51 protein-coding genes (1 of these 51 cut by a window edge) are annotated in these 56,620 nt (G+C 70.4%); 29 read left to right on the forward strand and 22 right to left on the reverse strand.

Annotated elements, in window-relative coordinates; all coding sequences use genetic code 11:
- Together ABKW26_RS11570 and ABKW26_RS11575 are read right to left on the reverse strand one after the other, a co-directional pair.
- Positions 1-1,460, reverse strand: a 1,460-nt coding sequence (locus ABKW26_RS11570) for a glycoside hydrolase family 6 protein (protein ID WP_348593836.1), incomplete at its 3' end; no start/stop codon positions are given.
- Positions 1,461-1,688: 228 nt separating this feature from the next.
- Complete coding sequence (locus tag ABKW26_RS11575) at positions 1,689-2,735, reverse strand: LacI family DNA-binding transcriptional regulator (RefSeq protein WP_348593838.1); 1,047 nt, start codon at positions 2,733-2,735, stop codon at positions 1,689-1,691.
- Between the two features lie 120 nt (positions 2,736-2,855).
- Between ABKW26_RS11575 and ABKW26_RS11580 the strand changes: the two genes are divergently transcribed.
- From ABKW26_RS11580 to ABKW26_RS11610, 7 genes are all read left to right on the forward strand, one after another.
- A complete protein-coding gene (locus ABKW26_RS11580; RefSeq protein WP_348593840.1) occupies positions 2,856-5,522 on the forward strand; it encodes a substrate-binding domain-containing protein in 2,667 nt (888 codons plus the stop codon).
- Between the two features lie 117 nt (positions 5,523-5,639).
- On the forward strand, positions 5,640-6,053 hold the full coding sequence (locus ABKW26_RS11585; protein ID WP_348593943.1) for a TOBE domain-containing protein: 414 nt from the start codon (positions 5,640-5,642) through the stop codon (positions 6,051-6,053).
- Positions 6,040-6,795 (forward strand): molybdate ABC transporter substrate-binding protein, encoded by a 756-nt coding sequence (gene modA, locus ABKW26_RS11590; protein ID WP_348593842.1) that lies wholly within the window; start codon positions 6,040-6,042, stop codon positions 6,793-6,795. Before ABKW26_RS11585 ends, modA begins: the two co-directional genes overlap by 14 nt.
- The gene (locus tag ABKW26_RS11595; RefSeq protein ID WP_348593844.1) at positions 6,792-7,682 is read left to right on the forward strand and encodes an ABC transporter permease; all 891 of its coding nucleotides are present in this window, start codon (positions 6,792-6,794) and stop codon (positions 7,680-7,682) included. Before modA ends, ABKW26_RS11595 begins: the two co-directional genes overlap by 4 nt.
- Positions 7,679-8,434, forward strand: coding sequence for an ATP-binding cassette domain-containing protein (locus ABKW26_RS11600; protein WP_348593846.1), 756 nt, complete (start codon positions 7,679-7,681; stop codon positions 8,432-8,434). The genes ABKW26_RS11595 and ABKW26_RS11600 overlap by 4 nt, the downstream gene beginning before the upstream one ends.
- Positions 8,431-9,435, forward strand: coding sequence for a bifunctional molybdenum cofactor biosynthesis protein MoaC/MoaB (moaCB, locus tag ABKW26_RS11605; protein ID WP_348593847.1), 1,005 nt, complete (start codon positions 8,431-8,433; stop codon positions 9,433-9,435). Before ABKW26_RS11600 ends, moaCB begins: the two co-directional genes overlap by 4 nt.
- Complete coding sequence (locus ABKW26_RS11610; RefSeq protein ID WP_348593849.1) at positions 9,425-9,844, forward strand: molybdenum cofactor biosynthesis protein MoaE; 420 nt, start codon at positions 9,425-9,427, stop codon at positions 9,842-9,844. Before moaCB ends, ABKW26_RS11610 begins: the two co-directional genes overlap by 11 nt.
- Positions 9,845-9,899: 55 nt before the next feature.
- Here ABKW26_RS11610 and ABKW26_RS11615 read toward each other — a convergent pair whose 3' ends face one another.
- Positions 9,900-10,163 carry a MoaD/ThiS family protein gene (locus ABKW26_RS11615; protein WP_348593851.1) on the reverse strand — a complete coding sequence of 88 codons (264 nt, stop codon included), beginning with the start codon at positions 10,161-10,163 and terminating at the stop codon, positions 9,900-9,902.
- Positions 10,156-11,292: a GTP 3',8-cyclase MoaA gene (gene moaA / locus ABKW26_RS11620; RefSeq protein ID WP_348593853.1), complete on the reverse strand. Its 1,137-nt coding sequence runs from the start codon at positions 11,290-11,292 to the stop codon at positions 10,156-10,158. Before moaA ends, ABKW26_RS11615 begins: the two co-directional genes overlap by 8 nt.
- Positions 11,293-11,517: 225 nt before the next feature.
- On the opposite strand from moaA, the gene ABKW26_RS11625 reads away from it, so the two are divergent.
- Positions 11,518-12,645 carry a uroporphyrinogen-III synthase gene (locus ABKW26_RS11625; protein WP_348593855.1) on the forward strand — a complete coding sequence of 376 codons (1,128 nt, stop codon included), beginning with the start codon at positions 11,518-11,520 and terminating at the stop codon, positions 12,643-12,645.
- On the opposite strand, the gene ABKW26_RS11630 is transcribed toward ABKW26_RS11625, so the two are convergent.
- Entirely contained in the window at positions 12,642-13,025 is a 384-nt protein-coding gene (locus tag ABKW26_RS11630) for a universal stress protein (RefSeq protein ID WP_348593856.1), read from the reverse strand. The two genes, ABKW26_RS11625 and ABKW26_RS11630, sit on opposite strands and share 4 nt — an antisense overlap.
- Positions 13,026-13,133: 108 nt before the next feature.
- Entirely contained in the window at positions 13,134-13,925 is a 792-nt protein-coding gene (locus tag ABKW26_RS11635; protein WP_348593857.1) for an IclR family transcriptional regulator, read from the reverse strand.
- 108 nt (positions 13,926-14,033) lie between these two features.
- Here ABKW26_RS11635 and eda point away from each other — a divergent pair, with 108 nt between their 5' ends.
- Positions 14,034-14,678 (forward strand): bifunctional 4-hydroxy-2-oxoglutarate aldolase/2-dehydro-3-deoxy-phosphogluconate aldolase, encoded by a 645-nt coding sequence (gene eda, locus ABKW26_RS11640; RefSeq protein ID WP_348593859.1) that lies wholly within the window; start codon positions 14,034-14,036, stop codon positions 14,676-14,678.
- A gap of 2 nt (positions 14,679-14,680) precedes the next feature.
- Positions 14,681-15,814: a sugar kinase gene (locus tag ABKW26_RS11645; RefSeq protein ID WP_348593861.1), complete on the forward strand. Its 1,134-nt coding sequence runs from the start codon at positions 14,681-14,683 to the stop codon at positions 15,812-15,814.
- Positions 15,815-15,898: 84 nt separating this feature from the next.
- Here the strand turns inward: ABKW26_RS11645 and aceB are convergent, their stop codons facing one another.
- Both aceB and aceA read right to left on the reverse strand, forming a co-directional pair.
- A complete protein-coding gene (gene aceB / locus ABKW26_RS11650; protein WP_348593945.1) occupies positions 15,899-17,518 on the reverse strand; it encodes a malate synthase A in 1,620 nt (539 codons plus the stop codon).
- 123 nt (positions 17,519-17,641) lie between these two features.
- A complete protein-coding gene (aceA, locus tag ABKW26_RS11655; protein WP_348593947.1) occupies positions 17,642-18,967 on the reverse strand; it encodes an isocitrate lyase in 1,326 nt (441 codons plus the stop codon).
- Between the two features lie 180 nt (positions 18,968-19,147).
- Between aceA and ABKW26_RS11660 the strand changes: the two genes are divergently transcribed.
- Positions 19,148-20,620, forward strand: a complete 1,473-nt coding sequence (locus tag ABKW26_RS11660; protein WP_348593948.1) for a helix-turn-helix domain-containing protein — start codon at positions 19,148-19,150, stop codon at positions 20,618-20,620.
- Positions 20,621-20,648: 28 nt separating this feature from the next.
- Here ABKW26_RS11660 and ABKW26_RS11665 read toward each other — a convergent pair whose 3' ends face one another.
- Complete coding sequence (locus ABKW26_RS11665) at positions 20,649-21,227, reverse strand: DUF1697 domain-containing protein (protein ID WP_348593863.1); 579 nt, start codon at positions 21,225-21,227, stop codon at positions 20,649-20,651.
- A 123-nt stretch (positions 21,228-21,350) separates the two neighbouring features.
- On the opposite strand from ABKW26_RS11665, the gene ABKW26_RS11670 reads away from it, so the two are divergent.
- Positions 21,351-22,967 carry an MFS transporter gene (locus ABKW26_RS11670; protein WP_348593865.1) on the forward strand — a complete coding sequence of 539 codons (1,617 nt, stop codon included), beginning with the start codon at positions 21,351-21,353 and terminating at the stop codon, positions 22,965-22,967.
- 307 nt (positions 22,968-23,274) lie between these two features.
- A complete protein-coding gene (locus ABKW26_RS11675; RefSeq protein ID WP_348593867.1) occupies positions 23,275-24,594 on the forward strand; it encodes a PhoH family protein in 1,320 nt (439 codons plus the stop codon).
- A gap of 57 nt (positions 24,595-24,651) precedes the next feature.
- On the opposite strand, the gene ABKW26_RS11680 is transcribed toward ABKW26_RS11675, so the two are convergent.
- Together ABKW26_RS11680 and ABKW26_RS11685 are read right to left on the reverse strand one after the other, a co-directional pair.
- Complete coding sequence (locus ABKW26_RS11680; protein ID WP_348593869.1) at positions 24,652-26,073, reverse strand: class II fumarate hydratase; 1,422 nt, start codon at positions 26,071-26,073, stop codon at positions 24,652-24,654.
- Positions 26,074-26,173: 100 nt separating this feature from the next.
- Positions 26,174-26,836: a carbonic anhydrase gene (locus tag ABKW26_RS11685; protein WP_348593871.1), complete on the reverse strand. Its 663-nt coding sequence runs from the start codon at positions 26,834-26,836 to the stop codon at positions 26,174-26,176.
- A 139-nt stretch (positions 26,837-26,975) separates the two neighbouring features.
- On the opposite strand from ABKW26_RS11685, the gene ABKW26_RS11690 reads away from it, so the two are divergent.
- Genes ABKW26_RS11690 through ugpC form a run of 4 tightly spaced genes read left to right on the forward strand, consistent with a single transcriptional unit; the run spans position 26,976 to position 31,420 of the window.
- Positions 26,976-28,283, forward strand: coding sequence for an extracellular solute-binding protein (locus ABKW26_RS11690; protein ID WP_348593873.1), 1,308 nt, complete (start codon positions 26,976-26,978; stop codon positions 28,281-28,283).
- A 26-nt stretch (positions 28,284-28,309) separates the two neighbouring features.
- A complete protein-coding gene (locus ABKW26_RS11695; RefSeq protein WP_348593950.1) occupies positions 28,310-29,257 on the forward strand; it encodes a sugar ABC transporter permease in 948 nt (315 codons plus the stop codon).
- The gene (locus ABKW26_RS11700) at positions 29,257-30,105 is read left to right on the forward strand and encodes a carbohydrate ABC transporter permease (protein WP_348593874.1); all 849 of its coding nucleotides are present in this window, start codon (positions 29,257-29,259) and stop codon (positions 30,103-30,105) included. The genes ABKW26_RS11695 and ABKW26_RS11700 overlap by 1 nt, the downstream gene beginning before the upstream one ends.
- A gap of 46 nt (positions 30,106-30,151) precedes the next feature.
- On the forward strand, positions 30,152-31,420 hold the full coding sequence (gene ugpC, locus ABKW26_RS11705) for a sn-glycerol-3-phosphate ABC transporter ATP-binding protein UgpC (protein ID WP_348593876.1): 1,269 nt from the start codon (positions 30,152-30,154) through the stop codon (positions 31,418-31,420).
- A gap of 22 nt (positions 31,421-31,442) precedes the next feature.
- Here ugpC and ABKW26_RS11710 read toward each other — a convergent pair whose 3' ends face one another.
- Genes ABKW26_RS11710 through xseA form a run of 3 tightly spaced genes read right to left on the reverse strand, consistent with a single transcriptional unit; the run spans position 31,443 to position 33,977 of the window.
- Entirely contained in the window at positions 31,443-32,387 is a 945-nt protein-coding gene (locus tag ABKW26_RS11710) for a carbohydrate kinase (RefSeq protein ID WP_348593877.1), read from the reverse strand.
- A gap of 10 nt (positions 32,388-32,397) precedes the next feature.
- The gene (locus ABKW26_RS11715; RefSeq protein ID WP_348593879.1) at positions 32,398-32,649 is read right to left on the reverse strand and encodes an exodeoxyribonuclease VII small subunit; all 252 of its coding nucleotides are present in this window, start codon (positions 32,647-32,649) and stop codon (positions 32,398-32,400) included.
- Between the two features lie 56 nt (positions 32,650-32,705).
- Positions 32,706-33,977, reverse strand: coding sequence for an exodeoxyribonuclease VII large subunit (gene xseA, locus ABKW26_RS11720; RefSeq protein WP_348593881.1), 1,272 nt, complete (start codon positions 33,975-33,977; stop codon positions 32,706-32,708).
- 164 nt (positions 33,978-34,141) lie between these two features.
- Here xseA and ABKW26_RS11725 point away from each other — a divergent pair, with 164 nt between their 5' ends.
- The gene (locus ABKW26_RS11725) at positions 34,142-35,197 is read left to right on the forward strand and encodes a 4-hydroxy-3-methylbut-2-enyl diphosphate reductase (RefSeq protein WP_348593883.1); all 1,056 of its coding nucleotides are present in this window, start codon (positions 34,142-34,144) and stop codon (positions 35,195-35,197) included.
- Between the two features lie 58 nt (positions 35,198-35,255).
- Here the strand turns inward: ABKW26_RS11725 and cysM are convergent, their stop codons facing one another.
- Positions 35,256-36,164 (reverse strand): cysteine synthase CysM, encoded by a 909-nt coding sequence (gene cysM / locus ABKW26_RS11730; RefSeq protein WP_348593884.1) that lies wholly within the window; start codon positions 36,162-36,164, stop codon positions 35,256-35,258.
- Positions 36,165-36,267: 103 nt separating this feature from the next.
- Positions 36,268-37,575, reverse strand: a complete 1,308-nt coding sequence (locus tag ABKW26_RS11735) for a DNA recombination protein RmuC (RefSeq protein WP_348593886.1) — start codon at positions 37,573-37,575, stop codon at positions 36,268-36,270.
- Positions 37,576-37,646: 71 nt separating this feature from the next.
- Here ABKW26_RS11735 and ABKW26_RS11740 point away from each other — a divergent pair, with 71 nt between their 5' ends.
- Entirely contained in the window at positions 37,647-38,453 is an 807-nt protein-coding gene (locus ABKW26_RS11740; protein ID WP_348593888.1) for an ABC transporter ATP-binding protein, read from the forward strand.
- Positions 38,435-40,000 (forward strand): hypothetical protein, encoded by a 1,566-nt coding sequence (locus ABKW26_RS11745; protein WP_348593890.1) that lies wholly within the window; start codon positions 38,435-38,437, stop codon positions 39,998-40,000. Before ABKW26_RS11740 ends, ABKW26_RS11745 begins: the two co-directional genes overlap by 19 nt.
- A gap of 7 nt (positions 40,001-40,007) precedes the next feature.
- On the opposite strand, the gene ABKW26_RS11750 is transcribed toward ABKW26_RS11745, so the two are convergent.
- The gene (locus ABKW26_RS11750; RefSeq protein WP_348593892.1) at positions 40,008-41,237 is read right to left on the reverse strand and encodes a saccharopine dehydrogenase NADP-binding domain-containing protein; all 1,230 of its coding nucleotides are present in this window, start codon (positions 41,235-41,237) and stop codon (positions 40,008-40,010) included.
- Positions 41,238-41,365: 128 nt separating this feature from the next.
- Between ABKW26_RS11750 and ychF the strand changes: the two genes are divergently transcribed.
- Positions 41,366-42,451: a redox-regulated ATPase YchF gene (ychF, locus tag ABKW26_RS11755; RefSeq protein WP_348593894.1), complete on the forward strand. Its 1,086-nt coding sequence runs from the start codon at positions 41,366-41,368 to the stop codon at positions 42,449-42,451.
- Positions 42,452-42,515: 64 nt separating this feature from the next.
- The gene (locus tag ABKW26_RS11760; protein WP_348593896.1) at positions 42,516-43,043 is read left to right on the forward strand and encodes a hypothetical protein; all 528 of its coding nucleotides are present in this window, start codon (positions 42,516-42,518) and stop codon (positions 43,041-43,043) included.
- A gap of 445 nt (positions 43,044-43,488) precedes the next feature.
- Here ABKW26_RS11760 and ABKW26_RS11765 read toward each other — a convergent pair whose 3' ends face one another.
- From ABKW26_RS11765 to ABKW26_RS11785, 5 genes are all read right to left on the reverse strand, one after another.
- Positions 43,489-44,256 carry an SCO1664 family protein gene (locus ABKW26_RS11765; protein ID WP_348593898.1) on the reverse strand — a complete coding sequence of 256 codons (768 nt, stop codon included), beginning with the start codon at positions 44,254-44,256 and terminating at the stop codon, positions 43,489-43,491.
- On the reverse strand, positions 44,256-44,810 hold the full coding sequence (locus ABKW26_RS11770; RefSeq protein WP_348593900.1) for a DUF3090 domain-containing protein: 555 nt from the start codon (positions 44,808-44,810) through the stop codon (positions 44,256-44,258). The genes ABKW26_RS11765 and ABKW26_RS11770 overlap by 1 nt, the downstream gene beginning before the upstream one ends.
- A gap of 9 nt (positions 44,811-44,819) precedes the next feature.
- Positions 44,820-45,527, reverse strand: coding sequence for a histidine phosphatase family protein (locus ABKW26_RS11775; RefSeq protein WP_348593902.1), 708 nt, complete (start codon positions 45,525-45,527; stop codon positions 44,820-44,822).
- 92 nt (positions 45,528-45,619) lie between these two features.
- Positions 45,620-46,165: a hypothetical protein gene (locus ABKW26_RS11780; RefSeq protein ID WP_348593904.1), complete on the reverse strand. Its 546-nt coding sequence runs from the start codon at positions 46,163-46,165 to the stop codon at positions 45,620-45,622.
- Positions 46,166-46,374: 209 nt separating this feature from the next.
- Positions 46,375-47,328 (reverse strand): zinc-binding alcohol dehydrogenase family protein, encoded by a 954-nt coding sequence (locus ABKW26_RS11785; RefSeq protein ID WP_348593905.1) that lies wholly within the window; start codon positions 47,326-47,328, stop codon positions 46,375-46,377.
- Between the two features lie 127 nt (positions 47,329-47,455).
- Between ABKW26_RS11785 and ABKW26_RS11790 the strand changes: the two genes are divergently transcribed.
- The 7 genes from ABKW26_RS11790 to ABKW26_RS11820 all read left to right on the forward strand — a co-directional run.
- A complete protein-coding gene (locus ABKW26_RS11790) occupies positions 47,456-48,223 on the forward strand; it encodes a TetR/AcrR family transcriptional regulator (RefSeq protein WP_348593907.1) in 768 nt (255 codons plus the stop codon).
- A gap of 343 nt (positions 48,224-48,566) precedes the next feature.
- Positions 48,567-50,183, forward strand: a complete 1,617-nt coding sequence (locus tag ABKW26_RS11795) for an ABC transporter substrate-binding protein (RefSeq protein WP_348593909.1) — start codon at positions 48,567-48,569, stop codon at positions 50,181-50,183.
- A 159-nt stretch (positions 50,184-50,342) separates the two neighbouring features.
- On the forward strand, positions 50,343-51,269 hold the full coding sequence (locus ABKW26_RS11800) for an ABC transporter permease (protein WP_348593910.1): 927 nt from the start codon (positions 50,343-50,345) through the stop codon (positions 51,267-51,269).
- Positions 51,262-52,254 (forward strand): ABC transporter permease, encoded by a 993-nt coding sequence (locus tag ABKW26_RS11805; protein WP_348593912.1) that lies wholly within the window; start codon positions 51,262-51,264, stop codon positions 52,252-52,254. Before ABKW26_RS11800 ends, ABKW26_RS11805 begins: the two co-directional genes overlap by 8 nt.
- On the forward strand, positions 52,251-54,236 hold the full coding sequence (locus tag ABKW26_RS11810; protein ID WP_348593914.1) for an ABC transporter ATP-binding protein: 1,986 nt from the start codon (positions 52,251-52,253) through the stop codon (positions 54,234-54,236). The genes ABKW26_RS11805 and ABKW26_RS11810 overlap by 4 nt, the downstream gene beginning before the upstream one ends.
- Positions 54,237-54,522: 286 nt before the next feature.
- Positions 54,523-56,433 (forward strand): translational GTPase TypA, encoded by a 1,911-nt coding sequence (gene typA, locus ABKW26_RS11815; RefSeq protein WP_348593916.1) that lies wholly within the window; start codon positions 54,523-54,525, stop codon positions 56,431-56,433.
- 112 nt (positions 56,434-56,545) lie between these two features.
- On the forward strand, positions 56,546-56,620 hold the 5' end (the start) of the coding sequence (locus ABKW26_RS11820) for a PIG-L family deacetylase (protein WP_348593918.1). The gene runs 939 nt beyond the window's last position; 75 of the gene's 1,014 nt are visible here — the first part of the coding sequence; the start codon lies at positions 56,546-56,548; the stop codon falls past the right edge of the window.

Genomic DNA, 56,620 nt, shown 5'->3' on the forward strand with positions numbered 1-56,620 from the left:
GTGGTGCTCGTCCCGGCGGTCAGGCCCGTCGGGGTCGTCGGAGGCGTCGTGTCAGCAGGCGGATCCGTCGGGTCCGTGGGATCCGTCGGGTCGGTCGGCGGGTCCGTGGGATCCGTCGGGTCGACGGTGCCGTCGGCCGGGATGACCGGGTACGCGTTGGCGACGAGCTGCTGGAACTGTGCCGAGAACCACTTGCCGGAGACAGGTGCTCCGCCGAGTGCTCCGGTGAGCTGGTTGTCGAGCTTGGGCGACACGAAGGTCGGGTCGCACATGCGGTCGAAGCCCTTGCCCTCGTCGTTCGGGATCTCCGAGGAGGATCCGTCGGACTCGCCCGGGGGCTTGATCCACACGAACGCGTCGAGGTGGGACGCCGTGTAACCGGACGGTGAGGCGACGGGCCGTTCGCCGATGCCTGCGCCGGCCGGGTTGCACCAGGCGCCGCGGTGGACGCGTCGGTCGACCCGTGACTCGTTCACGTACGTGTTGAGGTCGGTCGAGGTGCTTGCTGCGGTCGGGCGTGCGGAACCGCCCCAGCCGTTGCGTGACGTGTCGATGAGCATGCCGGTGCTCGACGGGAAGCCTGCGGCGACGAGGCGCCGGTGGAGGTCGGCCGTCCAGTCGACCTCGTCGAAGCTGACATTCCACTCGTAGTACTTCGCGGAGCGGACGGGGACGCCGCCGACGCTCGCGGAGGAGTCGGTGAGGAACGGCTCGACGAGCGGTGTGGAGTTCGCGGTGTTCGTGATGAAGCCGTCGATCGAGGCGAATCCTGCCTGGGTCGCCTGGGCGACCTCGACGAAGGTCTGGACGGCGCCGGTCGCGTTGTTCTCCCAGCCGAGCCATCCGGAGTGGGCGGCGTCGACGTAGGTGTAGACGTTGGGGATGGCGTGGAGCTTGTCGAGCGCGTAGGTCACGCCGGCCTTGTAGTAGGGCGCCGACTGCTGGCACTTCGGGTCGCTCATGTTCGTCGTGAGGTTCGGCAGCGAGTCCGGCTCGACGGTCGCCGCGATGCGGATCCCTGCGTACTCCGGGTTGTCCAGGAGGTCCGCGATCGGGTCGATGTACTCGGTCTTGTAGCGGGCGAGGCCTGCGTCCGTCGCGGGGAGCTCGCCGTTGGAGGCGAGGGCGTAGCAGTCGCGTCCGGGGAGGTCGTAGATGACGACGTTGAGGACGATCGGCGTGCTGCCCTGCTTCTGGGCGACCGCGGCGTCGAGGTGGTGCTTGAGGCCGGGGCCGTCGACGTTGCCGCCGATCGCTCCGATCCGGTCCATCCAGACGCCCGTGGGTGCGTCCTTGATCGAGAGCATCTGCTGCGCGAGCGTGGGGTTGGTGGCGCTCACGGCGGCGGCCTCGGCGACGACCTTCGCGGTCCACTCCGCGTTGACGTACTGGGTGGCGCCGGCGTACGGGTTGTCGACGTGGGCTTCGGCGGCAACCGCCGTCGTCGTGCCGAGGATCATCGGCGCCGATAGGAGCGCTCCCACAGCGACGGCTGACGCGCCTTTGCGTAGCCGATTCGGGACTTGAGACACGGTTCCTCCGGATGGTCGAACAGGACCGAGAGCCCCGGACGTGGCCGGAGGTCGGGTCGCGGCAGAGGCGCCACGGCCCGATCAACGTGACACGGGCCACATGTCGGTGGTATGGAGTGAAACGTTTAGGCTCGGCGGCGTTACCGGATCGTGACATCACCGCCCGCAGGGTGCAGTCGTCCCCCGGACCGTGAGCGGGCCGACCGTGACCACACGTTCGATGCCCCGCTCACCACCGAGCATGTCGAGCAGCCCCTGGGCAGCGGCCTCGCCGAGGTCGCCGAGCGGGTGCGGGAGCGTCGTCACCGACGGCGTCGCGAGCCGGCAGGACGCAGAGTCCGAGCCGGCGACGACCGAGAGGTCCCACGGCACCTCGCGGCGCAGGCGGCGGGCCACGTCGAGCGCCGTCACCGCGCTGAGATCCGTGTCGAACATGATCGCCGACACGGGGTCCGCGCCGACGAGGAGCTGGCGCGTCGCGGCCGCGCCCTCCTCGTGGGTCGCGCCCGTCGTCGCGACGATCGTCGCGGCTCCCTCCTGCTCGAGCGCCGCGCGCAGCGCAGAGGTCCGGCGGATCGACATGTCGAGGTCCGCCGGACCGGTGACGAGACCCACCCGGCGGTGCCCCAGCCCGGCGAGGAACCGCCCGACCCGCGCATAGGCCTCCTCCTCGTCGACGTGCACGGACGCGAGCCCCCGCGCAGCAGCGGGGTGGCCGACGACGAGCCCGGGTATCCGCGCCGAGCGCAGCACCTCGACGCGCGGGTCGTTCACGCGGACGTCCGTCACGAGGAGGGCGTCGAACCGGCGCTCCGCCCACCACGAGCGGTAGAGCCTCGCCGCGCTCTCGTGGTCGTCGACCGCCTGGAGCACGAGGGCGAGCCCGTGGCTGGCGAGCCTCTCCTGGATCCCGCCGAGCAGGGCCATGAACGACGCCGGGTGCGTCGTCGCAGTGTCTCCTCGCACGAGCGCCAGGCCGACCGCCCGGGCGCTCGTGCGGAGCGAGCGCGCGGCGGCGTTGGGCCGCCAGCCGTGCTCGTCGGCGATGCGCAGCACCCGGTCGCGCGTCGCCGCCGAGACCCCAGGACGGCCGTTGAGCGCGTACGACACGACCGCGATCGAGACACCGGCCGCACGTGCGACATCAGCGATAGTTGGACGTTTGCTGGGCGAATGCGTAAATTCGGGAGAAGTCTCGCTCATCACGAGATCAAAGCACGCTCGACGGGGCGCGTGCGCGGGGCGGCGTCTTTCCGCCGGAGGGGGCAGGGTCATTCGCGATGGAGCGACGTCTCACGAGAGCGTGCACAGGATGAGCGCGCAGTGACGACCGGCGGGGGGCGCGGGTCGAGCCACGGACCGTTCATGGTGGGTGTGCTGTCTCCGGTGGTGGGCGGCTTCTACTTCGGCAAGCTGCTCTCGGGCATCGGCCGGGCGGTGCGGGCAGGAGGGCACCAGGTCGTCGCGATCCAGACGTACGCGGCCGACCTCGACCGGGAGAAGTTCCCCGAGCAGTCGGACTACGACACGTGCGTGGGGCTGGACGCCGTCGATGGCGTCATCGTCATCACGTCCGCCGTCGACCGCGACACGTTGCGTGCGCTCGACCGCTCGGGCAAGCCGCTCGTGGTCGTCAGCGAGCAGGAGGCCGGGCTCCGTGCGCCGATCGTCACGCCTGACAACCGAGGTGGTGTCCGCGCCGCCGTGGAGCACCTGCTCGACCACGGGCACACGCGGATCGGGTTCCTCGGCAACCCCCAGCAGCTCGACATCCGTGAACGGTACGAGGCGTACCGCAGCACGCTCGCGGCGAACGGGATCGAGCCCCAGGACGAGTGGGTCCTCACGACGGCGGACAACCAGGAGGCGAGCGGTGCCGCGGCCGCTGCGGACCTGCTCGCCCGCGGTGTGCCGACCACGGCGACCGTCGCCGCGACGGACCGCAACGCCCTCGGCTTCATGGCGGTCCTGCGGGCAGAGGGTCTCGCCCTCCCGACCGACCACGCGGTCATCGGCTTCGACCACGCCGAGGGCGGCGCGAGGTCACGACCTCGGCTCTCGAGCATCGACCCCCACCACGACCGGGTCGGGGAGCTCGCCGCCGGGCTGCTCCTCGCGCGGCTCGAGTCCGACGACGTCGGACCGGGTGCACACCTCTCGGAGACGACGCTCGTGACGCGGGAGTCGTGCGGGTGCATCGACTCGACGCGCGCGGGCCTGCTCGTCGACGGGGTGTCCCACCGCGGCGGAGGATCGGCAGCGGCGCAGCTCGGCGAGCTGGCCCGCGCGGTCTTCTTCGGCGCGCGCGGGGGAGAGGGCCCGCAGCCGGACACCGCCGCGTGGGTACGCGGTGTGGTCGAGGTCATGGTCGTCGCTGCGCAGCGCGCGGTGGCCCCGGCGGGTGCCGCGCTCAACCGGCTCGCGGACATGACCACCGCGCTCCACCCCCACCCGGAGGCGCTCGAGCAGATCCTCGTCGCCGTCCGTGCTCTCGAGTCCGAGGCGGCGCTCGACCTGCCGTCCGGTTCGCCCTCGCACGCCGCAGCCTTGCGCAGCGCCGCCGCAGGCGTGACGGTCGCGCTGACGAAGGGGTGCTCGCGCGGGCTGCTCGCGCGGTCCGGCCACCTCGAGCGGACGCTCGTCAACCAGTACGAGGTCGACCTCGCACTCATGCGACCCGACGGCGCGAGCCCGCGCACCCTCAGCTGGTTGCCGAACGCGCACCGCGGGCCGGCGTCCCTCGCCCTGTGGACGGGCCGCCGGACGGCGGACGGGGAGCGGGAGCTCGAGATCGTCGGGACCCGGGACGTCGGCTCGACGGGCAGCAGGCTCGTCGGGATGCGCCTGCCCGCGCGAGACTTCCCACCACCGGCGCTCACGCGGTCCGCGGGTGCGGTCCGCCCGGAGCTGACGTTCCTCATCCCCGTGACGTTCGCCGCGAGCGACTGGGGCTACCTCACCATCGGAGGCCCGGTGGACACCAGGTCGACGAGCGCGCGCGACAAGTACAACCACTGGGCCGCGATGCTGGCCATCGCTCTCGACCAGGAGAAGATGCTCACGTCGTTGCGCGAGCAGCGCACCGCGCTGCAGGTCTCTGCGGCGCGCGAGCGGGAGCTGGCCACGGCCGTCCAGGCGAGCGAGGAGCGCTACGCGCTCGCCTCTGCGGCGCTCTACGACGGCATGTGGGACTGGGACGTGCTGTCCGGCTCGGTGTACTACTCACCGCTGTGGAAGAGCGTCCTGGGCTATGCCGAGCACGAGATCGGCACGTCCCTCGAGGAGTGGACGGACAGGGTTCATCCCGACGACCGCGACGAGCTGTCGATGGCCATCGCGGCACAGCTCGCCGGTGTCGAGGAGCCCCTCGCGCTCGAGCAGCGCATCCTCACCGCGAGCGGTGCGTACCGCTGGGTGCTGTGCCGCGGGGTGACCGTCCTCAACCAGGCTGGGTGCCCGGCGCGGATCGTCGGCGCGATGACGGACCTCTCGGAGACCCGGCGAGAGGAGCAGGCCATGCGCCGTTTCGCCGTGCGTGACGCACGGCCGGGTCTCGTCCAGCGGGAGGTCTTCATGGACCGGCTGGCCGGTGCGGTCGAGCGTGCCGGGCGCCTCGAGGCCTACGACTCCTCGCTCGTGCTCCTGCGAGTCCTTCCTCCCGAGGTCGACGCTGCGTCCGGCGTCGACGCGGCGGTCGCCGCCCGGGGTGGCCTCGAGGAGCGTGCGGCAGCGGTCGTCGAGGCCGTGCGCGAGCTCCTCGGGCCGGGGGACAGCGCGACGATGCGTGCTCCTGACGAGCTGGCCGTCCTCGTCGACGGCGCACCGGGGTGCGGGATCGCGGACCCGGACGTGCTGCAGTCGCTCGTCGAGGGCCGGGCGCGGGTCAGGGTCGTGGAGAGCCTCACGACGTTCGCCGACGCCGACGCCGTGTTCCGAGATGCGGACATGGGGCTGCTGCGTGCCGTCGCGCGAGAGGGAGCCGCGCACTGACGCGATCGCCTCACCGTTCCGCAGGTGCGGGCCCCAAGGGTTGTGCGCACCGCGCGCACGGCGCACGATGACGTGCTGGTCCGCACGTGCGTGCGCGCGTACGCTCCTCGCATGACAGTGCAGACGTACCGGGTCCGTGAGGCCGCCGAGCTCCTCGGCGTGAGCGACGACACGATGCGCCGGTGGATCGACGCCGGCCGCGTCGAGGCGGCCAAGGTGGACGGCCGCACCGTCGTCGCCGGGGCGGACCTCGCGCGGCTCGCCCAGGAGGTCGCACGCACCGTCGTCGCGCCTGCGGGTGGGAGCAGCAGCGCCTCCCGGTCTGCGCGCAACTCCTTCACCGGGCTCGTCACCCGTGTCGTCCGTGACACGGTCATGGCTCAGGTCGAGATCCAGGCCGGGCCGCACCGGGTGGTGTCGCTCATCAGCCGGGAGGCGGCGGACGAGCTCGGGCTCGAGCCCGGGGTCCTGGCGGTCGCGTCCGTCAAGGCCACCGACGTCGTCGTCGAGGTGCCCGGTGCGAGGGCGTAGCGCGCGGGCCGTCGGCTGCTCGGCCCTGGCCGCGGTCCTCCTCGCCGCCTGCTCACCGGTGGCGGACACCGAGACCGAGACGATCACGGTGCTCGCCGCCGCATCGCTGCGAGAGCCCTTCACGCTCATCGGTGAGGCCTTCGAGGACACGCACCCCGGTGTCGACGTCCGCTTCAGCTTCGCGGGCAGCTCGGAGCTCGCGCAGCAGATCGTCGCCGGCGCGCCGGCGGACGTGTTCGCGTCCGCGAGCACCGCGACGATGGAGACGGTCACCGAGGCCGGCTCCGCGCGGGACCCCCAGGTCTTCGCGACGAACGCGCTGGCGATCGCCGTACCTGCCGCGGGCGGCGCCTCAAGCGTCACGGACGTGGCCGACCTCGCACGACCGGACGTCGACGTGGCGCTCTGCCAGGTCGCTGTCCCGTGCGGCACCGCCGCGGCACGGATGCTCGAGCAGGCCGGTCTCGCGGTCGAGCCGGTGACGCTCGAGCCCGACGTCCGCGCCGTCCTCACGAAGGTCCGCCTCGGCGAGGTCGACGCGGGGGTCGTCTACGCCACGGACGTCCTCGCCGCAGACGACGCCGTCGCCGGTGTCGCGGTGCCCGACGACCTCCAGGTCCCCGTCGACTACCCGATCGTCGCGCTCGCGGGTGCCTCCGGGACGGCGTCGGAGCTCGTCGACCTCGTCCTCGGCCCCGTCGGGAGCCGTATCCTCGTCGACGCCGGTTTCGGTCCGCCATGACGCGGGCTCACCGACCGCCCGACGCGCCACCGACCGCGCGCAGGGTCCACGCGGGCGGGTCGACCGGACGCGGCACCCGCCGGGCCGCCCGCGCCCGCGTGCAGGGTCGGTTCCCGGTCGTCCTGTGGATCCCCGCAGCGCTCGGGGCAGTCCTCCTCGTGCTGCCGCTCGCTGCTCTCGTCGTGCGTGCACCGTGGGGTGCGCTCGTCGGGATCCTCGCCGATCCCGGGACGCGCTCCGCGCTCGTGCTGTCCCTCGGCACGGCGACGGCGGCGACGCTCGTCTCGACCGCCCTCGGTGTCCCGCTCGCCCTCGTGCTCGCGCGCGCACACCTCCCGGGCAGCCGTCTCCTGCGCACGCTCGTCACCGTCCCCGTCGTCCTGCCCCCGGTGGTCGGCGGCGTCGCCCTGCTCCTCGCGTACGGCCGGACCGGCACGGTGGGCCAGTACCTCGAGCTGTGGTTCGGGCTGAGCATCCCGTTCACCACGGTCGCCGTCGTGCTCGCCCAGACGTTCGTCGCCATGCCCTTCCTCGTGCTGGCCCTGGACGGTGCGCTCGCCACGGTCGACGACTCGCTCGCCGAGGCGGCCGCGACCCTGGGAGCCACTCGGCTGCACATCTTCCTCCACGTCACGCTGCCGACGCTCGCGCCCTCGCTGCTCGCCGGCGCGGTGCTCTGCTGGGCTCGTGCGCTCGGGGAGTTCGGCGCGACGATCACGTTCGCCGGCAACTTCCCGGGCTCGACGCAGACGATGCCGCTCGCGGTCTACCTGGCACTCCAGTCGGACCCGGACGCGGCCGTCGCGCTGAGCCTCGTGCTCCTCGCGGTCGCGGTGCTCGTCCTGGCGCTGCTCCGTGACCGGTGGATCCGTGGGGCGGTCCGGTGACGACGTCGGACGGGCGCGCGACCAGCGAGCGTGGACGGCACCAGCCAGGTCCGGAGGGCTCGGCGCTGCGGGCCGAGGTCGACGTGGCCCGGGGCGCCTTCCACCTCCACGTCACGATCGACCTGGAGCCGGGCGAGATCGTCGCGGTCGTCGGCCCGAACGGCGCCGGCAAGTCGTCGCTGCTACGGGTGCTCGCGGGCCTCGACCCCCTCGACGCGGGACGGATCGTGCTCGGCGACCGGGTGCTCGACGACGCGGACACCGACACGTGGGTGCCCGCCGCCCGGCGCCGGGTCGGCCTGGTCTTCCAGGACTACCGCCTGTTCGGCCATCGCAGCGTCCTCGACAACGTCGCGTTCGGGCCGCGGGCTGCGGGCCTGTCGCGGGTCGAGGCGCGTCGGCTGGCGGGGGAGTGGCTGGAGCGGCTCGGGATCGCGGAGCTCGCCGACCGGCGTCCCGGAGGGCTCTCCGGTGGCCAGGCGCAACGGGTGGCGCTCGCCCGTGCTCTCGTCACCGAGCCGCAGCTCCTGCTGCTCGACGAGCCGTTGTCCGCACTCGACGTCGACGTCCGGGCGCAGGTCCGGCTCGAGCTCGCCGGCCACCTGCGCGAGGTCGGCACCACCACTCTCGTCGTCACGCACGACACTGCGGACGCCCAGATCCTCGCCGGTCGGGCGATCCGGCTCGAGGGCGGGCGCGTCGTGGCCCCCCCGACAGGCACGTCCTCGCCGACGGATAGGGTTGTGTCATGAGCGACGAGAGCACGCTGTCCCACGTGGACGCAGACGGTCGGGCGCGGATGGTCGACGTGAGCGGCAAGGCCGTCACAGCCCGGCGTGCCGTCGCGGAGGGCCGCCTGCGCACGACGCCCGACGTCGTCGCGAAGGTCCGAGCGGAAGGCCTGCCGAAGGCCGACGTGCTCTCGACCGCACGCATCGCCGGGATCTCGGCAGCCAAGCACACGTGGGAGCTCATCCCGCTGTGCCACCAGATCCCGCTCTCCGGCGTGAGCGTCTCCTTCGAGCTCGAGGACTCGGCGATCCGCATCGAGGCGTCGGCGAAGACGACGGCACCCACCGGCGTCGAGATGGAGGCTCTCACCGCGGTCGCGGTCGCCGGTCTCACGCTGCACGACATGATCAAGGCCGTCGACCCCGCCGCGGTCCTCGGCGACGTCCGGCTGCTCACGAAGACCGGCGGCACGAGCGGCGACTGGAGCCGCCCGGACGGTCCGGGCGCGCTGGACCGTCCGGCACCGTCGGACCCCGCGCCCTCACGAGGACGCGCGACCGTCATCGTCTCCTCCACCGCCGGTGCGCGGGGCGAGCGTGCGGACACGACAGGACCGGTGATCGCCGAGTGGCTGACCCGGCGTGGTTTCGAGGTCTCGGGCCCGTCCGTCGTGGCGGACGCGGCGATCGCCGCCGCCCTGCGGGCGGCCGCGGCCGGCGAGCCGCGCGTCATCATCACGACCGGTGGTACCGGGGTCTCGCCGTCCGACGAGACGCCCGAGGCGACCCGCGCACTGCTCACGCGGGAGGTGCCGGGGATCGCCGAGGAGATCCGGCGTCGCGGGATGCTCGTCACCCGCACCGCGGGTCTGAGCCGCGCTCTCGTCGGCCTCGCGGGAAGCACGCTCGTCGTCAACCTCCCGGGCTCGCCGGGCGGTGTGCGGGACGGCCTCGAGGTGCTCGACGGCGTCCTCGAGCACGTGCTCGACCAGGTCGGGGGAGACGCGCGCCATGACGGCTAGCGCGTCGATCACGCGCGACGCGCTCGACGCCGCCGCGGTCGCTGCCGTCGAGGCCTTCGTCGAGGCAGCCGAGTGCGGCGCGGTCGTGACCTTCCGGGGCGTCGTCCGGGACAACGACTCGGAGCGGGCCGTGACCGGCCTCGACTACGAGGCGCACCCGCAGGCGCAGGCGTTCCTCGCGCGCTGCTGCGAGGACGTCGCACGAGAGACGGGACTGCGGGTCGCGGCCGTGCACCGCGTGGGCGAGCTGACGATCGGGGACGTGGCTCTCGTGGCAGCGGTCTCCAGCGGTCACCGCGCCGAGGGCTTCGCCGCCTGCGCCGCGCTCGTCGACCGGATCAAGGCCGAGGTGCCCATCTGGAAGCGCCAGCACTTCACCGACGGCGTCTCGGAGTGGGTCGGGCTCTAGACCGTCGCTCGCACGAGCCACGAGCCGTGCCCGTCATCGGCCCGTCATCGGCCTGTCATCCGCCGGCGAACGGGGGCAGGACGTCCACGGTCTGTCCGAGGGCCCTGGCGTCGTCCCGGCTGATCCTCGCGTCCGCGAGGAACGACGCGGACGCCAGGACGCGGGTCATCGCGGGACCGTAGGTCGCGGCGAGGTACGCCTTGAGGTCCCCGACGGTCGCGGCGGCGGTCAGCCGGACGTCCTCCTCCTGCCGACCGGCGGCCTCGGCGGCCGCCGCGTAGTAGCGGACCGTGACTACGCGGCCTGTGGTGTCAGCCACCGATCGCTCCCATGCTCCGGTTCGACCTGGCGAAGGCCTCGGTCGCGGCGAGCGCCGCGGTGGGGTGCTCGCCCTCCGGGGCGTCGATGCCGTGCGCGAACGGTTTCGCCCACATGGTCGACTGCCAGGCGTGTACGAGGTCGTCGTCGCTCGCCCCCTCGCGCAGCAGCGAGCGCAGGTCCGTCTCCTCGGACGAGAAGAGGCACGAGCGCAGGGTGCCCTCGGCGGTGAGGCGCGTGCGGTCGCAGTCGCCGCAGAAGGAGCGGGTCACGGACGCGATGATGCCGACGGTCGCGGGGCCGCCGTCGACGGCCCACTCCTCCGCCGGCGAGGACGCGTCGTCGCGGCCGACGGGCGTGAGCGCGAAACGCTCCGAGAGGACCCCCAGGAGATCGTCGGCGGAGACGAGAGACTCCCGGGTCCAGCGCTGGTCCGCGTCGAGGGGCATCTGCTCGATGAACCTCAGACGGCAGTCGTGCTCGACAGCCCAGGTGAGGAGGTCGACCGCGCCGGCGAGCGTCTCGGGCATGAGGACGGCGTTGATCTTCAGGGGCGTCAGCCCGGCGTCGTACGCGGCGGCGATACCGGCGAGCACGTCGGGGAGCCGGTCCCGGCGGGTGAGCTCGGCGAAGTGCAGGCGGTCGACGGTGTCGAGGGAGATGTTGACCCGGGTGAGACCGGCCGCGACGAGGCTGGCGACCCGCTTGTCGAGCCCGATGGCGTTGGTCGTCATCGAGAACGGCACACCGGGCGCCGCCTCGCGCGCGAGGCGGAGGATCTCGACGAGGTCGTGACGCATGAGGGGCTCGCCTCCGGTGAAGCGCACCTCCTCGATGCCGAGACGGTGGACGGCCACGCGCACGAGGCGGGCGATCTCGTCGGGTGCGAGGAGGGAGCTGCGCGCGATGGTCGGGAGGCCCTCGGCCGGCATGCAGTACGTGCAGCGCAGGGAGCACTTCTCGGTGATCGAGACCCGCAGGTCACGGGCGACCCGTCCGAAGCGGTCGACGAGCGCATCGGTGTGCGGACGCTGACCCGGCGAGAGCCGGTGGTCAGCGTCGTTCGGCGGGCTCGAGGGCCCGGTCGGCCGCGACCGGACGGTCGGCAGGCCGAGAGCCACGGTACTCACGCGCTCGATGCTACAGGGGTGGCTCGCGGGCCTCCGGGAGCGTCTGCGGTACGGCAGACTTGTCACACGGAGGTGCGCCACCGTGTGAGGAAGTCGACGCAGCGGCGAAACAGTCGACCCGTCGCGCCGTAACCTCGCGTTCGTACGGTGAGCACACCGACGCGGCCTGCGGGCTGCGTCGTCGCTCCCCGCCGTCCCGACTGCCGCCTCGACGAAAGTGAGCCGATGAACGCTCCTGTAGGCCAGCCCATGGCCGGTTGTGCGGTCCTCATCACGGCCGACCGTCGTTCTGGCGAGCTCGGTGCGGCGCTCTCGCGCCGCGGTGCCGTGCCGCACTTCGCGCCCGCGCTGAGCATGGTGCCCAACCACGACGACGCCCAGCTCGTGGCCGACACCCGCGCTGTCATCGCGAACCCTCCCGACGTGGTCGTCGCGACGACCGGCATCGGCTTCCGCGGGTGGATGGACGCGGCCGATGCCGTCGGTCTCGCCACCGAGCTGCACGAGGTGCTGTCGCGCGCGCGGATCGTGGCGCGCGGCCCCAAGGCGCGTGGCGCCGTCCAGCAGGTCGGGCTCCAGACCGACTGGGTGGCCGAGTCGGAGACCTCCGCGGAGGTGGCGGAGTACCTCCTCGACGAGGGGGTCGACGGCCTCGGCGTCGCGATCCAGCACCACGGTGCTGGTTCGGACGGTCTCGACCAGATGTTCCGGGACGCCGGGGCGCGCGTGCAGAGCCTCGTCGTGTACCGGTGGGGGCCGCCGCCCGACCCGCAGGCGCTCGCGGCGTCCGTGCGGGGGACGGCCGACGGTGACATGGATGCGTTCGTCTTCACGTCCGCGCCGGGTGCGGCAGCCTGGCTCGAGGTCGCCCGGGACGAGGGTGCGCTCGACGCGATCCGCGCCCGGACGCTGGCTGGGTCGCTCCTCGCCGTCGCGGTCGGTCCGATCACGGCCAAGCCGCTCCTCGACGTCGGCATCGAGCCGCTCGTCCCCGACCGCGGGCGGCTCGGGTCGCTCGTCCGCGTGATGATCGCGCACTACACCGCTCAGGGCGAGAGGGCGCTGCGCACCGTCGCCGGCGACCTCCAGGTCCGTGCGACGACGGTGGTCCTCGACGAGCAGGTCATGCCGCTGGGTCGGGGCGGGGTCGAGGTGATGCGTGTGCTCGTCGCCGCGAACGGCGGCGTGGTGCCGCGCTCCGAGGTGCTCCGGGCCCTGCCGGGAGCGTCGCAGGACCCGCACGCGGCCGACGTCGCCATCGCGCGGCTGCGGGATGCGATGGGGGACCGGGCGCTCATCAAGACGGTCGTCAAGCGCGGGTACCGCCTGGAGCTCGCGCCCGCGGAGGTCTAGCGCGTCGCGCGGATGACGAGGACGGGGACGGCGGCGTCGAGCAGGACGCGCTGGGTGGTGCTGCCGAGGAGGAACTTGCCGACCGGCGTGCGCTTGCGCGAGCCCATGACGATGATCTCGGCGTCGACCTTCTCCGCGTGGTCGAGGATCGCGTCGGCGACGTCGATGCGGTCGCTGCGGAAGGCCACCTCGACCTTCTCGTCGGCACCGGCGACGGTCTGGAGGAGGTGGACGAGGTGCGACGGGACGGGGGCGTCGTCGGGCTGGGGTGTGAGGACGAGGACGGTCAGGGTCGTCTGGCGTCTGGTCGCTTCCTCCGAGGCTGCTGCGAACGCCGCCTCGCCCTGGGGTGACTCGTTGTACGCCACGAGAACCGTCATTGCGTCCCTCTTCCTCTTGCTCGTCCCGGGGTCGAGCCCGGCGTCTGGTGCTGCTCACAGCCTATGGCCATCGGGATGCTTCGGTGGGCGACGCGGCCCGGCCGGTCGTCAGCGCGTCTCCAGGGTGCTGGGCAGGCGGATCCCGGCGGGCAGGTGGTCGGGCACCGTGCGTGCGATGGCGGTGACGAGCTCGCGGTGGCGTGCGAGCGTCATGCGGTCCGACGGGGCGGTGATGCTCATCGCAGCGACGGGCACCCGGTCGCGCAGGAGCGGGACGGCGAGGCAGCTGATGCCCTCTTCGTTCTCCTCGTTCTCCGTCGCGTAGCCGTGCTCTCGTGCTGCCGCGAGGATGCCGGCGAGGCGCTCGGCGGGGAGCCGGGTCCCGGCGTAGAGCTCGACCGAGGCGGGGTCGAGCTCGCGGTGGGAGAGGATCGCCCGTCCGAGCGCGGTGGTCGCGGCGGGCTGGCGGCGCCCGACCGCGGACCACACCCGGACCGACCGGGCGGGCTCGACCTTGTCGACGTAGAGCACCTCCGCTCCGGAGAGGACGCCGAGGTGGACGAGCTCGTCGGCCTCGGTGCTCAGCGCGACGACCGCGCTGTGGAGCAGCCCGGGGAGGTTCTCGTCGGCGAAGAAGGCGGAGGACAGGGCGGAGGCGGCCGCACCGAGGACGTAGCTCCCGGTCTCGGGGTCCTGGTCGACGAAGCCGCGGTAGCGCAGGGCGGCGAGCGTGCGGTGGAGCGATGTCTTGTTGAGTCCGAGGCTCTGGGCGAGCTGGTTCAGGGGGAGGCCGGCGCGACCCGCCGTGCTCAGGTGCTGGAGCGCGAGGAGGGCCTTGTCGACGCTGTTCATCGGGGAGCCGGAGCTGTTCGGAGGTGCGGGTTCGGGGCTGGTGGTCATGCGTCCCTCTCCGACGCGGCCGTTCGGCGCGGTCGTTTGCTATGGTGGTTTCGTATTCAGAAACCGTCGTTCACCATGACGAAACTCTAGCAGAGATCACAGGCGATCATGTCCACAGAGCAGCAGATCACAGAAGCCCTCGAAGCGGCACGCATCGTGCCCGTCGTCGTCATCGACAACCCCGAGCACGCCGTCCCGCTCGGGCGCGCGCTCCTCGAGGGTGGGCTGAGCATCATCGAGGTCACGTACCGCACCGCCGGCGCCCAGGCAGCGCTCACCGCGCTCAAGGAGCTCCCCGAGCTCGTCGTAGGAGCCGGCACCGTCGTCCGCCCCGACCAGGTGGACTCCGCCGCCGCCGCCGGCGCGCAGTTCCTCGTCTCCCCGGGGCTGAGCGTCGAGGTCGTGCAGCGCGCGCAGGCCGCCGGCCTGCCGATCCTCCCGGGCGTCGCGACACCGTCCGACATCATGACGGCCCTCGCGCTCGGCCTGACGACCGTCAAGTTCTTCCCCGCCGCGACACTCGGCGGCCCGCCGGCCATCAAGGCGATGTCCGCCCCGTTCCCCGGCCTGCGGTTCGTCCCCACCGGCGGCATCAGCGCCGCGAGCGTCGGCGACTACCTCTCGATCCCCGCGGTCCTCGCCGCCGGCGGCTCCTGGATGGTCGACCGCGCCCTCATCGAGGCCGAGGACTGGGCCGAGATCACCCGTCGCACGGCCGAGGCCGTCGCCCTCGCAGCACAGATCGGAGCATGACCATGACCGAGACGACCGAGCAGACCCAGCAGACCCGTTCCCTCGCTGTGAAGAGCGCCGCCGAGTGCGACTTCGACGTCGTGTCGCTCGGCGAGGTCATGCTCCGCCTCGACCCCGGTGAGCGCCGCATCAAGACCACGCGCACCTTCGACGCGTGGGAGGGCGGCGGCGAGTACAACGTCGCCCGCGGCCTGCGCCGGTGCTTCGGCCTCCGCGGAGCGGTCGTCACCGCGCTCGCCGACAACGAGGTGGGCCGGCTCGTCGAGGACCTCATCCTCACCGGCGGCGTCGACACGAGCTACATCCAGTGGGTCGACTACGACGGGATCGGGCGCTCCGTGCGCAACGGCCTGAACTTCACCGAGCGCGGCTTCGGTGTCCGGGGTGCCGTCGGCGTCTCCGACCGTGGCAACACCGCGATCTCGCAGATGCAGCCCGGTGACGTCGACTGGGACGACCTCTTCGGTCGTCGGGGCGTGCGCTGGCTCCACACCGGCGGGATCTTCGCGGCGCTCTCGGAGTCCTCCGCGGACGTCGCCGAGGCAGCGATGCGCTCCGCCCGCGAGCACGGGACGATCGTCTCGTACGACCTCAACTTCCGCCCCTCCCTGTGGAAGGGCATCGGCGGCTCGGCCCGCGCCCAGGAGGTCAACAAGCGCCTCGCGCAGTACGTCGACGTCATGATCGGCAACGAGGAGGACTTCACCGCGAGCCTCGGCTTCGAGGTCGAGGGCGTCGACGAGAACCTCACCGACCTCGACACCGGCGCCTTCCGCGCCATGATCGAGACCGCCGCTGCGACCTACGAGAACTTCCAGGTCATCGCCACGACGATGCGCGGCGTGCACAGCGCGAGCGACAACGACTGGGGCGCCATCGCCTGGAGCCGCACCGAGGGCTTCGCCGAGTCGACGCACCGCCCGCACCTCGAGATCCTCGACCGTGTCGGCGGCGGGGACTCCTTCGCCTCCGGCCTCGCCTACGGGCTCATGGAGATCGGCGACATCCGGTCCGCGGTCGAGTACGGCGCCGCGCACGGTGCCATCGCCATGACGACGCCGGGGGACACGTCGACCGCCAGCCTCGCCGAGGTGGCGAAGCTCGCCGGGGGCGGCAGCGCGCGCGTCCAGCGCTGAGCCGACTGGGCAGACGACCACGCACCGTGCACGACCGAGGGCCACGGGGATCACCCCGTGGCCCTCGGTCGTCGTGCGTGCGGTTCAGTCGACGTCGGAACCGACGAGGTGCTGCGTGTACGCACCGATCGTGAGGAACGTCGGGAAGTCCTCGGTCAGGGCGACCTGACGGAAGACGTCGACGGCCGCGTCGATCCGGTTCCCCGGCGAGCGCGGTAGCGCGGCAGCGGTCTGGGAGAGGATCGCCTCGACGCGTTCGCGCGTGATCGGCGTGCCGTCCTGCGTCTGCGTGGACGTGTAGATCCACTGCCAGACCTGTGACCGGGAGATCTCCGCGGTGGCGGCGTCCTCCATGAGATGGTCGATCGCTGCGGCACCGACCCCCCGCAGCCACGACTCGATGTAGCGGAGCCCGACCGAGACGTTCGCCCGCAGCCCCGCCTCGGTGACACCCGTGCCGTCGGGCGACGCCGACGAGACGTCGAGGAGGTCCGCCGCGGTGACCGCGACGTCCTCGCGCCGGCGGTCGAGCTGGTGGAGCCGGTCGCCGAGGACCGCGGTGAACTCCTCCCGGGCGAACGGGATGAGGTCGGGGTGGGCGACCCACGTGCCGTCGAAGCCGTCGGTGACCTCGCGGTGCTTGTCGCCCCGGACCTGCCGCTCGGCCCGTTCGCTGACCTCCGGGTCGCGGCGGTCGGGGATGAACGCGGACATGCCGCCGATGGCGTGCGCACCCCGACGGTGGGACGTCGAGACGAGCAGCTCGGTGTACGCCCGCATGAACGGGACCGTCATCGAGACCGCCGAGCGGTCGGGCAGGACGAACCGTGGCCCACGGGTGCGGAAGTTCTTGATGACCGAGAAGAGGTAGTCCCACCGCCCCGCGTTGAGCCCCGCGCAGTGCTCGCGCAGCTCGTAGAGGATCTCCTCCATCTCGAACGCCGCGGGCAGGGTCTCGATGAGGACGGTCGCCCGGATCGTGCCCCGCGGCAGGTTGAGGTAGTCCTGCGCGAAGACGAAGATCTCGTTCCACAGCCGTGCCTCGAGGTGTCCCTCGAGCTTGGGCAGGTAGAAGTACGGACCTCGTCCACGGGCGACGAGGGTGCTCGTGTTGTGGAAGAAGTACAGACCGAAGTCGACGAGGCTCGCCGACGCCGACGAGGTGACCCCGGCGCGGTCGACGAAGCGCAGGTGCTTCTCGCACAGGTGCCATCCGCGGGGCCGCATGACGATCGTCGGCAGGTCGTCGAGGTGCGGCGAGGTCATCCGGTAGGACTTCCCCTCGTCCGACGTGAACTCCAGCCGGCCCCGGATCGCGTCGAGCAGGGAGAGCTGACCGCCGATGACGTTGCTCCACGTCGGCGAGGTCGCGTCCTCCAGGTCGGCGAGCCAGACGTCGGCCCCCGAGTTCAGGGCGTTGATCGCCATCTTGGGGTCGGTCGGCCCCGTGATCTCGACGCGGCGCTGCTCGAGGCCGGGGCCTGCCCCGGCGACCCGCCACGTGCGGTCCTCGCGGATCGCACGGGTGGAGTCGAGGAAGTCGGGGTCGGAGCCGTTCGCGATGCGCTTGCGGTTCTCCTGCCGCGCGAGCAGGATCTCGTGCCGCGGGGCGATGAACTGCTCGTGCAGCGCGGCGACGAAGGCGAGCGCCTCCGGGGTGAGGATCTCGTCGTAGCGCTCGCGCAGCGGCCCCGCGACGAGCATCGTGCCGGGAGCGTGCGTGCGGGCTCCCGTCGGACGGTCGCCGGTCGGCGCGGACGGCGGGTCGGCGAGAAGTGTCGTGGTGGTCATGGTCGTGTCTCCCAGCGGGTCAGGTCGAGAAAAGGTCTAGTGGAACTGCGAGGCCTCGGTGGACCCGGCGAGCGCGAGGGTGGCGCTCGCCGGGTTGAGAGCCGTGGCGACCCGGTCGAAGTAGCCGGTGCCGACCTCGCGCTGGTGGCGCGTGGCCGTGTAGCCGTCGGTCTCGGAGGCGAACTCGGCCTCCTGGAGCTCGACGTAGGCGCTCATCCCGCGGTCGTTGTACCCGCGGGCGAGCTCGAACATGGAGTGGCTCACGGCGTGGAAGCCGGCGAGCGTGATGAACTGGAACGTGTAGCCGTAGGACGCGAGCTCGCGCTGGAAGCGGGCGATGTCGGCGTCGCTGAGGTGCTGCTTCCAGTTGAACGACGGCGAGCAGTTGTACGCGAGCTTCTGGTTCGGGTACTCCGCGTGGATGCGCTCGGCGAAGGCCCGGGCCAGCTCGAGGTCGGGCTCGCCGGTCTCGACCCAGATGAGGTCGGCGTACGGTGCGTACGCGAGACCGCGGGAGATGACCGTGTCGTAGCCGGGCTTCGTCCGGTAGAAGCCCTCGACGGTGCGCTCGCCGGTGAGGAACTCCTGGTCGCGGGGGTCGACGTCGGACGTGATGAGGTCGGCGGCGAGCGCGTCGGTCCGGGCGATGACGAGGGTGGGGACCCCGGCGACGTCGGCGGCGAGACGGGCTGCGTTGAGCGTCCGGATGTGCTGGGCGGTGGGGACGAGGACCTTCCCGCCGAGATGGCCGCACTTCTTCTCGGACGCGAGCTGGTCCTCCCAGTGCACGCCGGCCGCGCCGGCCTCGATCATCGAGTGCATGAGCTCGTAGGCGTTGAGCGCTCCGCCGAAGCCGGCCTCGGCGTCGGCGACGATGGGGGCGATCCAGTCGCGTCGCTCGCCGCTCGCGTCCTCGGCGAACTCGATCTGGTCGGCGCGCAGGAGCGCGTTGTTGATGCGGCGCACGACGGCCGGGACGGAGTTGGCGGGGTAGAGGCTCTGGTCCGGGTACGTCTGGCCGGAGAGGTTCGCGTCGGCAGCGACCTGCCACCCGGAGAGGTAGATGGCCTTGAGGCCCGCGCGGACCTGCTGGACGGCCTGGTTGCCGGTCATCGCGCCGAGCGCGGCGACCCATCCGTCGGTGTTGACGAGGTCCCAGAGCTTCTCGGCGCCGCGGCGGGCGAGGGTGCGCTCCTCGCGGACGGCGCCGCGCAGGGCGATGACGTCCTCGGCCGTGTAGTCACGGGTGACGTCCGCCCAGCGGGGGTCGCTCGCCCACTCCTGTGCGAGCTCGGCTGCCGTCTGGCGCTGGTCTCCCGGACGCACGGGAGCCTTCTGCGAGCGGGTGGCGGGGCGGGTGATGATCGTCGGCGTGGTCACGATGTCCTCCAGGCTGTGCAGTGGATCTGCGTCTCCCGCAGCGGCTGTGCTGCGGTTGTTCTCCACCTTCTTCGACGCGCAACCCCCGGACAACCACCTGTCGCGGAGAAGAATCGACGTTCTTCTGTTGCCCGAAAGAAGTGTCCTGTGTCACAGTCAGACATGGCCCTGCAGACCGACATCGACCACGACGCCGTCACGCACGGCGAGCCCGACGCCCTCATGATCGGGCGCCGCATCCGGCACCTGCGCACCGAGCGCGGCATGACCCTCGACGCCCTCGGTGCGGCGATAGGCCGCGCCCCGTCGCAGGTCTCCATGCTCGAGAACGGGCGGCGCGAGCCGCGGATCTCTCAGCTCGCCCTCGTCGCGAAGGCGCTCGGCACCACCCTCGACGACCTGCTCACGGCAGCCGCGCCCTCGCGACGGGCCGGACTCGAGGTGGACCTCGAGCGCGCTCAGCGCGGACCGATGTTCACGTCGCTCGGCCTCCCGTCCGTCCGCGTGAGCAAGTCCCTGCCGACCGACGCGCTCGAGACGATCGTCGGTCTCCAGCGCGAGCTCGAGCGTCTGCACAACGAGCGCGCCGCCACCCCCGAGGAGGCGCGACGCGCGAACACCGAGCTGCGCGCGACCATGCGCGCGCAGGCCAACCACTTCCCGGACCTCGAGCGCACGGCGCGCGACCTCCTCGACGGGGTCGGTCACACGCACGGCCCGCTCTCCCAGCGCGTCGCCGCCGATCTCGCCGCGCACCTCGGCTTCTCCCTGCACTACGTCCACGACCTGCCGCACTCCACCCGCTCGGTCACCGACCACCTGCACCACCGGATCTACCTGCCCAACGGCGCCCGGGCGTCGAGCGACCCGCGCTCCACCCTCCTCCAGGCCCTCGCCAGCCACGTCCTCGGGCACGAGGAACCGCGCGACTACGGCGAGTTCCTCCGCCAGCGCGTCGAGGCGAACTACCTCTCCGCCGCGCTCCTGCTCCCCGAGCGGGACACCGTCAAGCAGCTGCGGGAGGCGAAGGACGCACGCCAGGTCTCCGTCGAGGACCTGCGGGACGCGTTCGCCGTCTCGTACGAGACCGCCGCGCACCGCTTCACCAACCTCGCGACGACGCACCTCGGCATCCCCGTCCACTTCATGAAGGTCCACGAGTCGGGGATCATCCACAAGGCCTACGAGAACGACGGCGTGCGCTTCCCGTCCGACGCGCTCGGAGCCGTCGAGGGGCAGCCCGTGTGCCGCAACTGGACCGCACGGACGGTCTTCGCCGTCGAGGACCGCCTCAGCCCCTACTACCAGTACACGGACACGCCGTCGGGGACGTTCTGGTGCACGTCACGTGTCCAGGGCTCGGACGACGGCGAGTTCTCCGTGAGCGTCGGCGTCCCGTTCGCGCACGTCAAGTGGTTCCGCGGGCGCGAGACACCGGAGCGCGCCGTCTCGCGCTGCCCGGAAGTGACGTGCTGCCGGCGACCGTCGGGCGCGCTCGCGGAGCGGTGGTCCGACCAGGTGTGGCCGAGCGCACGGCCCCACGCGAGCATGCTCGCCGCGATGCCCGTGGGAGCCTTCCCGGGCGTCGACACCTCGGAGGTCTACGCCTTCCTCGAGGACCACGCGCCGCGCTGAACCGGACCGCTGGACGCGCAGCGCCGGCTCACGCCCGGGCGGCGGCCAGCGCCTGGAGCTTGAGCACGGTGTTCCAGTTCCGGGACGTCCCCTCGGTCCCGTCGGTCCCGAGCTCACGCTTGAGCACGGCTGGCGTGAGACGCGACGTGCCGACACCCTGCGGGAAGTAGGTGTAGCCGACGCCACCGACCCACGCGAGCTTCTCGGGAAAGGCCGAGTGGTCGAAGGCGCGGATGCGTTCCTCGTCCGGCGGGTCGGCGCCGAACGTCACGAGCAGGTGGGACGGGTCCGAGCGCGCGGCCTCCGGGAACGGGTTGGCGGCTACCGCCTCGTCCAGAGCCGCCGCGCTCACCGCGACGACATGGACGTCGAGCCCCAGCCGGGAGAGGATCCCCGCGTTGATCGCTGCAGAGACCTGGGCCGTCGCGAGGTGGGGCGCGTCGTCGACGAGGGCCTCCGGTGCCACGACGACCACGTTGCCGCTGTTGAGGAGAGTCACGACGTCGGTGAAGCCGGCCTGCTCGGCGACGGCGCGCAGGTCGGCGGACGGGACCTTCCGGTGCCCGCCCACGTTCACCCCGCGCAGGAGCGCCACGACGGCTGTCATGCGGCCACCGTACGGACAGGTCGCCCGGTCGGGCAACGCGTGTCGGTGGTGGAATAGACGATCGAGGCCCGGACGTCGAGCGTCCGGCACACCCGCAGCCTGCTCCGACACGCGAGGACACCCATGAGCACCCCCACAGCAGCGGTCCCCGTCAGCACGGTCGACCTCCGCGGCCGCACGCCGTGGAGCATCCTGCCTGCGCTGCTCCTCGGGTTCTTCATGATCATGGTCGACACGACGATCGTGAACATCGCCATCCCCACGCTCGTCGACACGTTCGACGTGGGGCTCTCGGCCGTCGGCTGGGTGACGAGCGCCTACCTCCTGACGTACGCGGTGCTGCTCCTCGTCACGGGACGCCTCGGCGACCGGTACGGCCCCAAGCAGATCTTCATCGTCGGCCTCGTCGTGTTCACGATCACGTCCGCCTGGTGCGGTCTCTCCGGGAGCATCGGCATGCTCGTCGTCGCTCGGGCCTTCCAGGGTGTGGGCGCCGCCCTCATGACCCCGCAGACGATGGCGCTCATCACCCGCGTCTTCCCGGCGCACCAGCGCGGGGCCGCCATGGGCACGTGGGGGTCGGTCGCGGGCATCGCGACGATCACCGGCCCGGTCCTCGGCGGGCTCCTCGTCGAGAGCTGGGGGTGGGAGTGGATCTTCTTCGTCAACGTCCCCGTGGGGCTCGTGGCGCTGTTCTTCGCGGTCCGGACCCTGCCGACGCTCCAGACCGACAAGCGGTCGTTCGACGTGGTCGGCGTGGTGCTCTCCGTCGTCGGCCTCGCCGCGCTCGTGTTCGGGCTCCAGGAGGGCGAGACCTACGACTGGGGCCAGGTGTGGGGTCCGGTGAGCGTGCCGCTCCTCATCGGCGTCGGCCTCCTCGTCATCGGTCTCTTCCTCCTCTGGCAGCACCGTCAAGGACCGGCCGCCCTCCTCCCGCTGAGCCTGTTCCACCACCGCAACTTCTCGCTCGCGAACGTCAGCGGGATGGCCGTCTCGTTCGCGATGATCGGCATCTTCTTCCCGCTGACGATCTTCCTGCAGTCGACGCTCGGGCTCTCGCCCCTGCACGCCGCGCTCGTGGGCCTGCCCGGATCGGTTCTCTCGGGAGTCATCGCCCCGGTCGCCGGTCGCCTGTCCGACCGGTTCCCGGCGAAGTGGATCATGGTGACCGGCTTCGCGGCCCTCGCCGGCGCGGCACTCTGGCTCGATCGCGCCATCGTGCCTGGCGCCGAGCCCTGGGCGCTCGTCCTGCCGATGCTCCTCTTCGGTATCGGCACCGGGTGCGTGTTCTCCCCGATGGCGAGCCTCGCGACGGCGGGCCTCGACCACAGGACCGCCGGCGCGGGAGCGGGCGCCTTCAACACGACGCGGCAGGTCGGTGGCGTCATCGGTTCGGCGGCGATCATCGCGATGCTCCAGGCGCGGCTCGCCGTGACGCTCCCGGCAGCGGCCGCCGAGGCGGCGCGCGGCCTCCCTGTCGAGGTCAGGGACGGCTTCGTCGAGGGGTTCGCCCTCGCCGGCGCGAACTTCACCGGGACCGGGGGAGCGGTCGACGTCCCGGTCGGCGTGCCATCCGAGGTCGCGGACCAGGCCGCCGCCGCAGCCACGACGGCGTTCAACGAGGGCTTCGCCCACGCCGCCGGCCAGACGATGCTGCTGGTCGTGGGCGTGCTCGTCGTCGGGCTCGTCGCGGGCGTCGCGATGCGCCGAGAGTCGGGACACGTCGCGGTCGCCGGCTGACCGTCCGGACGCTCCCGGGAACCGCCACGTGACGGCAAGGTTAACGTCGCGTGACGAGGGCCGCGCGCGGCGTGTTGGGCCGTGACAGCGTGGGTGCGCGGGCGTACTTTGCATGCCATGAGCAACACGTACGTTGCTCACGGGAGGCCAGCCCATGGAGTGCACGCTCCGAGCAGGGAGGCCGGTCCCGGCTCCACTGCTCCGTGGTGGACCGGCAGACCGCTCGACCCACTCGCTTCGCGTCCGTGATGCGCACCGCATCGCGGGCTCGAGCACCTAGACGCGCACGCGTCGAAGGGAGCCTGTCGTGGACACTCATCGCACCTTCGTGCTGGACACCTCTGTCCTGCTCTCGGACCCCAAGGCGCTGCTCCGGTTCGCGGAGCACGACGTGGTCCTGCCCATCGTGGTCATCACGGAGCTCGAGGCCAAGAGGCACCACCCGGAGCTGGGCTACTTCGCGCGCAGCGCGCTGCGGATGCTCGACGACCTGCGCATCCAGCACGGTGGTCTCGACGCCCCGATCCCGGTCGGGCCGGCAGGAGGCACGCTCCGGGTCGAGCTCAACCACACGGACCCAGGTGTGCTGCCGGACGGGTTCCGCCTCGGGGACAACGACACCCGGATCCTCGCGGTGGCAGCGAACCTCGCTGCGGAGGGAGCGCACGTCACGGTCGTCTCGAAGGATCTGCCGATGCGGGTCAAGGCGTCGGCCGTCGGGCTCAGCGCTGAGGAGTACCGCGCAGAGCTCGCCGTCGACTCCGGGTGGACGGGGATGGGGGAGCTGAGCCTCACCGAGGGGCAGATGGCGTCCTTGTGGGAGCACGAGTCTCTCGAGATCGCGCAGGTGGACGCAGGTTCCGTCGAGGCGTCGGGTCCGATGCACTGCCACAAGGGCCTCGTCCTGCACTCGTCGCGCGGCTCTGCACTCGCGCGGGTGACGCCGGACAAGCACCTGCAGCTCGTGCGCGGGGACCAGGACGTCTTCGGGGTCCACGGCCGCTCGGCCGAGCAGCGGATCGCCATCGACCTCCTCAACGACGACTCGGTCGGCATCGTGTCCCTGGGCGGTCGTGCCGGGACGGGCAAGTCGGCGCTCGCGCTGTGCGCCGGGCTCGAGGCGGTCCTGGAGCGGCGCAAGCACCGCAAGGTCATGGTGTTCCGGCCGCTCTACGCGGTGGGCGGCCAGGACCTCGGGTACCTCCCCGGTTCGGAGTCGGAGAAGATGAACCCCTGGGCGCAGGCGGTGTTCGACACGCTGGGTGCGCTCGTCGGCAAGGAGGTCATCGAGGAGGTGCTCGAGCGCGAGATCCTCGAGGTGCTGCCGCTGACCCACATCCGTGGGCGCTCTCTCCACGACGCGTTCGTCATCGTCGACGAGGCCCAGTCGCTCGAGCGCAACGTGCTCCTCACGGTCCTCTCGCGCATCGGGCAGTCCTCCCGGGTCGTCCTGACGCACGACGTGGCGCAGCGGGACAACCTCCGGGTCGGGCGTCATGACGGGGTCGCGGCCGTCATCGAGGCGCTCAAGGGTCACCCGCTCTTCGCGCACGTGACGCTCACGCGCTCCGAGCGGTCCCCGGTGGCGGCGCTCGTCACCGAGATGCTCGAGAGCATCGAGGTCTGAGGCGTCGAGGTCTGAGGCGTCGCTCGGGGGCCGGTGTCCCGGCCCCCGAGCCGCGGGTCAGGCTTGCGGCGGTCGCGTCATCGACAGGACGTCGAGCGCGGAGTCGAGCTGCGCCTCGGTGACCTCGCCGCGCTCGACGAAGCCGAGGTCGACGACGGCCTCCCGGACGGTGAGGCCCTTCTTCACGGAGTGCTTGGCGACCTTCGCCGCGGCCTCGTAGCCGATGACGCGGTTGAGCGGCGTGACGATCGAGGGTGAGGACTCGGCGAGAGCGCGTGCCCGCTCGACGTTCGCCGTGATCCCGTCGACCGTCTTGTCGGCGAGCGCGACGCTCGCGTTGGCGAGGAGGCGGATCGACTCGAGGACGCCGAGCGCGATGACGGGGATCTGGACGTTGAGCTCGAAGGACCCGCTCGCGCCGGCCCATGCCACGGTCGCGTCGTTGCCGATGACGCGCGCGGCGACCATGAGGACGGCCTCGGGGATGACCGGGTTGACCTTGCCGGGCATGATCGACGAGCCGGGCTGGAGGTCGGGGATGGCGATCTCGCCGAGGCCGGTGTTGGGGCCGGAGCCCATCCAGCGCAGGTCGTTGCAGATCTTCGTCAGCGAGACGGCGATCGTGCGGAGCGCGCCGGAGAGCTCGACGAGGCCGTCGCGCCCGGACTGTGCCTCGAAGTGGTCGCGCGCCTCGGTGAGCGGCAGGCCCGTGTCTTCGACGAGCAGTGCGATGACACGCTGCGGGAAGCCCGCGGGTGTGTTGATGCCGGTACCGACAGCCGTACCGCCGAGGGGGACCTCGGCAGCCCGCGGCAGGGCGCTGTGCAGGCGCTCGATGCCGTAGCGGATCGCGGCGGCGTACCCGCCGAACTCCTGGCCGAGCGTGACGGGCGTGGCGTCCATGAGGTGCGTGCGACCGGACTTCACGACGGTCGCGAACTCGACGGCCTTGGCCTCGAGCGACTCGGCGAGGTGCTCGAGCGCGGGGACGAGGTGGGAGACGACGCCGGCGGTCGCGGCGACGTGCACGGACGTGGGGAACACGTCGTTCGAGGACTGCGAGGCGTTGACGTGGTCGTTCGGGTGGACGTCACGGCCGAGCGACCGGCTGGCGAGGGTCGCGAGGACCTCGTTGGTGTTCATGTTCGACGAGGTCCCGGAGCCGGTCTGGAAGACGTCGACGGGGAAGTGCTCGTCGTACCCGCCTGCTGCGACCGCGTCGGCGGCGGCGACGATCGCCTCGGCGATGTCGGCGTCGAGGACGCCGAGCTCGGCGTTGGCGCGGGCTGCAGCCTTCTTGACGCGAGCGAGCGCCTCGATGTGGCTGCGCTCGAGCGGGGTGCCGGAGAGGGGGAAGTTCTCGACGGCACGCTGCGTCTGTGCGCGGTAGAGCGCGGTCGCGGGGACGCGGACCTCGCCCATCGTGTCGTGCTCGATGCGGAACTCGCCGGTGACGTCGGTGTCAGGTGTGGAAGTCATGGGTCCCATCGTGCCCCACGCCGCGCCCCGAGATCGAGTCCCGCGGACGTGACGTGGAGCGCAGCGGGGGGAGCCGGCGGGCCGGGGAGGCCCGTCCCGCTCAGGCGTCGAGCGGGACGTCTCCGATGTCGCCGACGACCTCGATGAGGCGGGCGTTGCCGTCCGCGAGGTCGTACTCGACGCCGACGATCGCGCAGCGGCCCTCGGCCACGGCTGCGGCGAGACCCGCCGAGTAGGAATGGAGCATCGACACCGTGTGCCGCACGTGCTCGCGTCGCAGCGTGGCGGCGTCGACCGACTGGAAGCCTCCACCGTTCGCGGCGGTGATGTTGACGATCGACGGGATGACACGGTCGACGACGGCGCGGACGAAGCCCTTGGGCTGCTCGCCCGTCATGAGGGCGTGGGCCGCGGCGGCGACCGCACCGCACGAGTCGTGGCCGAGGACGACGACGAGCGGGGTGTCGAGGACCTCGACGCCGTACTCGATGGACCCGATCACGGTCGTGTCGAGCACGTGCCCGGCGGTGCGCACGACGAACACGTCGCCGAGCCCCTGGTCGAAGATGATCTCGGCGGCGACCCGCGAGTCGGAGCAGCCGAAGACGACGGCGAACGGGTGCTGCGAGACCTTGAGCTCGGCGCGGCGGTCGAAGCCCTGCGACGGGTGGAGCATGGCGTCGGCGACGAAGCGGCCGTTGCCGGCCTTGAGCTCGGCCCAGGCTGCCGAGGGCGAGGCGGAGTGTGGCACGGTGGATCCCATCGATCGGTGTCCGAGGACAAATCGTCCAAAAGCGGACGCTTTGCGAGCGGGACGACCAGAGGTCGTGTACCCCTGAGGATAGGGAGTCTCAACCGGTCCCGTGCACGGTGTCCACGACGGAGTGGAGACCCCGCGGGGCATGATCGGGGGAACCGTGCAACGACGCTCGAAGACGCTGGCCGTCCTGGCGGCCGCAGCCCTGGTAGCTCCGCTCGCCGCCTGCGGAGGAGGTGACGACGGCACGCCGGTGCTCACCTGGTACACGAACCCCGACGCCGGCGGGCAGGCCGCCATCGCCGCGACGTGCACCGAGGGGGCGGACGGCGCCTACCGCATCGTCACGTCAGGGCTGCCGACCCAGGCGGCCGCCCAGCGCGAGCAGCTCGCCCGCCGGCTCGCCGCCAACGACTCCTCCATCGACATCATGAGCCTCGACCCCCCGTTCATCCCGGAGCTCGCCGAGCCGGGCTTCCTCGCCCCGATGCCCGACGACGTGGCCGAGGCGGTCTCCGCCGACGTCGTGCAGGGAGCGCTCGACGGGGCGACCTGGAAGGACGAGCTCGTCACCGCGCCGTTCTGGGCCAACACCCAGCTGCTCTGGTACCGCACGTCGGTCGCCGAGGCGGCAGGGCTCGACATGACCCAGCCCGTCACGTGGGACCAGATCATCGACGCGACCGAGGCGCAGGACGCGCTCCTCGCCGTCCAAGGAGCGAAGGCGGAGTCGCTCACGGTCTGGGTCAACGCGCTCGTCGCCTCCGCCGGCGGCTCGATCGTCGAGAACCCGGAAGCCGGTCGCGACGAGATCGCCCTCGGCCTCGAGAGCGACGCCGGACGCGAGGCCGCGACCATCCTCGAGAAGATCGGCACCACCGGTGTCGGCGGACCGGCACTGCCCACCGAGGACGAGAACGCCTCCCTGACGATCTTCCAGGGTGACGAAGGCTCCTTCATGGTCAACTGGCCGTTCGTCTGGGCCGCCTCCCAGTCTGCCGTCGAGGAAGGATCCCTCGACCAGGCCGTGCTCGACGACATCGGGTGGGCTCTCTACCCACGCGTGCTCGACGACACCGAGACCGCGCCGCCCTACGGCGGGATCAACCTCGGCGTGGGCGCCTTCAGCGAGCACGTGGATCTCGCCTACGACGCGGTCCGGTGCATCGTCAGCCCGGAGAACCAGGCCGAGTACTTCCTCACCAACGGCAACCCGCCCGCGAACGCCACGGCCTTCGACGACCCCGCCGTCCAAGAGGCGTTCCCGATGGCCGCGACCATCCGAGACTCCCTCGAGCTCGCCGTCCCGAGACCCCAGACCCCGTACTACAACGAGGTCTCGACCGGCCTCCAGGAGACGTGGCACCCGGTCGACGGCGTCGACCCGGCGACCACTCCCGGGGCGTCAGCCGACCTCATCATCTCCGTCCTGCGAGGGGAGAAGCTGTTGTGAGCTCTCAGACGATCGATCCCGGCGCGATGGAGCGGACACCCGAGCCGGACACACCGCGCACGAAGAAGCCCGTCCGCAGCGACCGGGCACGCGCCGAGGTCCGCCTCGGCTGGTATCTCGCCGGCCCGGCCTTCGTCGTCATGCTCGCCGTGACGGCATACCCGATCCTCCTGGCGATCTACGAGTCTCTCTTCAACTTCCGGCTCACCGCGCCCGACGACCGCGAGTTCATCGGTCTCGGCAACTACGCGGTGGTGCTCTCCGACTGGGTCTTCTGGCGGGCTCTGCTGGTGACGGTCCTCATCACCGTGATCACCGTCGTCGTCGAGCTCATCCTCGGCTTCGCCCTCGCTCTCGTCATGCACCGCGCGATCCAGCGCCTGCGTGGCCTGCTGCGCACCGCGATCCTCGTCCCCTACGGAATCATCACGGTCGTCTCCGCCTTCGCCTGGTTCTACGCCTTCGACATCAGCTCGGGGTTCATCAACCAGTGGTTCGACTGGGTCCCGGGCATCGGCACCGACCTCAACTGGTTCGCCGACACGTGGACGAGTCTCTTCGTCATCATCGCCTCCGAGATCTGGAAGACGACCCCGTTCATCTCGCTGCTCCTCCTCGCGGGCCTCTCCCAGGTGCCCGGCGAGCTCGAGGAAGCCGCGAAGGTCGACGGCGCGACACCGTGGCAGGTCCTCGACCGCGTCATCCTCCCGAACATGAAGGCGGCCATCATGGTCGCCGTCCTCTTCCGGGCGCTCGACGCGTTCCGCATCTTCGACAACGTCTTCATCATGACCAACGGCGCGTACAACACCGAGGTGCTGTCCCTGCTCGCCTACAAGACGTCGATCTCCCGCCTGGAGATCGGCCTCGGATCAGCCATCTCCGTGCTGCTGTTCCTCTGCGTCATCGGCATCTGTGTCGCCGCCATCAAGCTGTTCAAGGTCGATCTGGCCGGAGCGAGAGGGGAGAGCTGATGGGCACGCTCACGAGCAAGCAGAGGTTCTGGTGGATCGTCATCGCCGTCGTCGTCCTCGTCTATGCGCTCTTTCCGGTCGCGTCGATCATCGCCACGTCCTTCAAGCTGCCGAGCCAGCTGAACACCGGCACGTTCCTCCCCGAGGACTGGTCGGTCACCAACTACGAGTCGATCCTCGCGCCCGACGGCGCGGCGCAGGACCTCTTCCTCTCCGCCCTGCGCAACTCCATCGGCATCTCGCTCATCGCCACCGCCATCGCCGTGGTGCTCGCGACGCTCGCCGCCTACGCGATCGCTCGGCTCGACTTCCCGGGCAAGCGGCTCATCCTCACGACCGCGCTCGCGGTCTCGATCTTCCCCGTGATCTCCATCGTGACGCCGCTGTTCAACATCTGGCGCACGATCGGGCTCTACGACACCTGGCTCGGCCTCGTCATCCCCTACCTGTCGCTCACCCTCCCGATCTCCATCTGGACGCTCGCGGCCTTCTTCCGTCAGATCCCGTGGGAGCTCGAGCAGGCCGCCCAGGTCGACGGCGCGACCACGTGGCAGGCCTTCCGCAAGGCGATCGTCCCGCTCGCCGCACCGGGCGTCTTCACGACGGCGCTCATCGCGTTCTTCATCGCGTGGAACGACTTCGTCTACGGGATCTCGCTCACGTCGACGAGCGCCGCGCGCCCCGTCCCGGCCGCGCTCGCCTTCTTCACGGGAGCGTCCCAGTTCGAGCAACCCACCGGTGCGATCTCGGCCGCTGCCGTCGTGGTGACGATCCCTGTCGTCATCCTCGTCCTGCTCTTCCAACGTCAGATCGTCGCCGGCCTCACCCAGGGCGCGGTCAAGGGATGACCCCCGCAGCCTCCACTTCCGCACACCCCGATCAAGGAGAGATCTGATGGCCTCCATCACGCTGAAGAACATCGTCAAGAAGTACGGCGACGGGTTCCCCGCGGTGAACGGCGTGAGCCTCGACATCGCCGACGGTGAGTTCGTCATCCTCGTCGGCCCGTCCGGGTGCGGGAAGTCCACGCTCCTGCGGATGATCGTCGGGCTCGAGGACATCACCGAGGGTGACCTGCTCATCGGCGGGCAGCGCGTCAACGAGAAGGCTCCCAAGGACCGGCACCTGGCCATGGTCTTCCAGAACTATGCCCTCTACCCGCACCTCACCGTCGGGGAGAACATCGCGTTCCCGCTGCGCCTGGCGAAGGGGAAGTTCTCCGAAGAGGAGATCCAGCGCAAGATCCGGCACGCTGCCGAGACCCTCGAGCTCACCGACCATCTCGACCGCAAGCCGGCGAACCTCTCTGGTGGGCAGCGCCAGCGCGTCGCGATGGGCCGGGCGATCGTCCGCGAGGCCGACGCCTTCCTCTTCGACGAGCCGCTCTCCAACCTCGACGCCAAGCTGCGCGGCCAGATGCGCACCGAGATCGCCCGCATGCAGCGACGCCTGGGCACCACCACGGTCTACGTCACGCACGACCAGACCGAGGCGATGACGCTCGGGGACCGTGTCGCGCTCCTCCGCAAGGGCGAGCTGCAGCAGGTCGCGAGCCCGCGAGCCCTCTACGAGCAGCCGGTCAACCTCTTCGTCGCCGGCTTCATCGGATCGCCGCCCATGAACTTCATGCCGGGCGAGATGTCGGGCGGGCAGATCACGCTGCCGTTCGGCACCTTCGACCTGCCTGAGCGCATCGCAGCGGCCGTCGGGGACCGAGCGCTCGTCATCGTCGGGCTCCGGCCCGAGCACTTCGAGGACGCAGCGCTCGTCGAGGAGTCCAAGCGTGACAAGGGCCGGACCTTCGGCGCGACGATCGACGTCACCGAGTGGCTCGGCTCCGAGCTCTACGCCTACGTGCCGTTCGACACGCACCCAGACGTGGCCGCGAAGCTCGAGGAGCTCGACCGGGACCTCGACGGCGAGGGCATGCGCACGCAGTTCGTCGTCTCGCTCGACTCCGCCAGCCGTGTCCGCGACGGGGACGAGACCACCCTGTGGTTCGACTCCCGGAAGATGATGGTCTTCGACCCCGAGACCGGGGAGAACCTCACGCGTGACGACGCCGAGGCGGCACGCATCGACGCCGAGAACGAGGAGGACCGCAAGACCTCCCTCGCCCGGTCCAAGGAGCGGGAGGACCGAGAGGTCAAGGCCGCAAGCTGAGCCGACGCGGCCCGACCGTCGCTCAGGCGGTCAGCTCGCGGCGGCGCGGCGGGTTGGCGCCGGGCCGGGACACGGTGATCGCCGCGACCTTCACGCACTGCTCGAGCACAGCCGTGAGCGTCTCCGTCTCGATCGTCGCGAGCGCGCCGCGACGACTGGCGCCGAGGAGCCCGGCGGTCCACAGTCCGTCGATGAGCGCACCCATGAAGGAGTCACCCGCACCGACGGTGTCGGCGACCGTGACCGTCGGGGCCGCCACGTCGACGCGACCCCGCATCGTGTAAGCATGCGCTCCCTCTCCGCCGTAGGTGACGACGACGAGAGCAGGTCCGGACTTCTGCCACCGGGTGGCGATCGCCCCGAGGTCCGCAGCGGGGTAGAGCCAACGGAGGTCCTCGTCGCTCACCTTGACGACGTCGGCCAGCCCGACGAGCTCCTCGATCTTGGGACGGACCGCGCCGGCGGTCCCCATGAGGCTCGGGCGGACGTTCGGGTCGTAGGTGATCGTCGCGCGGGAGCGGGCAGAGCCCAGCACCCGTCGCACAGCTGTCGCGCCGGGCTCGAGCACGGCCGCGACCGAGCCCGTGTGAGCCACGACGGTGCCGTCCGGCACCTGTGCCGACCGGCCGAGGTTCCAGCTGAGGTCGAACTCGTAGGTCGCCCCGCCGTCCGCGCCCAGTCGCGCGATCGCCATGGACGTGGACGACGCGCCGTCGCTGCCGGGAGCGATCGTGACGCCCGAGCTGGCCAGCCACTTGCGGATCACGTCACCGTAGACGTCGTTGCCGATCCACGTGAGGAGCTCCGCAGGTCGCTCCAGGCGCCCGAGCGTGAGCGCCACGTTCGCCGGGCTGCCGCCCGGGTGCTCGGCGGTCGACCCGTCGGTGCGGTGCACCACGTCGATGAGCGCCTCACCGATGACCAGGGCGCGGTCGGGTGCGACGGGGAGGTCTCTACTCTTCGGCATGGTGTTCTTCCTACTCGTCGTCGAGATCGGTTGCGGGGACGCGTGCTGCGTCCAGCCGTTGGCGTGCGCCGTCCAGCCACTCCTGGCACCGCGCGGCGAGGGCCTCGCCGCGCTCCCACAGCGCCAGCGACGCCTCGAGCGGCTCGCCACCGGCCTCGAGGCGCGAGACGACCTGGACGAGCTCGTCGCGTGCCTGCTCGTAGCTGAGAGACGCGAGCGGCTGGACCTCGGCGTTCTCGGGGGTGGAGTGGTCGGTGGGCATGGGAGTAGTAAACCAACTTTCGTGGAGGACGGTGGCATGGTCAGCGGTGGTGGTGGCTAGCGGACGGTCGCGGCGATCTCGTCCTGGGCCAGCCGGATGCGCAGAGCGTCTCCGCTGCTCACGTCGTCTGGGGACCGGACCACCCCTCCGTCAGGGCCCTGGACCACGGCGTACCCCCGCTCGAGGGTCGCCGCGGGGGACAGCGCACGGACCTGGGCCCCGAGGCGGTGGATGCCGGACTCCGCGTCGAGCAGGACCCGCTCGAACCGGTGGCGCGCCGCGTCGACCAGTCTCGCGACCGAGTCCTCACGTGACGTGATCATCGTCTGCGGGGATGCGAGGACGGGGCGTGAGCGGATGCTGGCGAGGCCGGCGCGCTCGCGGTCGACCCGGTGCCCGATCGCTGCCCGGGTGCGGGATCGCATCTGCACGATCCGCGCGCGCTCTTCACCGACGTCGGGGACGATGCGCTTGGCCGCGTCCGTGGGGGTCGATGCCCGGTAGTCGGCGACGAGGTCGAGCAGCGGTGCGTCGGTCTCGTGGCCGATGGCGCTCACGATCGGCGTCCGGCACGCGGCTGCCGCGCGGACGAGGGCCTCGTTGCTGAACGGCAGCAGGTCCTCGACGGCGCCGCCTCCCCGGGCGACGACGATGACCTCGACGTCGGGGTTCGCGTCGAGCTCAGCGATGGCTGCACTGACCTGCGGGACGGCGGACGCCCCCTGGACGGCGACCTCCCGGATCTCGAACCGGACCTGTGGCCACCGCGCCTGGGCGTTGACCACCACGTCGTGCTCCGCCTTGGACTCTCGGCCGCAGACGAGCCCGACGACGCGGGGGAGGAACGGCAACGGCTTCTTGCGCTCGAGGTCGAAGAGCCCCTCGGCCGCGAGGATCCGTTTGAGGTGCTCGATGCGTGCGAGGAGCTCCCCGACACCGACGGGGCGCAGCTGGTCCGCCTGCAGCTGGAAGGAGCCGCGCTTGGCCCAGAACGTCGCCTTGGCGTGCACGACGACGTGGGCGCCCTCCTCGAGGGGGCCTGTCACCGCGTCGAGCACCTTCGCGTAGACCGAGACCGACAAGGACATGTCTGTGTCCGAGTCGCGCAGGGTGAGGAAGGCCATGCCTGCGCCGGGACGACGGTTGAGCTGGACGACCTGCCCCTCGACCCACAACGGTGACATGCGGTCGATGTAGTCGGTGATCTTCGCCGACAGCAGCCGGACCGGCCAGGGGTTCTCGGCCGTCGTGTCGCCGGCGCGGGCCGCCAGCGCGGGGCGCGGGGAGCTCGTCGGGGGTGTCGCGGGGGACGTCGTCGATGAGGGCACGTCACCAGCGTGCACCATGGTGGTGACATCGTGCACCCACGCCCGTGCCGACGACCGTGCCCCGGACGCCTGGTCCCGCCGCGGTCGGGAGGTCTCGTGTGGATGTGGTGGAGCGCACCCGGGGGAGCAGGTGCCGCTCCGCGCGGGTCACCTAGACTGGCCGGGTGACCCTCTACCCGCCCGAGACGGCCCCCGACGCTGCCCCCGCACCCACCGCCAAGCGTGTCCTGCTCGCCGCGCCGCGGGGGTACTGCGCGGGCGTGGACCGCGCGGTCATCGCGGTCGAGAAGGCGCTCGACCTCCATGGCGCCCCGATCTACGTCCGCAAGGAGATCGTCCACAACAAGTACGTCGTGGAGACCCTGACGGACCGCGGAGCGATCTTCGTCGACGAGACGGACGACGTCCCCGAGGGCGCGCGGGTCGTGTTCTCCGCGCACGGTGTCTCGCCCGCGGTCGTCGCTGCCGCCGAGGCGCGGTCGCTCGTGACGATCGACGCGACGTGCCCGCTCGTGACGAAGGTGCACAAGGAGGCCGTCCGCTTCGCCGACGAGGACTACGACATCCTCCTCATCGGCCACGAGGGCCACGAGGAGGTCGAGGGCACCGCAGGTGAGGCCCCCGAGCACATCCAGGTCGTCAACTCGCCCGACGAGGTCGGCTCGATCACCGTCCGGGATCCGGACAAGGTCGTGTGGATCTCCCAGACCACGTTGTCCGTGGACGAGACGATGGAGACGGTGCGCCGCCTGCGCGAGCGGTTCCCGACGCTCCAGGACCCGCCCAGCGACGACATCTGCTACGCCACCCAGAACCGCCAGGTGGCCGTGAAGAAGCTCGCGCCTGCGTGCGATCTCGTCATCGTCGTCGGTTCGACGAACTCCTCGAACTCGGTGCGGCTCGTCGAGGTCGCGCTCGACGCCGGGGCCCGTGCGTCGTACCTCATCGACTACGCGAAGGAGATCGACGAGTCCTGGCTCGACGGCGTGCGCACCGTCGGCGTGACGTCGGGCGCCTCGGTGCCGGAGATCCTCGTCGACGACGTCCTGAAGTATCTTGCGCAGCGCGGCTACGGCGACGTCGAGGAGGTCCGGACGGCGACCGAGGACCTCATGTTCTCCCTCCCGCGCGAGCTCCGGGCCGATCTCAAGCTGGCCGGCCAGGAGTCGTCGCAGCCCAAGCGGGCCGGCCGCAAGAAGCTCTCCGTCCAGGTCCTCTAGACCTCTCTCCGCAGGTTGTGGTCCTCTCCGCAGTCCGTGGGTGAGGCTCTTCCCTGGTCTACGCGGGGAAGATGCCCGTGGACAGGTAGCGGTCTCCGCGGTCGCAGACGATGAAGGCGATCGTCGCGTCGGGTGCCTCGGCGGCGATCTGGAGCGCGACGGTGGCTGCACCACCGGAGGAGACTCCGGCGAAGATGCCCTCGTGGCGCGCGAGGTCGCGCGCACCCTGCTCGGCGGCGGACTGGCTGACGAGCCGGATGTCGTCCACGACGGTGCTGTCGTAGACGGCAGGGAGGTACTTCTCGGGCCATTTCCGGATCCCCGGGATGCGTGACCCGTCCTCGGGCTGGACGCCGATGATCTGGATGTCGGGGTTGCGCTCCGTGAGGTAGCGGCCTGTGCCGGTGATCGTCCCGGTGGTCCCCATGGAGCTGACGAAGTGGGTGATCCGTCCACCGGTGGCGTCCCAGAGCTCCGGCCCGGTGGAGCGGTAGTGGGCGAGCGGGTTGTCGACGTTGGCGAACTGGTCGAGCACGCGTCCCTCGCCGGCTGCGGCCATGGAGGCGGCGAGGTCGCGGCAGTGTTCCATGCCCTGCTGGGTCGGGGTGAGGAGGAGCTCGGCGCCGTAGGCGCGCATGGTCTGGGCTCGTTCGACCGAGAGGTCGTCGGGCATGACGAGGACCATCCGGTAGCCCATGATGGCGGCGGCCATCGCGAGAGCGATCCCGGTGTTGCCGCTCGTGGCCTCGATGAGGGTGTCCCCGGGGGTGATGTCCCCGCGCTCCTGGGCGTTGCGGATCATGAGCAGCGCGGGCCGGTCCTTGACGGAGCCGGCGGGGTTGTTGCCCTCGAGCTTGGCGAGGACGGTCGTCCCGGGCGCTGCGTCTGCGGCCAGCCGTTGCAGGCGGACGAGCGGTGTCCGGCCGATGGTGTCGGCGACGGTCGGGTACTCAGGTTGCTCGAGCACGGAACTCCCAGGTGCGGCAGGTCGGCAGCGCTGCTGCCGGTCGGAGTCCCAGGCTAGTGGGCTGACCGACCGATGCTCGTGCGGGCTGTCGGGCTGAGAGCCGTCACCCCCGACGGACGTCGCTGAGCTCGACGAAGGTCTCGTCGACGGACGCGAGGAGCTCGGGGGAGCTGAGTGCGCTGAGCTGGGGGTTGACGGGCGACGGCGACTCGAGGGTGTCGTCGACGATGTCGAGCTCGGCGAACCGGCGTGCGCTGACGAGCACGCGCGTCTCGAGCGACGCGACGGTCTTGTTGTAGGAGTCGGCTGCGCCCTGGATCTGCCGGCCGAGCCGGTTGAGGTGCGTGCCCATCGTCGCGAGGCGCCCGTGGAGCTCCTTGCCGATGGTGAGGACCTTCTGCGCGTTCTCGGCCAGTGCGTCCTGGCGCCAGGCGTAGGCGACGGTGCGCAGCAGCGCCATGAGGGTCATGGGCGTGACGATGACGACGTTGCGCCCGAACGCGTACTCGAGGAGCGACGGGTCCTCTTCGACGGCTGCGGAGAGGAACGACTCGGCGGGGACGAACATGACGACGAACTCGGGTGCTGGGCTGAACTGGTCCCAGTACCGCTTCCCGGAGAGGTCGTCGATGTGCTTGCGGACGTGCCGTGCGTGCGCGGCGAGCCGCTCGGCGCGACGGACGGGGTCGGTCGCCTGCTGGGCGTCGAGATATCCGAGGAACGCGACCTTGGCGTCGACGACGACGCGTTTCCCGCCCGCGAGGTGCACGACCATGTCCGGGCGCAGGTCGCCGTCGTCCGTGCTCACGTGGCTCTGCTCGACGAAGTCGACCCGGTTGAGCATGCCGGCAGCCTCGACGACCCGTCGGAGCTGCATCTCTCCCCATGCGCCGCGGACGTCCGACGAGCGCAGCGCCGTCACGAGCGTGCCGGTCTCGGTACGCAGGAGCTCCGAGGTCTCCCGCATGCCGCGCACCTGCTCGCCGAGCGCTGCGACGCTCGCGATCCGCGCCTCCTCTGCCGCGACCATCTGCTGGCGGACGTCAGACAGGGTCCGCGTGAGCGGCTCGACCATCGCGTTGACGGCCTCGGCACGCTTGGCCATGTCGGCCTGCCCCGCGACCTGCGTGGAGCGGAGCCGGTGCTCGGCGAGGCCGAGGAACTGCTCGTTGTTCGCGGCGAGCGCGTCGGCCGCCAGCGCACGGAACTGGTCGGAGAGCCGGTCGGAGTCCTCCTGGAGTGACCGGAGGCGGTCGGCCGCCGCGCGTCCCTGCGCACCGAGCTCGGCCTCGGCGCGTGCCACCCGCACCTCGGCCGCGTGGAGCCGTGCGCTCGACCGCACGACGGCGAGCAGATATCCGACTACGAGGCACACGAGGCCCACCACAACACACCACACCAGGGTTCCCATGGCGATCACCCTGCCGTGAGCCACCGACATCGCGGACCACCGACTCGCGCAGCAGCCGCTACCGTTGTGCCATGACGGGCGCCCTCGAGGAACCGGCGACCGCGAGACGGGCGTCGCCACCACCACTTGCGGCGTTGTCGCTGCGCGGTCTGTACAAGCGCTTCGGGGCCACCGTCGCGGTCGACGGGATATCCCTCGACGTGCCCGCCGGCTCCTGCTACGGGGTCGTCGGCCCGAACGGCGCCGGCAAGACGACGATGCTCTCCATGGCCACGGGTCTCCTCCGGCCCGACGCCGGGACCGCGGCGGTCTCCGGCGCTGACGTGTGGTCCGACCCGGTCGCGGCGAAGAGCGTCATGGGCGTGCTGCCGGACGGCGTGGGGGTGTTCGACCGCCTCACCGGTGCGCAGCTCGTCACTTACGCAGGGCTTCTGCGCGGCATGGACCGCGCCACGGTCGCCGGACGGACGCGTGACCTCCTCGCCGCTCTCGATCTCACGGACGCCCGCGATGCGCTCGTCGTCGACTACTCGGCGGGCATGACGAAGAAGGTGTCGCTCGCTGCGGCCCTCATCCATGCGCCCCGCCTGCTCGTGCTCGACGAACCGTTCGAGTCGGTCGACCCCCTCTCGACGTCGCGCATCCGGCAGATCCTCGCGGACTACGTCGGATCGGGCGGCACCGTCATCGTGTCGTCGCACGTCATGGACCTCGTCCAACGGATGTGCGACCACGTGGCGGTCGTCGCCGGCGGCAGGCTCCTCGCGGCGGGGACGGTCGAGGAGGTGCGGGCCGGGAGCACGCTCGAGGAACGCTTCGTCGAGCTCGTCGGGGACCGACGGCAGGCAGAGGACCTCGCGTGGTTGCGCACCTCGTAAGGCTCCGCCTGCTCATGCTCGGCAACTCGCTGCGCCGGAGCGTCTGGCAGATCATCGGTCTGGTCGTGGCGCTGCTCTACGGCTCGAGCATCTTCCTGGCGGTCCTCACGGGTCTCACCTATCTCGGGCGACGTGACGTCGAGCTCGCCACGACGATCGTCGTCTTCGTCGGGAGCCTCGTCGCCCTCGCCTGGTGGTTCTTGCCGCTCGTCGCGTTCGGTGTCGACGGCACGCTGGACCCGCACCGGCTGGCCGTCTACGGGATCCGCCGCCGCGACCTGCTGCTCGGGATCGCCCTGTCGGGTGTGGTCGGCATCCCCGGTCTGGTCACGCTCCTCGCGTCGGTGGGCATCGCACTCGTCTGGGTGCGGTCGCCCGCGGCCTTCCTCGCGGCGCTCGTGTGCGCCCCCCTCGCCATCGCGACGTGCGTCGTCGGCTCCCGCGCCACCACGACGCTCCTCGCACCGCTGCGCGTCTCCCGGCGCTTCCGAGAGGTCGCCGGGATCGTCGTCTTCCTCCCCGTGATCGCTCTGGTCCCCGCCCTGAGCTGGGCGTCGGAGCAGCTGGACACGGACCGCCTCACCGTCACCCAGCTCGGTCAGATCGTCGGCTGGTTGCCGTTCGGTGCCGTGTGGTCTGTGCCCGGGACCGTCGCGGAGGGGCGCCCGGCCGAGGCTCTCGCCCGGTTCGTCGTGGCGCTCCTCGTCCTTGCCGCGCTCGTGGTCCTGTGGTCGTGGTCGCTCGAACGCCAGGTGAGCGCGCCGGCGCGCGGGGGCCAGCACGGTGGCCGGTCGCGCGGCCTCGGCCTGCTCGGTCTCGTCCCCGCGTCGCCCGCCTGGGGCGTCGTGGCACGCTGCCTCACCTACTGGGTGCGCGACCCCCGCTACGCCAGCTCGCTCGCCGTCGTGCCCCTCCTGCCCTTCCTCCTGGGGTTCCTCGACCGGGGCGGCGGCACGGTCCTGCTCTGCCTCGCCCCGCTCACGGCCTTCCTCCTCGGGTGGATCATCTCCGCAGACGTGGCATACGACCACAGCGCCTTCTGGCTCCACGTGACGACCGGGGTGAGCGGTCGAGCCGACAGGGTCGGTCGTGCGGGTGCGGCGGTGCTCATCGGGTTGCCCGTCACGACGGTGCTGGCGGTCGGGTCCGCGGCATACACCGGACGGTGGGAGGACCTTCCGGCATTGCTCGGGCTCACCCTCGCGGTCCTGCTGTGCGCGCTGGGACTCTCTAGCGTGGTGTCGGCACGCTTCGTCTACCCGGTGCCACGGCCCGGCGACGGGCCGTTCGCGACCCCGCAGGGCTCGGCGGTGGCGAGCCTCGTCACGCAAGGGATCGGGTGGCTCGTCCTGCTGCTGCTCGTGCTGCCGACGCTCGTACTCGCCGTCGTCTCGGTCGTGACACAGACCCCGTCGACCGGGTGGTGGGCGCTCCTGATCGGGATCGTGTCCGGCGCCGGGTCACTTCTGCTGGGCGTCCGGATGGGCGGCCGGATCTACGACGCCCGTGCCCCGGAGCTCATGCAGCGCGTGCTCGCGAACCGCTGACCACACCTCATCGTGGCGCTGCGTCGTAGGTGTGCCCCGCCGCGCGCAGCCGGTCGAGGAGCACGTCGCCGATCCCCGTCGCTGGAGTCAGGGATCCTGCCCGGTCCGGCAGCTGCTCCTGGTCCAGCACGAGCGCGAGCGCAGCCTCGCCCATCATGACGGCGGTCGCGGCGTAGCCGGGGTCGCCGGGACCGGACGCCACGGCGCGGTAGTGCGCGCCCGTGCTCGTCACTGCGCGGACGTCCATGCGGAAGAAGCCTGTCCGGCGGGTCTCCTCGTCGGGTCCCGAGCCGGACGCGGGCAGCACCCGATCGAGCAGGGCGCGGGTCGGGGGAGCGGCGAACGCCGCGGCTGCCAGCCCGAGACCTGCGGTGACCCCGACGGCTGCCGCCGCACCACTGAGTCCGCGTCCGGTGCCGACGACCTCGCTGTATCGGAGCGAGCGACCGTAGGCCCAGCCCTGCAGCGCGTTGGACCGCCGCACCACGCGAGTGTTGACCGACGCCATCGGTGACGGCGCGAACCAGCGACCGTCGACCGTCCTCCCGGGCCGCGGAGCGTCCGGCGGCTGGGACACGGTCGGCTCCGAGGCGCGGTCCGGGCTCAAGGCGAACGGGTCGGCCAGCAGCCGGCGGACCGACCTGTCGCCGGCGGACAGCTCGACGATCCCGCGCATCGAGCTCACGGTCCCGCCGCTCACCCCGCCCTTCGCGGTGGCGACCGACAGGACGCGACCCAGCTCGCCGGCGCCGTCGGCGTGGACACGGCGGTGCAGCGTGAGCACGACGAGGTCGGAGGGGACGGAGTCGTAGCCGCACGCGTGGATCACGCGCGCGCCGCTGTCGCGGGCGACGTCGTCGAAGCGGTCGATCGCCTCGCGCATGAACGGCGTCTCGCCTGTGAGGTCCGCGTAGTGCGTGCCCGCTCGCGCGCACGCCTCGACCACGGGCAACCCGTGGCGCAGATAGGGCCCGACGGTGCTCAGCACCACCCGGGTCGAGGCGGCCATCGCCGCGAGAGACGCAGGGTCGGTCACGTCGGCCACGATCACCGGCCAGTCCTGAGCGCGATCGGGGAGGCTCTCACGGGCTCGCTCCACCTTCTCGCGCGAGCGTCCCGCCAGGGCGACGCCGACGGTCCCGGGGGCGTGGTGCGCCAGGTGCTCGGCCACGAGCGCCCCGACGAAGCCGGTCACGCCGAAGACGACGATGTCGTGGTCCCGCAGGCTCTCGTTCATCAGGCGATGCTGCGCCAGCACACCAGGCCGCGCAAGCCGCCACGAGGGCAGGCACCTCCACGCGGGATCCTCGCCGTCGGAAGGCGCCGTCCCGCTCGTCCCGGTCGCCCCACGTAGACTCTTCTCCCGTGGCTCTCACTATCGGTATCGCCGGTCTACCCAACGTCGGCAAGTCAACTCTCTTCAACGCGCTCACCCGCGCCTCGGTCCTCGCCGCGAACTACCCGTTCGCGACGATCGAGCCGAACGTCGGCGTGGTGCCGCTGCCGGACCCGCGCCTGGGGAAGCTCGCCGAGATCTTCGGCTCCGAGCGGATCCTCCCGGCGAGCGTGTCCTTCGTCGACATCGCGGGCATCGTCCGCGGTGCGAGCGAGGGGGAGGGGCTGGGCAACAAGTTCCTCGCGAACATCCGTGAGGCGGACGCGATCTGCCAGGTGACGCGTGCGTTCGCCGACCCCGACGTCGTGCATGTCGACGGCAAGGTCTCGCCCAAGGACGACATCGAGACGATCAACACCGAGCTCATCCTCGCTGACCTCCAGACGCTCGAGAAGACCGTCCCGCGCCTCGAGAAAGAGGTGCGCATCAAGAAGGGCGACGCCGCCCTCCTCGCCACCGCCCTCGAGGCGCAGAAGCTCCTCGAGGCCGGGACCACCCTCTTCTCCGGCGCGGCGAAGGCGAAGCTCGACCTCGAGCAGCTGGCGTCCCTCCAGCTCATGACGGCCAAGCCGTTCATCTACGTCTTCAACACCGACGACGCCGGCCTAGCCGACGAGGCGTTCCAGGCCGAGCTCCGCGAGCTCGTCGCTCCCGCCCACGCCATCTTCCTCGACGCGAAGTTCGAGTCCGAGCTCGTCGAGCTCGAGCCCGACGAGGCCGCCGAGATGCTCGCCGACTCCGGCGTCGACGAGCCCGGCCTCGACAAGCTTGCACGCGTCGGCTTCGAGACCCTCGGGCTCCAGACCTACCTCACGGCCGGTCCCAAGGAGTCACGCGCCTGGACCATCCACAAGGGCTGGACTGCCCCCCAGGCCGCCGGTGTCATCCACACCGACTTCGAGCGAGGCTTCATCAAGGCCGAGGTCATCTCCTTCGACGACCTCGTCGAGACCGGCTCCATCGCCGCCGCCCGCTCCGCAGGCAAAGCCCGCATCGAGGGCAAGGACTACGTCATGCACGACGGCGACGTGGTGGAGTTCCGCTTCAACGTCTGATCTTGGCTCGTCGTGCCAGGTCAACGAGATCTGACTACCCGAAGGAAGCGGTGAGCGAAAAGTGATGATCGAGTCCGGAGAGGATGTCGCCCTCTGGGCCGTCTCCCCCAGGTGTATGGGCAGTGCGTCAATCGACCCGGCACTGGACGACGACGAGGAGCTGTGGGAAGCGGTGTGGATGGCGGCGCACGAAGCGGGCCCTGTCCACGAGTGGATGGATCTCAGCGTCAGCACGGACCGTCCGACGCCGTCCTCGGTGCTGTACGTCGAGGAGGCCGAGGTCCTCGTCTACGCCGACCCCGTGCGATCGGCGGTCGAGGGTGTCCGAACAACCGCATCGGATCATGTCTGGCTGCCGCTCACCGTGGTGGCGGACGGGTCGGAGCTGCGGTACTGGTTGCTCTCCTGCCAGGTCCCAGACGCCGCTCGCCCCGACGGCACCCTTGATCGTGCGTCTGCCCGCGACGCTACGGTCGTCCACTTCCAGATCGGCGACAACTTTCCTGCCTTCAGCGACTCTGCGCGTAGAGCGATCGAGGAAGCCTGTGTCGATGTCGTGTTCGAGCGCGCGGACGTACCTATGGTTCGCTGACTGAACGAGCGGTGCCATGGCCACCTCTCGAACCTCATCGCCGGCTTGAGGTCAGTCCTGCCCAGCGTTCGGTTTGAAGACCATGTTCGTCGGAGGTGCTCTGATCGCGCGGTGCATGATGCGATCTGGGTGCGTGTGACGTTGATCGTTGCCCTGGTCCTCGGTTGAGGCGCGGCTGGGTGTTGTCGTGGGCGTGCTCGATCTCGCCCACCGCACCTTGCAGTTCCCAGGACGGCTGTACATCTCGCCACCCTGCTCCTCCTCCTCCTCATCGCCTGGGCGACTGGGCCACGCTGGTAGCGGTCGCGCGCAGCCCCTCCCCGATGAATCGCGTTCTGACCATGGACCGAGGGCAAGGACCACGCCATGCACGACGGCGACGTGGTGGAGTTCCGCCCCAACGTCTGAGTCTCGCGCTGCGACGCTGCGATGCGGCGGTGCGACCTCAGAACAACGGCCAGGGAACGGCTGACATCTCACCGGCGGGAGCGGGGAACTGCCCTGCGGAGCGCAACCGCGAGCAGCGAGCAGCGAGCGCTGCGATCTCGGGGGCGCTGAGCAGGTCCGCCAGGTCTCGTCCCAGGTCGCCCCCCAGTCCTTGTGCGACGCGATCGATGCCGTCGAGCTCCTCGTCGGTCAGAGCGTCTCCCAGCCATCCCCAGAGGACCGTGCGCAGCTTGTGGTCACGATGGAAGGTGAGCCCATGGTCCACGCCGTGCCGGTGGCTGTCGGGCATGGCGAGAATGTGGTCGCCCTTGCGGTCGGCGTTGTTGACGACGATGTCGAACACGGCCATGCGCCTGAGCGCCGGCGTGTCTTCGTGAACGAGGGTGACCGACCGTCCGCTCTCGTCCCGTCCCTCGAGGACGTGCTTCCAGCCCGTGCTCGGCACGTCGTCCGTCGCGACCAGGTCGACGGCGCTCTGGTCTGGGTCGCGCTCCTGCCAGAGCTGGACCATTCCCTCGCCCAGGGGACCGTCGCGCAGCCAGGTGTGCGGTACGACGCCCCAGCCGAGGGCCTGCGAGACGAGATAGGCGGCCACTTCCCGGTGCGCGAGGGTGCCGTCGGGGAAGTCCCACAGCGGACTCTCGCCGGCGATCGGCTTGTAGACGACCGTCGCGTCGCCGACGGTGCCGAGGAACGTGGCGTTGGACGCCGTCCTGATGCGGCCGGCGATCGTCAGCTCTGCGGTCATCAGGTCCGTCGCCGACATCAGTCCTCGGGAAGCGTGCAGGTGTGCCCGTCAGCATCGATGGGGTAGCCGCAGAGCGGGCACGCCGGGCGCCCGGCGCCCACGATCTCACGGGTGCGCTTGGCGAAAGCGCGGGCGGTACCGACCGGCATCCGCAACAACAGCATCTCAGTCTCGTGGGCGCCGTCCTCGTCAAGCACCTGATCGATGTCATCTGCGTCGGCGTCCGTGATGGGGTAGGCCTCGATGACGACCTGGGCCGTGGTCGGGTCCCAGCCCAGGCTCATGGCGCCCGTGCGGAAATGTTCCTGGACGGCATCGAGACCGTCGTTGTCGACAAGTTCAGGGGGCGTGCTCGTGGGAACGCTGAAGGGGTTGCCCTCGACGGTGATGAGCTGGTCGAGGATCTCGTCGATCTTCTCCGCGAGCAGAGCCGACTGCTGCTTCTCGAGGGCGATGCTCACCACCCGCGTCCCTGAGCGCACCTGGAGATAGAAGGTGCGCGCCCCCGGAAGGCCGATGGTGCCGACGACGGCCCGATCGGGCCAGTCGAACTCGTGAACACGTGTAGGCATCTCAGTACTCTAGGCGCCGGTGGTTGACGGCGCCTCGTGCCCCGCGCCACCACCCACCGGCGCATCGCCCGAGCGGATGCCCTTGGACAGCCACGACAGATCACCCGCGTCCGTGTTGGTCGCGTGCACAGTCGGCCGGCCAGGGGAGTAGCGCACGACCGACACGGATGCGGGGCCGACGGTGATGCGCTGGAACAGGTCGAGGTGCATCCCGAGCGCGTCGGCGAGTATCGACTTGATGATGTCACCGTGGCTGACGGCGACCCACACGGCCTCGGGCCCGTGCTCGGCTTCGACGGCTGCATCGTGGCGGCGGATCGCTGCCACCGACCGGGCCTGCATCGCGGCCATGGACTCGCCGTCGGGAAAGACGACCGCAGATGGTTGCGACTGCACGAGCGGCCAGAGGTCCTCGGTCGCGAGATCGGAGAGCGTGCGGCCCTGCCACTGCCCGTAGTCGCACTCGATGAGATCGTGATCGACCGATGCGACCGGCGTGCCGGCCTGGAGGTCGAGGATGTGCTGGGCGGTCTGCTGACAACGTTCAAGAGGGCTCGACACCACCGCGACCAGGGGAACCGCCGCGAGCCGGGCTCCGGTGAGAGCCGCTTGGTCGCGCCCGATCTGGTCCAGGCTGACGCCGACGGCCCGACCAGCCAGCAGCCCGGTGGCATTTGCCGTGGTGCGGCCGTGCCGCACGAGAAGAGCTGTCGCCATCCAGCCACCCTAGCCACCGTGTCCGCGATGCCACCCTCCCGTCTCAGCCGTCCGGCAGACGCTCGGTCAGCTCGTCGAGAAAGCTGCGGGCTTCACCGTGCGCCGGATCGTCGGCGGATGCGCGATTGATCGCACCCCGGAGGATCTTGGCGGCCTGTTCGACGTCCCCCCTTGCTGTCAGCGAGCACGACCGCGTTCTGAACGGCCTCGCCCAACCGACTGACCTCCGCGAGCGGGGTCTCTGCGTTGCCGTCGGGGAAGAATCGAAGCCAGTTCCCAGCCGGGTCGACGAGGCTGAACCCACTCAGCCCGCCGGCGTTCTTCCGGGGGCGTGGCCGCGTGATACGCGGGAACCCCTTGACCGGCAGCTGGTGGTACGCCTCGCGCAGTCCTGATGCGAACTCCTCCCAGATCTGGCCCGTGTCGGCGACGATGACGAGGCACGAGCTGTGGGAGGACTCTGGTGTGTGACCGGGCAGGCCGTAGTACTGCAGGTCGAAACCGTGACCGGTGAGACCGAGGCACGGGTTGGGCCGGACCTGGCGGTAGGTGGTGCGGAACCCCAGTGCGGCGAAGAACGGCTCGATCTCATCGATGTCGGCGCAGGGCAGCAAGGGGACGGTGCGCGGAAGATCCATGGAACGACTCTACGAGCGGTGCGAGTCGGAGATCCAGACGCGCCTCATGACCCCGGCGAGCCTGCGGGAGCCCTCGTCGCCAGAGCGCAGGTGCGGGTCCCATGCCCACCGGCGGGTCGGCGTCGATGAGGCCGGCGCTCTCGTCCAGCAACGTCTGACTCGGGTCCTGCCGGCCGCGCGCCTTCAGCAGTCGGCGCGCGGCCGACTGGTCATTCCGCGGTGAGCACAGGGCGCGGACCGGTGACCACCTGCCAGGCGTCGTCCACCTGAGCGAGGGGACAGGGCGAGGCCGGCACGACGACCTGTCCCGACGCGATGCGCCCGACGTACGAGCGCGCCTCGCTCAGGTAGCGGCGCATGTCGAACGAGCCGATCCCGCTCCCCGACAGCACGAAGCGGCGGCTGCGCAACAACGACGCAGGCACGAGGGCGTTCTCGTCGATGATGGCGCCGATCTCGACATACTCGGTCGCGCCCGCTCCCTCGAGGTTCGCCAGCACACGGAACATCGACTGCGCGGCGCTGCCCCACAAGAAGTCGAGCACGATCGTCGGGACCACCCCCGAGAGTGCGGAGGCGATCGCCTGGGTGTCGGTGTCCGCGGTACCGGTGAGCTCGACGGTCTCCGCGCCGAGGCCGGCGACCCGACGGAGGTCGTCGGCCCCTCTCCCCACACCGAGCACACGCCCGGCACCGAGGGCGAGAGCGTTCTGGACGGCGAGACCTCCGGCCATCCCGGTCGCCCCGAGGACGAGCACGGTCGCCGGTGCGCCGTGCGCGTCCCGGTGCGCTGTCAGCGGCATCCAGGAGGACATGCCGGGGTTCATGCCGGCGGCCACCGCCACGGGATCGGCACCGTCCGGGAGCGGGGCCACCGCTGTGCTCGGCACGGACATCCGCTCGGCGAACGTCCCCCAGGGTTCCTGCACGCCCCCGGTGTAGACGAGCGTGCCGTCTGCGGTCCGGGCGACCGCGTCCACCCCTGGGACGAGGGGATACGCGTTCGTGCTGCTGTAGTGCGACCCACCCGCTCGTGAGCGCACGACCGGGTGGATCGCCGTCGCCACCAGCTCGACGATCTCGTGCCCGGGATCCACTCGGGGCTCGGGGAAGTCCGTGTAGCGGGGAGTCGATCCCAGCGCCTCGACGACTGCTGCTCTCATGACGGTCTCCGACCTCTCAGGCGCGGATCGGGCCCACGCGATTAATGGCTACAGTGTAGCCGTAAATTCCAGCAGCCGATCGCCTGCACGAAGGGACTGATGAGGGCGCAGCACGTAGGGTGCGCCCATGGCTAGCCCGACCGACATCCCACCCGTCGACCCTCGGCGGAGCCCTGGCACCCCCGCGTGGTGGTCGGCGCGTGGGGACGTGCCGCGCAGAGGGCGCCCTGCCGTCGACTCGCTCCACATCGTCAAGACCGCGCTCCGACTCGTGGACGAGCGGGGAGTGCAGAGCTTCTCGCTGCGACTGCTCGCCGAGGAGCTCGGGTCAGGGACGGCGACGCTCTACAGACACTTCGCCACCAAGGGCGACCTGCTGGCGCACGTGGTCGACGAGGTGCTCGGAGAGGTTGACGCGCCGTCGGCAGGCACCTCGACCCGCGGCGACCAGCGAGCGTGGCGGGACGTCCTGGCCGACGTCGGCGAGCAGCTGTACGCGACCTTGCGGCGTCACCCAGACGTCGTCCCGCTCCTCATGGGTGTCGTCCCTGTCGGGCCGCACGCTCTCGCCCGGCGAGAGCGTGCGCTGAGCGCACTCCTCGCGTGCGGACTGCCTGTCGACCTCGCCGCCAGAGCGTTCACGGCAGTCGGCCACTATGTCATCGGCTTCGTCCTCCAGCAGCCCGGACGCGGGGGAGCGACCGAGGACGGTCCGGAGCTCGCCGCCTTCTACGGTGCGCTGGACCCGCGCGACCACCCGGCCACGGTGCGCGCGGCAGAGGCTCTGACGTCGGTACCTGCCGACGAGGAGTTCCGCTTCGGGCTCGATCTCCTGCTCGACGGCCTCGAGCGGCGTCACGACGCGCACGCAGCCCCCGACGCCCCCGGAATCTGAGGGACGAGGTCCTCAGCGGCATCGCAGATCTGCGGTCGTGTGACCTGGGCCACCATCCAGCGTCGTCACATTGTGAACGCGCACAACTTGTCGCTGCCCTGGTAACTCAACGATTCGTCAAGAGCGCGTCCAACATGTGAACTCCACGTAACCAAAGTTACCGCCCAGTATCAACTCGGTAACGATCGGGGGCTGAGGGGCCGATGTGGTTCGAAGCCCATCCTGCCCTGCGTAACTTTCTGTCTAAGCAAGGACGCCCACGGCACCCTCGTGCCCCGTCGAGACACGACGCGGACACGGGTGGCCGGGATCAACAGGGCGCTCCAGTCCCTCAGGAGGAACATTGAAGATCAGGAAGCTCAGCCGGATCACCGCGTTCGCGGCGGTCGGAGCGCTCGCGCTCACGGCGTGCGGTGGCAACGACGACGGTGGCTCTGACGGATCGAGCAGCGCCTCGGACAACGTCTTCACCATCGCCTACAACGCCGACGGCGGACACCAGGCGTGGGTCGATGCCACGACCAACAGCATCAAGAACACGCTGGGCATCGAGGCAGAGGGACAGCCGTACGCGACGTTCGCGGAGCTGCGCACCGACGTCACGGAGCGCAACATGACCGGCGCGTTCCGTACCGGGTGGCAGGCTGACTACCCCAGCCTCTACAACTTCCTCGGCCCGATCTACGGCACCGGCGCCGGATCGAACGACGGGGACTACACGAGCGAAGAGTTCGACGAGCTCCTCCGCCAGGGCCAGTCCGCCCCCTCCATCGAAGAGGCCAACGTCTTCTTCGACCAGGCTCAGGAGGTCCTCTTCACCGACCTTCCCGCCATCCCCCTCTGGTACTCCAACGTCACCGGCGGCTCCTCGGAGAACGTCGAGAACGTCGAGTTCGGCTGGAACAGCGTGCCGCTCTACCACGCAGCGACCAAGGCGGACGGCACCCCGGTGCTCACCAACGGGTCCGAGCCGGCCAACCCGCTCATCCCGACGACCACGAACGAGACCGGTGGCGGAAAGATCATCGACCTCATCTTCTCGGGACTCGTGTCCTACGAGGCTGACGGAACCGCGGTCAACGAGCTCGCCGAGTCGATCGAGACCACGGACAACCAGGTCTACACGATCAAGATCAAGGGCGGCACCACCTTCACGAACGGCGAGGCCGTCACGGCTCAGTCCTTCGTCGACGCATGGAACTACGGCGCTCTGCTGAGCAACGCTCAGCTGTCCTCCTACTTCTTCGAGGGCATCGAGGGCTTCTCCTACGACGAGGACTCGCCGCTCACCGGCCTCGCCGTCGTGGACGAGACGACCTTCACCGTCACGCTCAAGCAGCCTGAGGCCGACTTCCCGCTGCGTCTCGGCTACAGCGCGTACATGCCGCTCCCGGCAAGCGCGTTCGCCGACATGGCCGCGTTCGGCGAGAACCCGATCGGTAACGGCCCGTACAAGGTCGAGCCCGGCGCGTGGCAGCACAACGTCAGCATCGACCTCGTCCCGAACGAGCAGTACACGGGCGTCCGTGCCGCAGCCAACTCTGGTGTGAAGATCACGTTCTACGAGAGCCAGGACGCCGCGTACAACGACCTGCTCGCGAACAACCTCGACATCCTCGACGCCGTTCCGGACAGCGCGTTCGGCACGTACGAGGAGGACCTCGGAGCACGCGCGGTCAACCAGCCCGCCGCGATCTTCCAGTCCTTCACGATCGCTCAGAACCTCGAGCACTTCGAGGGCGAAGAGGGCAACCTGCGTCGCCAGGCCATCTCGATGGCGATCGACCGTGAGTCGATCACGGAGACGATCTTCATGGGGACGCGCACCCCGGCCGCCGACTTCACGTCGCCGACGATCGCCGGGTGGAACGACTCCCTCGCCGGTTCCGAGGTCCTCGAGTACGACCCCGAGCGGGCCAAGGAGCTGTGGGCCGAGGCCAACGAGATCAACGAGTGGTGATCAGCAGCACCTAGAATGACCGCATCATCGGTGGGGTGAGGGCCCTCAAAGGGTCCCTCACCCCACCATCTGTGTGCGCCTCCATGCGCGTACTCCCGCTACAGTGGCCGACGGACGAGCCGCGTTCCTCGCCGACGGCTCGAAGGAAGGATTGACCTGATGGTCCGATACATCGGACGCAGACTGTTGCAGATGATCCCGGTGTTCCTCGGGGCGACACTGCTGATCTATGCGATGGTCTTCGCGCTCCCTGGAGATCCGATCCAGGCTCTCGGCGGTGAGCGCGGACTGTCCCCGGCGGTCGCTGACCAGATCCGCGCGCAGTTCAATCTCGACCAGCCCTTCTTCATCCAGTACCTGCTCTACCTCAAGGGCATCCTCACGCTCGACTTCGGCAACTCCTTCTCGGGCCAGCCGGTCATCGACGTCGTCGCCCGCGCTTTCCCGGTGACGTTCAAGATCGCGATCATGGCTCTGATCTTCGAGTCCGTGCTCGGCATCGGCGTCGGTCTCGTCGCCGGTCTCCGCAAGGGCGGCATCTTCGATGCGAGCGTCCTCGTCGTGAGCCTCATCGTCATCGCCGTCCCGACGTTCGTCATCGGTTTCGTCGTGCAGTTCACGTTCGGCGTGAAGCTCGGCTGGTTCCCGCCCACGGTCGGCGGCGACACCAGCTTCGAGAGCCTGCTCATGCCCGCCGCCGTCCTCGGGGCCGTCTCGTTCGCCTACGTGCTGCGCCTGACGCGCACGTCCGTGTCCGAGAACCTCACTGCCGACTACGTGCGCACCGCGACGGCCAAGGGCCTGTCCCGTGGACGCGTCGTCCAGGTCCACGTGCTCCGTAACTCACTCATCCCCGTCGTGACCTTCCTCGGAGCGGACCTCGGCGCCCTCATGGGCGGCGCGATCGTCACCGAGGCGATCTTCAACGTCCCCGGTGTCGGTGGAACCCTGTACCAAGCCATCATCCGCGGCGAGCCGACGACGGTGGTGACCTTCGTGACGATCCTCGTCATCGTCTACATCGTCGGGAACCTGCTCGTCGACCTCCTCTACGCCGTCCTCGACCCGAGGATCCGTTATGTCTGAGAGCGTGAACCCAGTGCGCAAAGACCTCGACGGGGCAGCCACCACCACGCAGCGCCCCTCCCAGGCACACTTCGTCGCCGATCCGAGCGAGACCCCCCTCGCGGTCGTCGACAAGGTCAACGAGAACGAAGCACCGAGCAGCCTGTGGGGTGACGCATGGCGTGACCTGCGCGGCCGCGCGCTCTTCTGGGTCTCGGCCGTCCTCATCCTCCTCGTGCTCGCCGTCGCCTTCTTCCCGAGCCTGTTCACCTCGGTCGACCCCGAGTTCTGCGAGCTCCGGAACTCGTTGGGCGAACCCCAGGCCGGACACCCCTTCGGTTTCGACCGCCAGGGCTGCGACGTCTACTCCCGAGTGATCTACGGGGCCCGTGCCTCCGTCACGGTCGGCATGCTCACGACGCTCGGCGTCGTCATCCTCGGCGCGACGATCGGTGCGATCGCCGGCTTCTACGGCGGATGGTTCGACACGATCCTCTCCCGCGTGACCGACATCTTCTTCGCCATCCCGCTCGTCCTCGCGGCGATCGTCCTCGGCCAGGTGTTCCAGGACGGCAAGACCGTCATGAACGTCGTCGCGGTCCTCACCGTGTTCGGGTGGCCACAGGTCGCCCGCATCACCCGCGGTGCGGTCCTCAGCGTGAAGAACAACGACTTCATCACCGCCGCCAAGGCGCTGGGTGCGTCGAAGCTCGAGACCCTCGTCCGACACGTCGTCCCGAACGCAGCGGCGCCGATCATCGTCGTCGCCACCGTGTCACTCGGAACGTTCATCGTCGCAGAGGCCACGCTCTCGTTCCTCGGTATCGGGCTGCCGCAGAGCGTCCTGTCCTGGGGACACGACATCTCCACCGCCCAGACCTCGCTCCGGACCAACGCCAGCGTGCTCTTCTACCCCTCGGCAGCGCTCGCCATCACCGTCCTGAGCTTCATCATGATGGGCGACGCCGTGCGCGACGCCCTCGACCCGAAGGCCCGGAAGCGATGACCGACCTGAACGCTCAAGCGCCGCTCCTCGAGATCCGCGATCTCGACGTCACCTTCACCACGCTCAACGGAGAGGTCCCGGCCGTCCGCGGTGCGAACCTCACCATCTATCCCGGGCAGTCCGTGGCGATCGTCGGGGAGTCCGGCTCCGGAAAGTCCACCACGGCACACGCCATCATCAGTCTCCTTCCCGGAACGGGCAAGGTCACCGGTGGGTCGATCCTCTTCGACGGCAAGGACATCACGTCCGCGTCCCGCAAGGAGATCGTCGGCCTGCGCGGCACGTCCATCGGGCTCGTCCCGCAGGACCCCATGTCCAACCTCAACCCGGTGTGGAGCATTGGGTACCAGGTCAAGGAAGGCCTCAAGGCCAACCAGATCGACGTCTCGCGCGGAACCCAGAAGGGCCTCGTCACGGCGATCAGCTCGACCGAAGGGGGAATGGAAGGCGGCGACCTCCTCATCGGACGTCGTGCCAAGGCCGCGCTCCTCGACGTGCTCCGGGAGACGTCGAGCCTTCCGCGTGCCTCTCTCGACGCCGCAGTGGCCGCAGCTGATGAGCGGATCGTCGTCGGCTCGACGACCCGGCTCGAGGCCGTGAAGATCCTCACCGAGTCCGGGGTGCCCGCCGCATCGACGGCGGTCTCCTCGCAGACGACGACCGCCGACGTCAACGACCGCGTCGCGGGTCTGCTCGCCGAGGCAGGTCTGCCCGACGCGGTGCGACGGGCGAAGCAGTTCCCCCACGAGTTCTCCGGCGGCATGCGCCAGCGCGCCCTCATCGCGATCGGCCTCGCGGCCCGTCCGAAGCTGCTCATCGCCGACGAGCCGACGTCCGCACTCGACGTCACGGTGCAGCGCACCATCCTCGACCACCTCGAGGAGCTCACGAAGGAGCTCGGCACGGCGGTCCTCTTCATCACCCACGACCTCGGTCTGGCCGCGGAGCGTGCAGAGCAGCTCGTCGTCATGTACCGCGGGAAGGTCGTCGAGTCCGGGCCGTCGCGGGAGATCCTCGCAAACCCGCAGCACCCGTACACGCAGCGGCTCGTCGCAGCAGCGCCCTCGCTCGCGTCCAAGCGCATCCAGAGCGCGAAGGCCGCCGGGATCGAGGCCGCAGACCTCCTGGCCGCGACCGGGGGCCACGGGGCCGTCGACACGCGCGAGGACGTCGTGGTCGTCGAGAACCTCACCAAGGTGTTCCAGATCCGTGGATCCGGCAAGCACCAGGACTTCAAGGCGGTCGACGATGTCTCGTTCCGCATCAAGAGCGGGACGACCGTCGCGCTCGTGGGGGAGTCGGGCTCCGGCAAGTCCACGGTCGCGAACATCATGCTCAACCTCCTCGACCCCACGGAGGGAAAGATCTTCTTCGACGGGGTCGACCTGAGCACGCTCGGCAAGAAGGAGCTCTTCGACTTCCGTCGCCGTGTCCAGCCGATCTTCCAGAACCCCTACGGTTCGCTCGACCCCATGTACTCCATCTTCCGGACGATCGAGGAGCCCCTGCGGATCCACAAGGTCGGGTCGAAGAAGGAGCGTGAGGCGCGCGTGCGTGAGCTCCTCGACATGGTGGCACTTCCGCAGTCGACCATGCGCAGGTTCCCCAACGAGCTCTCCGGTGGCCAGCGTCAGCGCATCGCCATCGCGCGTGCGCTCGCGCTCCGGCCCGAGGTCATCGTGTGCGACGAGGCGGTCTCCGCGCTCGACGTGCTCGTCCAGGCCCAGATCCTCGAGCTCCTCAACGACCTCCAGGCGGAGCTCGGGCTGAGCTACCTGTTCATCACGCACGACCTCGCGGTCGTGCGCCAGATCGCGGACCAGGTCTGCGTGATGAAGAACGGACGCATCATCGAGGCGGCCTCCACCGACGAGGTGTTCGACACCCCGCAGGAGGACTACACGCGCGAGCTGCTCGGTGCGATCCCGGGTTCGCGCCTGGACATCGTGCCTGCCGGCCCGACCGAGCGTCACCGCCACTGAGCGCTGCCCTGACGCCCTGGCGGGCTCGTCCGCCAGGGCGTCAGGGCGTTCTCGAACCACCGCCGCGAAGGTCCGCAGCAGCGAGACTTCGCGCACAGTTGACCTCGGTGAGCCCAGGATGCGCGATCGGGCGCTACGATTGCATAGGTCAACGTCGTCCGTCTGCCGTTGCGCGGTGCGAAATTCGCTAGAGCTGCGCTGGCAACCTGCGACCACCTTGACCATTCGGTGACCTGCGGCGCACTCGCTGCCCCGGTCCTTTCCACACGGTGAAATGAGTTTCTCTATGTCTGTGCGCTCCGACCTGCGCAACGTCGCGATCGTCGCCCACGTCGACCATGGCAAGACCACCCTCGTCGACGCCATGCTCAAGCAGTGCGGCGCCTTCGGCGCGCACGCCCACGTCGACGAGCGCGCGATGGACTCCGGTGACCTCGAACGCGAGAAGGGCATCACGATCCTCGCGAAGAACACCGCGGTGCACTACGCGGGTCCCGCTGCGGCCGCGGCAGGGGAGCACGACGGCATCACGATCAACGTCATCGACACCCCGGGTCACGCTGACTTCGGTGGCGAGGTCGAGCGCGGCCTGTCCATGGTCGACGGCGTCGTCCTCCTCGTCGATGCGTCCGAGGGCCCGCTGCCCCAGACGCGCTTCGTGCTCCGCAAGGCGCTCGTCGCCAAGCTCCCCGTGATCCTCCTGGTCAACAAGGTGGACCGCCCCGACTCCCGCATCGAAGAGGTCGTCGCCGAGGCGACCGACCTCCTGCTCGGCCTCGCGAGCGACCTCGCTGACGAGGTCCCCGACCTCGACCTCGACGCGATCCTCGACATGCCGGTCGTCTATGCCGCCGCCAAGGTCGGTCGCGCGTCGACGAACCAGCCCGCCGACGGCGGCATGCCGGACAGCGAGGACCTCGAGCCCCTCTTCAAGATGATCATCGAGAAGATCCCGGCCCCGACGTTCGAGGAAGGCCACCCCCTCCAGGCGCACGTCACGAACCTCGACGCGTCGCCGTTCCTCGGCCGTCTCGCGCTCCTGCGCGTCTTCAACGGAACCATCCGCAAGGGACAGACCGTCGCCTGGGCGCGCGCCGACGGCACGCTCCAGAACGTCAAGATCACCGAGCTGCTCGAGACGAAGGCGCTCGACCGCGTCCCGACCGAGTCCGCGGGCCCCGGTGACATCGTCGCCGTCGCCGGTATCGAGGACATCACCATCGGTGAGACGCTCACGGACCCGGACGACCCGCGCCCGCTGCCGCTCATCACGATCGACGACCCGGCGATCTCGATGACGATCGGTATCAACACCTCCCCGCTCGCGGGCAAGGGCGGCAAGGGCCACAAGGTCACCGCCCGCCAGGTGAAGGACCGCCTCGACAAGGAGCTCATCGGTAACGTCTCCATCCGCGTGCTCCCGACGGAGCGCCCGGACGCCTGGGAGGTCCAGGGACGTGGAGAGCTTGCGCTCGCCATCCTCGTCGAGCAGATGCGCCGCGAGGGCTTCGAGCTGACGGTCGGAAAGCCCCAGGTCGTCACCAAGCTCGTCGACGGCAAGCGGAACGAGCCGATGGAGCGCATGACCATCGACGTCCCCGAGGAGTACCTCGGCGCGATCACCCAGCTCCTCGCGCAGCGCAAGGGCCGCATGGAGACCATGTCCAACCACGGCACCGGATGGGTCCGCATGGACTTCGTCGTCCCGGCCCGTGGCCTCATCGGCTTCCGCACCCGCTTCCTCACGGACACCCGTGGGACCGGCATCGCGTCGTCGATCTCCGCCGGCTACGAGCCGTGGTTCGGTCCGATCGAGACCCGTGTCAACGGTTCGCTCGTCGCCGACCGCTCCGGCGTGGTCACGCCGTTCGCGATGATCAACCTCCAGGAGCGCGGCTCCTTCTTCGTCGACCCCACCCAGGAGGTCTACGAGGGCATGATCGTCGGTGAGAACTCGCGCAACGAGGACATGGACGTCAACATCACCAAGGAGAAGAAGCTCACGAACATGCGCGCTGCGAGCAGCGACACGTTCGAGAACCTCACCCCGCCGAAGCACCTCACGCTCGAGGAGTCCCTCGAGTTCGCCCGCGAGGACGAGTGCGTCGAGGTGACCCCCGAGGTCGTCCGCATCCGCAAGGTCATCCTCGACCAGTCGGAGCGCGCCCGAGCGTTCTCCCGTCAGAAGAAGAGCTGAGCCGACGCTCTTCCGTGCACCGCACACGAGTGCATGACCTCCCGCTGACCGCTCCGGCAGTCACGACGCAGGTCATGCACTCGTCTGCGTTCCGCCAGCCGAGGAGGACCCCGTGACGGTGCTGCCGCCCGCTCCGCTCGTCCCGCAGGGACGGCTCCTCGTCGTCCATGCCCACCCCGACGACGAG

This window comes from Sanguibacter sp. 25GB23B1 (assembly GCF_040012415.1).
Classification (GTDB): domain Bacteria; phylum Actinomycetota; class Actinomycetes; order Actinomycetales; family Cellulomonadaceae; genus Sanguibacter.

Coding starts and splice junctions, on each gene's coding strand:
- ABKW26_RS11575 (WP_348593838.1), bottom strand. CDS start 2,735: ATGAGCGAGACTTCTCCCGAATTTACGCATTCGCCCAGCAAACGTCCA.
- ABKW26_RS11595 (WP_348593844.1), top strand. CDS start 6,792: ATGACGCGGGCTCACCGACCGCCCGACGCGCCACCGACCGCGCGCAGG.
- moaCB (WP_348593847.1), top strand. CDS start 8,431: ATGAGCGACGAGAGCACGCTGTCCCACGTGGACGCAGACGGTCGGGCG.
- ABKW26_RS11610 (WP_348593849.1), top strand. CDS start 9,425: ATGACGGCTAGCGCGTCGATCACGCGCGACGCGCTCGACGCCGCCGCG.
- ABKW26_RS11625 (WP_348593855.1), top strand. CDS start 11,518: ATGAACGCTCCTGTAGGCCAGCCCATGGCCGGTTGTGCGGTCCTCATC.
- ABKW26_RS11630 (WP_348593856.1), bottom strand. CDS start 13,025: ATGACGGTTCTCGTGGCGTACAACGAGTCACCCCAGGGCGAGGCGGCG.
- ABKW26_RS11635 (WP_348593857.1), bottom strand. CDS start 13,925: ATGACCACCAGCCCCGAACCCGCACCTCCGAACAGCTCCGGCTCCCCG.
- eda (WP_348593859.1), top strand. CDS start 14,034: ATGTCCACAGAGCAGCAGATCACAGAAGCCCTCGAAGCGGCACGCATC.
- ABKW26_RS11645 (WP_348593861.1), top strand. CDS start 14,681: ATGACCGAGACGACCGAGCAGACCCAGCAGACCCGTTCCCTCGCTGTG.
- aceB (WP_348593945.1), bottom strand. CDS start 17,518: ATGCTCGTCGCGGGGCCGCTGCGCGAGCGCTACGACGAGATCCTCACC.
- ABKW26_RS11660 (WP_348593948.1), top strand. CDS start 19,148: ATGGCCCTGCAGACCGACATCGACCACGACGCCGTCACGCACGGCGAG.
- ABKW26_RS11665 (WP_348593863.1), bottom strand. CDS start 21,227: ATGACAGCCGTCGTGGCGCTCCTGCGCGGGGTGAACGTGGGCGGGCAC.
- ABKW26_RS11670 (WP_348593865.1), top strand. CDS start 21,351: ATGAGCACCCCCACAGCAGCGGTCCCCGTCAGCACGGTCGACCTCCGC.
- ABKW26_RS11680 (WP_348593869.1), bottom strand. CDS start 26,073: ATGACTTCCACACCTGACACCGACGTCACCGGCGAGTTCCGCATCGAG.
- ABKW26_RS11685 (WP_348593871.1), bottom strand. CDS start 26,836: ATGGGATCCACCGTGCCACACTCCGCCTCGCCCTCGGCAGCCTGGGCC.
- ABKW26_RS11690 (WP_348593873.1), top strand. CDS start 26,976: ATGATCGGGGGAACCGTGCAACGACGCTCGAAGACGCTGGCCGTCCTG.
- ABKW26_RS11695 (WP_348593950.1), top strand. CDS start 28,310: ATGGAGCGGACACCCGAGCCGGACACACCGCGCACGAAGAAGCCCGTC.
- ABKW26_RS11700 (WP_348593874.1), top strand. CDS start 29,257: ATGGGCACGCTCACGAGCAAGCAGAGGTTCTGGTGGATCGTCATCGCC.
- ugpC (WP_348593876.1), top strand. CDS start 30,152: ATGGCCTCCATCACGCTGAAGAACATCGTCAAGAAGTACGGCGACGGG.
- ABKW26_RS11710 (WP_348593877.1), bottom strand. CDS start 32,387: ATGCCGAAGAGTAGAGACCTCCCCGTCGCACCCGACCGCGCCCTGGTC.
- ABKW26_RS11715 (WP_348593879.1), bottom strand. CDS start 32,649: ATGCCCACCGACCACTCCACCCCCGAGAACGCCGAGGTCCAGCCGCTC.
- ABKW26_RS11735 (WP_348593886.1), bottom strand. CDS start 37,575: ATGGGAACCCTGGTGTGGTGTGTTGTGGTGGGCCTCGTGTGCCTCGTA.
- ABKW26_RS11740 (WP_348593888.1), top strand. CDS start 37,647: ATGACGGGCGCCCTCGAGGAACCGGCGACCGCGAGACGGGCGTCGCCA.
- ABKW26_RS11750 (WP_348593892.1), bottom strand. CDS start 41,237: ATGAACGAGAGCCTGCGGGACCACGACATCGTCGTCTTCGGCGTGACC.
- ABKW26_RS11760 (WP_348593896.1), top strand. CDS start 42,516: ATGATCGAGTCCGGAGAGGATGTCGCCCTCTGGGCCGTCTCCCCCAGG.
- ABKW26_RS11765 (WP_348593898.1), bottom strand. CDS start 44,256: ATGTCGGCGACGGACCTGATGACCGCAGAGCTGACGATCGCCGGCCGC.
- ABKW26_RS11770 (WP_348593900.1), bottom strand. CDS start 44,810: ATGCCTACACGTGTTCACGAGTTCGACTGGCCCGATCGGGCCGTCGTC.
- ABKW26_RS11775 (WP_348593902.1), bottom strand. CDS start 45,527: ATGGCGACAGCTCTTCTCGTGCGGCACGGCCGCACCACGGCAAATGCC.
- ABKW26_RS11780 (WP_348593904.1), bottom strand. CDS start 46,165: ATGGATCTTCCGCGCACCGTCCCCTTGCTGCCCTGCGCCGACATCGAT.
- ABKW26_RS11785 (WP_348593905.1), bottom strand. CDS start 47,328: ATGAGAGCAGCAGTCGTCGAGGCGCTGGGATCGACTCCCCGCTACACG.
- ABKW26_RS11790 (WP_348593907.1), top strand. CDS start 47,456: ATGGCTAGCCCGACCGACATCCCACCCGTCGACCCTCGGCGGAGCCCT.
- ABKW26_RS11800 (WP_348593910.1), top strand. CDS start 50,343: ATGGTCCGATACATCGGACGCAGACTGTTGCAGATGATCCCGGTGTTC.
- ABKW26_RS11805 (WP_348593912.1), top strand. CDS start 51,262: ATGTCTGAGAGCGTGAACCCAGTGCGCAAAGACCTCGACGGGGCAGCC.
- ABKW26_RS11810 (WP_348593914.1), top strand. CDS start 52,251: ATGACCGACCTGAACGCTCAAGCGCCGCTCCTCGAGATCCGCGATCTC.
- typA (WP_348593916.1), top strand. CDS start 54,523: ATGTCTGTGCGCTCCGACCTGCGCAACGTCGCGATCGTCGCCCACGTC.